The 44,881-nt window shown below is 71.2% G+C and carries 25 protein-coding genes and 1 pseudogene; 12 read left to right on the forward strand and 14 right to left on the reverse strand.

Annotated elements, in window-relative coordinates:
- The 5 genes from JGS39_RS41385 to JGS39_RS04600 all read left to right on the forward strand — a co-directional run.
- On the forward strand, positions 1–684 hold a 684-nt coding region (locus JGS39_RS41385), incomplete at its 5' end, for a S8 family serine peptidase (RefSeq protein WP_219567413.1).
- Positions 660–2,585, forward strand: a complete 1,926-nt coding sequence (locus JGS39_RS04585; protein ID WP_219567414.1) for a PA domain-containing protein — start codon at positions 660–662, stop codon at positions 2,583–2,585. The genes JGS39_RS41385 and JGS39_RS04585, both read left to right, overlap by 25 nt.
- A 235-nt stretch (positions 2,586–2,820) precedes the next feature.
- Positions 2,821–6,396: a S8 family serine peptidase gene (locus JGS39_RS04590; RefSeq protein ID WP_308120173.1), complete on the forward strand. Its 3,576-nt coding sequence runs from the start codon at positions 2,821–2,823 to the stop codon at positions 6,394–6,396.
- Between the two features lie 93 nt (positions 6,397–6,489).
- Positions 6,490–10,080 (forward strand): S8 family serine peptidase, encoded by a 3,591-nt coding sequence (locus JGS39_RS04595; RefSeq protein WP_308120174.1) that lies wholly within the window; start codon positions 6,490–6,492, stop codon positions 10,078–10,080.
- 20 nt (positions 10,081–10,100) lie between these two features.
- Positions 10,101–13,688 (forward strand): S8 family serine peptidase, encoded by a 3,588-nt coding sequence (locus JGS39_RS04600; RefSeq protein WP_219567415.1) that lies wholly within the window; start codon positions 10,101–10,103, stop codon positions 13,686–13,688.
- A 92-nt stretch (positions 13,689–13,780) separates the two neighbouring features.
- Here JGS39_RS04600 and JGS39_RS04605 read toward each other — a convergent pair whose 3' ends face one another.
- From JGS39_RS04605 to JGS39_RS04615, 3 genes are all read right to left on the reverse strand, one after another.
- The gene (locus tag JGS39_RS04605; RefSeq protein ID WP_219567416.1) at positions 13,781–15,259 is read right to left on the reverse strand and encodes a M20/M25/M40 family metallo-hydrolase; all 1,479 of its coding nucleotides are present in this window, start codon (positions 15,257–15,259) and stop codon (positions 13,781–13,783) included.
- Positions 15,252–16,316, reverse strand: a complete 1,065-nt coding sequence (locus tag JGS39_RS04610; protein WP_219567417.1) for an S-methyl thiohydantoin desulfurase domain-containing protein — start codon at positions 16,314–16,316, stop codon at positions 15,252–15,254. Before JGS39_RS04610 ends, JGS39_RS04605 begins: the two co-directional genes overlap by 8 nt.
- A 65-nt stretch (positions 16,317–16,381) precedes the next feature.
- The gene (locus JGS39_RS04615; protein WP_219567418.1) at positions 16,382–18,013 is read right to left on the reverse strand and encodes an OPT/YSL family transporter; all 1,632 of its coding nucleotides are present in this window, start codon (positions 18,011–18,013) and stop codon (positions 16,382–16,384) included.
- A gap of 252 nt (positions 18,014–18,265) precedes the next feature.
- Between JGS39_RS04615 and JGS39_RS04620 the strand changes: the two genes are divergently transcribed.
- The gene (locus tag JGS39_RS04620) at positions 18,266–19,048 is read left to right on the forward strand and encodes an IclR family transcriptional regulator (RefSeq protein WP_219567419.1); all 783 of its coding nucleotides are present in this window, start codon (positions 18,266–18,268) and stop codon (positions 19,046–19,048) included.
- A 7-nt stretch (positions 19,049–19,055) separates the two neighbouring features.
- Here the strand turns inward: JGS39_RS04620 and JGS39_RS04625 are convergent, their stop codons facing one another.
- The 7 genes from JGS39_RS04625 to JGS39_RS04655 all read right to left on the reverse strand — a co-directional run bounded on the left by JGS39_RS04625 (position 19,056) and on the right by JGS39_RS04655 (position 35,009).
- Positions 19,056–19,748, reverse strand: coding sequence for an AroM family protein (locus tag JGS39_RS04625; protein WP_236062696.1), 693 nt, complete (start codon positions 19,746–19,748; stop codon positions 19,056–19,058).
- Between the two features lie 175 nt (positions 19,749–19,923).
- Positions 19,924–22,833, reverse strand: a complete 2,910-nt coding sequence (locus JGS39_RS04630) for an FG-GAP-like repeat-containing protein (RefSeq protein WP_219567420.1) — start codon at positions 22,831–22,833, stop codon at positions 19,924–19,926.
- Positions 22,833–25,379, reverse strand: a complete 2,547-nt coding sequence (locus tag JGS39_RS04635; RefSeq protein ID WP_219567421.1) for a S8 family serine peptidase — start codon at positions 25,377–25,379, stop codon at positions 22,833–22,835. Before JGS39_RS04635 ends, JGS39_RS04630 begins: the two co-directional genes overlap by 1 nt.
- Before the next feature lie 145 nt (positions 25,380–25,524).
- A complete protein-coding gene (locus JGS39_RS04640) occupies positions 25,525–28,887 on the reverse strand; it encodes an ATP-binding protein (RefSeq protein ID WP_219567422.1) in 3,363 nt (1,120 codons plus the stop codon).
- A 96-nt stretch (positions 28,888–28,983) separates the two neighbouring features.
- On the reverse strand, positions 28,984–30,003 hold the full coding sequence (locus JGS39_RS04645; protein WP_219567423.1) for a DUF389 domain-containing protein: 1,020 nt from the start codon (positions 30,001–30,003) through the stop codon (positions 28,984–28,986).
- A gap of 85 nt (positions 30,004–30,088) precedes the next feature.
- The gene (locus JGS39_RS04650) at positions 30,089–31,984 is read right to left on the reverse strand and encodes an alkyl/aryl-sulfatase (protein WP_219567424.1); all 1,896 of its coding nucleotides are present in this window, start codon (positions 31,982–31,984) and stop codon (positions 30,089–30,091) included.
- A 220-nt stretch (positions 31,985–32,204) separates the two neighbouring features.
- Positions 32,205–35,009: a M4 family metallopeptidase gene (locus JGS39_RS04655; protein ID WP_219567425.1), complete on the reverse strand. Its 2,805-nt coding sequence runs from the start codon at positions 35,007–35,009 to the stop codon at positions 32,205–32,207.
- A 202-nt stretch (positions 35,010–35,211) separates the two neighbouring features.
- On the opposite strand from JGS39_RS04655, the gene JGS39_RS04660 reads away from it, so the two are divergent.
- The 4 genes from JGS39_RS04660 (at position 35,212) to JGS39_RS04675 (ending at position 40,848) form a co-directional block, all read left to right on the forward strand.
- Positions 35,212–36,225, forward strand: coding sequence for a helix-turn-helix transcriptional regulator (locus JGS39_RS04660; protein WP_219567426.1), 1,014 nt, complete (start codon positions 35,212–35,214; stop codon positions 36,223–36,225).
- A 127-nt stretch (positions 36,226–36,352) separates the two neighbouring features.
- Positions 36,353–36,907 carry a LemA family protein gene (locus JGS39_RS04665; RefSeq protein WP_219567427.1) on the forward strand — a complete coding sequence of 185 codons (555 nt, stop codon included), beginning with the start codon at positions 36,353–36,355 and terminating at the stop codon, positions 36,905–36,907.
- Positions 36,904–38,478 carry a DUF2207 family protein gene (locus tag JGS39_RS04670; protein ID WP_219567428.1) on the forward strand — a complete coding sequence of 525 codons (1,575 nt, stop codon included), beginning with the start codon at positions 36,904–36,906 and terminating at the stop codon, positions 38,476–38,478. The genes JGS39_RS04665 and JGS39_RS04670 overlap by 4 nt, the downstream gene beginning before the upstream one ends.
- Positions 38,479–38,637: 159 nt before the next feature.
- Positions 38,638–40,848 (forward strand): serine/threonine-protein kinase, encoded by a 2,211-nt coding sequence (locus tag JGS39_RS04675; RefSeq protein ID WP_219567429.1) that lies wholly within the window; start codon positions 38,638–38,640, stop codon positions 40,846–40,848.
- A 31-nt stretch (positions 40,849–40,879) separates the two neighbouring features.
- Here JGS39_RS04675 and JGS39_RS04680 read toward each other — a convergent pair whose 3' ends face one another.
- Positions 40,880–41,167: a hypothetical protein gene (locus JGS39_RS04680; protein WP_219567430.1), complete on the reverse strand. Its 288-nt coding sequence runs from the start codon at positions 41,165–41,167 to the stop codon at positions 40,880–40,882.
- A gap of 97 nt (positions 41,168–41,264) precedes the next feature.
- Positions 41,265–41,442, reverse strand: a pseudogene (locus JGS39_RS40580) (siderophore-interacting protein); the annotation flags it as partial.
- Between the two features lie 97 nt (positions 41,443–41,539).
- On the opposite strand from JGS39_RS40580, the gene JGS39_RS04685 reads away from it, so the two are divergent.
- Both JGS39_RS04685 and JGS39_RS04690 read left to right on the forward strand, forming a co-directional pair.
- A complete protein-coding gene (locus tag JGS39_RS04685) occupies positions 41,540–42,025 on the forward strand; it encodes a GNAT family N-acetyltransferase (protein WP_219567431.1) in 486 nt (161 codons plus the stop codon).
- Positions 42,026–42,029: 4 nt separating this feature from the next.
- Positions 42,030–42,383 (forward strand): VOC family protein, encoded by a 354-nt coding sequence (locus JGS39_RS04690; protein WP_219567432.1) that lies wholly within the window; start codon positions 42,030–42,032, stop codon positions 42,381–42,383.
- A gap of 14 nt (positions 42,384–42,397) precedes the next feature.
- Here the strand turns inward: JGS39_RS04690 and JGS39_RS04695 are convergent, their stop codons facing one another.
- Both JGS39_RS04695 and JGS39_RS04700 read right to left on the reverse strand, forming a co-directional pair.
- A complete protein-coding gene (locus tag JGS39_RS04695) occupies positions 42,398–43,960 on the reverse strand; it encodes a mucoidy inhibitor MuiA family protein (protein WP_219567433.1) in 1,563 nt (520 codons plus the stop codon).
- An 8-nt stretch (positions 43,961–43,968) separates the two neighbouring features.
- A partial coding sequence (locus JGS39_RS04700; protein ID WP_219567434.1) for a DUF4139 domain-containing protein occupies positions 43,969–44,881 on the reverse strand: 913 nt, incomplete at its 5' end.

Below are 44,881 nucleotides of genomic sequence, written 5' to 3' on the forward strand. Positions count from 1 at the left end.
CCCCGGCTGGAGAACGACGCGGCCGCGTCGTTCTCCAGCCGGGGCCCGCTCACCAACGGCTCGCTCAAGCCCGACATCGCCGCGCCCGGCGTCGGTATCGTCGCGGCCCGCGCCGCCGGTACCTCAAAGGGCCAGACCGTCGACGATCACTACACGGCGCTCAGCGGCACCTCCATGGCCACCCCGCACGTGTCGGGCGCGGCGGCGATCCTCGCCCAGGAGCACCCCGACTGGTCGCCGCAGCGCCTGAAGGACGCCCTGATGTCGACCTCCGAGTCCGTGGCGGGGGCCACGGGATACGAGCAGGGCGCGGGTCGGGTGGACATCGGCCGGACAACGGCCCGGACGCTCTTCGCGACCGGTTCCGTCGGTTTCGGCTTCTTCAAGTACGGCGCGGCGAACGAGCCGGTCGCCCGCACCGTGACCTACCGCAACGACGGCGACACCTCGCGGACGCTCGACCTGTCCGTGCGCGGTGACAACGGCCTCGGCACCCCGCTGCCCGCCGGGATGGTGACCCCGTCCGCCGGCGCACGGCACGGCTCACCGTGCCGGCGCACGGCACGGCCGAGGTCGGCCTCACCGCAGACCCCGCGGCCGGACCGAGCGGCCGCATCAGCGGAACGCTCACCGCCACCGCGCGAGACGGATCGGCCACCGTGCACACCGAGTTCGGCCTGGTGAAGGAGGATCGGGTGGTCGCCCTCACCGTGCACGCCGTCAACCACGCAGGGCAGCTCGCCTACCGCAACAGCGACGTCAGCCTCTACAACCTGGACACCGGCGCCCTGTCCACGCTTCCCCTCAACGCCAAGGGCGACGTGGTCTTCCGCGTGAAGCCGGGCACGTACAGCCTGATGGGCTTCCTCGCCGGGTTCGACGAGGCGGGAAAGCAGGTCATCGACTTCACGCTGGCCGGTGACCCGCAGATGGTCGTCGACAGCGACCGCACGGTCACCCTCGACGGCACCGCCGCGAAGGAGATCAAGGTCAAGACACCGACCCCGGCCGAGCACCGCGGCCTGATGGTGGGGTACGAACGCTCCAGCGGATCGCGCTCGGCGACGCAGATCGCGCAGCTCGACCAGTACGTGGACCACGTGTACGCGCTGCCGACCGAGAAGACCACGCGCGAGAACTTCACCCTGTTCACCCAGTGGGTGATGTACACCCCCGAGATCCGCATCGACGCGGTCGGACACGGAGCCGTGCGCAGCCCGGAGTACGTGGTCGGCTCACCGAAGCTGGACGGTGTCTCGCTGCGCCGGGTCGTCCCGGTCGGCACCGCCTCGCCGGCCGAGCTCACCGGAGTGAACCTGTCCGGCAGGATCGCGCTGGTCCGCGCCTCGGCGGACCTCTCGCTCACCGACCAGGTCACGGCGGCGGCGAAGGCCGGAGCCAAGGCGGTGATCCTCTTCACCACCGAGCCCGGCCGGTACCTCGCCTCGGCGGGTACGGCCACCCTGCCGGTGCCTGCTCTCACGCTCGACGCCGATCCTGGGCGGACACTGGCCCAGCAGGCCGCGTCCGGACACCAGGTCCTGCTGATCGCCGCGGAGGCCGAAAGCCGGTACGCGTACGACCTGCTGTTCCCGTGGGACGGGCAGATCCCCGACGACACCGCGCTCAAGGTCGACACGACCACCACCGCCCGGGTCGAGGCCGACTACCACTCCCAGACCGGGCACCCCGCCGCCCAGGACCTGCGCTGGGCCTACCGGCCGGGCCAGGTGATCGCCACCTCCTGGACCACGCCGCGACCCCTGCCCGCGCCGATCCACCGCACCGAATGGGTGTCGGCGAACGGAGTGACGTGGCGTCACCTCGTCTATCTGGACAAGGAATGGGGCAGCCACTACAGCGGCCCGATGACCGACTACAGCCCCGGCCAGGTCGTCAAGGAGGACTGGCTCAAGCAGGTGGCCCGGCCGGCCGTTCCCGAGAACGACCCCGAATACGTTCCGGTACGCGGTGCCACCCAGATGAACCTGGCCATCACTCCCTGGACCGACTCCCAGGCAGGGCACGACGGCGTGTACTCCTACGTCACCGACAAGTTCACCACCCAGCTCTCCGCGCACGGTGAGGTGCTGGCGAAACGCGTCACGGCCACCGGCTCGTTCCCCGCTCCGTACGCCGAGCCGACCGAGTACACCCTGGTCATGGACAGTGCCCGCACCGCCGAGTACTGGAAGTTGTCCACGAAGACACACTCGGAGTGGCGGTTCACCTCGGCCCGTCCTGCCTCCGGAACCGCGCCGCTTCCACTGCTGCAGCTCTACTACGACCTGCCGCTGGACCTGCTCAACCGTGCTCCCGCAGGCGAGAAGTTCAGCTTCGCCGTGCGTACCGAGGAGCCCGGCACCACAGGCCCCGTGCGGGCCAGGACGCTGACGGCGGACGTCTCGTACGACGACGGAACGACCTGGCACAGGGCGGGGGTGACCGGCGGTGCCGACGGCCGGTTCACCGTCTCCACCCACCACCCCAAGGGCTCCGGCTTCGTGTCGTTGCGCATCGGCGCCGAGGACGCCGACGGCAACTCGGTGCAGCAGACCATCACCCGGGCGTACGCCGTGAATTGACGGGAGCGGCCCGCCCCGCCGGGTGCCCCCGGACGCCATCGCGTCCGGGGGCACCCGGCGTCCCGGCGGCATTCCCGTGCCCGTCCGGACGGTCGGTTGGCGAGTGCGCGCCATGTCGCCAACTCGCCAGCCCTGCAAGCCCGGTGACGCGGTGTACCGCTTCCATACTGCTGTGTGGTCACCACCGCGCGATCATGCCGCGGCCCTCGTGCGGATTTCCTGTGAAGGAGAGTGCGTGTTGAGGCAAGTCCCCCTACGACGGCGCGCCGTCGTCGCAGCCCTGCTCTCGGGTGTCATGAGCCTGCCACTGATGGGGGTGCTGCCCGCGTCGGCCGCCGCCCCGTCCGAGCCGAGCCCGTACGCACAGAAGACCGACAGTTCGGTGCGCGTTCAGCTCGACGCCAAGGACCGGGTCACCTTCTGGGTCCAGCTCGGCGAGCAGGCCGACACCACCGCCGCACGCAAGGAGAAGAAGAAGGCCGACCGTGGCCGCGCCGTCGTCGCGGCCAAGAAGGCCGAAGCCGGCCGGAGCCAGACCGCACTCGTCTCCCTGCTCAAGAAGGCCGGCGCGCCCTACACGTCGTACTGGATCGCCAACACGCTCAAGGTGACCGGCGACAAGGACCTCGCCCGGAAGATCGCCGCACGCTCCGAAGTCACCGCGATCGAGGAGGACGAACCGCTCGTCCTCCCGCACGCCACCACCGGCGGCCGGGTGAACACCGTCGAGGGCGTGGAATGGAACGTCGACCGGATCGGCGCCCCCAAGGTCTGGAACGACCTCGGCAAGCACGGCGAGGGCATCGTCGTCGCCAACATCGACTCCGGAGTCGACTACCGTCACCCCGCCCTGGCCGGAAGCTACCGGGGCCACCGCGCCGACGGCACGTACGACCACGCCTACAACTGGTTCGACCCCTCGGACGGCTGCACCGGCGACAGCCCGTGCGACAACGACGGGCACGGCACCCACACCATGGGCACCATGGCCGGCGACGACGGCGCCGGCAACGCCGTCGGTGTCGCCCCCGGAGCGACCTGGATCGCCGCCAAGGCCTGTGAGAACAACGCCTGCCCGCGCGACGCGCTGCTCGCCGCCGGACAGTGGATCCTCGCCCCGACCGACATGACCGGCGCCAACCCCCGACCCGACCTGGCCCCGGACGTCGTCAACAACTCCTGGGGCACCACCGCACTCGACCTCTGGTACAAGGCCACCGTCCAGGCCTGGCGCGACGCGGGCATCTTCGCCTCGTTCTCCAACGGCAACGCCGGGCCGGACTGTCTGACGACCGGCTCGCCCGGCGGCTACGACAACGCCTACTCCTCCGGCGCCTTCGACAGCAACGGCGACATCGCCGACTTCTCCTCGCGCGGCGCCGGCGAGGGCAGCGGCATCAAGCCCAACCTGGCCGCACCGGGCGTGGACATCCGCTCCGCCTGGCCGGGCGGTGGTTACCAGTCCCTCAACGGCACGTCGATGGCGGCTCCGCACACCGCCGCGACCGTCGCCCTGATGTGGTCCGCCTCGCCCGACATCCGCGGCAACGTCGACGAGACGGAACGTCTGCTCGACAGCACGGCCGTCGACACGTTCGACCCGAGCTGCGGGGGGACCGCGGCCAACAACAACGTCTGGGGCGAGGGCAAGCTGGACGCCTACGCGGCCGTGATGTCCACCCCGCGCGGCCCGCTCGGCGCGCTGACCGGCACCGTCACCGCCGACGGCAAGCCCCTCGCCGGGGCGACCGTGCGCCTGGACGGTCCCATGCAGGCGAGCGTCCGCACCGCCGACGACGGCTCCTACGCCCTCGGCAAGACGATGGCCGGCGACTACACCGTGTCCGTCTCGCAGTACGGCTACCTCACCGACACAGCCGCCGTCACCGTCGTCGCCAACGGCACGGTGACCCGGAACGCCGACCTGAAGACCGCGCCCACCGGCACGGTGACCGGCACCGTACGCGTCAAGGGCGGTCCCGAGGCGGGCGCCGGACTCGCGGTGTCCGACACACCCGTCTCCCTGACGACGGGCGACGACGGCGCGTACACCCTCCACCTGCCCGTCGGCACGTACCAGGTGGCCGTCACACCCGGCGACAAGTGCGCCAAGGCCGTTGCCTTCCAGATCACCGTCGGGAACGGCACCAGCAGCAAGGACCTCGACCTGCCCGTACGCACGGACGGTTACGGCACCACCTGCCAGGTCGTCGCCGGTGCCCCCTACCCGACCGGTGAGACCAAGCTGCCGCTCAGCGGGGCGGCGGGCAGCGCCCCTGTCGATCTGCCGTTCCCCGTCGCCCTGTACGGCCACACGTACACCGCGGCCAACATCACCGTCGAGGGCGTCCTCGCCTTCGGACCCAGCAGCACGACCAGCATCAACGAGGAACTGCCGTTCACCGGCACCCCGAACGGCGCTCTCTACCCGTTCTGGGACAACTTCCTGATGGACTCCTCCTCCGGCGTCTACACCGCGTTCCGGGGCACCGCGCCGCATCGTGAACTCGTCGTCGAGTGGCGCAACATGATCCTGAGCGACAACAAGCCCCAGCGCGTGAGCTTCGCAGCCGTCATGAACGAGGACGGCGGCTACACCTTCCACTACAGGGACATCGAGGACGGCGCCGCCGAACGCGGCTCCAGCGCCACCGTCGGAGCCGAGAACCACGACGGCACCGACGCCTTCCAGTACTCCTGCAACGAAACTGCCCTGCGCGACGGCATGACCATCTCCTTCCGGCCCGGGAAGACCGCGTCCCTGGCCGGCACGGTCACCGACGCCAACGACGGCAAGGCCCTCGCCGGCGCCGGTGTGACTGTCAGCCGGGACGGGGCGACGGTGGGCACCGGCATCTCGGGCGCCGACGGCCAGTACCTCGTGCAGGTTCCGGTCAAGAACGCGGGCGCGTACGAGATCCGCGTCGACGCACCCCACTACGAGGCCGCCACCCGCACGGCGACGCTCGGCGGCGCCGAGGTCTCGCGCGCCGACAGCGCCCTGCGCACCGGCCGGGTGACCGCGTCACCCGACGACGGCTGGCAGCTCGTCGTCCCGGCGGGGGAGCAGCGCACCCGCACCTTCACCCTCGCCAACTCCGGACTCGCCGCCGACTACACCGTCGCGGAGAAGGACGGTGCCGGCTGGCTGACGGCCGACCCGGCCGCCGGCCGGCTCGCCACCGACGCCACGCAGAAGGTGACCGTCACCTTCGACGCTTCGGACGCCACACCCGGCTCCGTCCTGCGCGGCATCCTGCGGGTGGCGTCCGAGAGCGGCCGTGCGCCGGTCCTCGACATCCCCGTCACCGTCGCCGTGCCCGCCTACCGCACCGCGATCGACGCGGGGTCCGGCGCCGCGGGACCGGTGGCCGACTCGGCCGGTGACCTCTGGGCCCCGGACCGGGCCTATACCGAAGGCTCGTACGGATATCTCGGCCGCACCGGAACCGTCACCACCCGAAAGTCCATCGCCGGCACCGACGACCAGGCGCTCTACTCCAGCGCCGCGAAGGGCGCCTACGAGTACCGCTTCGACGGTCTCCCGAACGGCGCGTACCAGGTGGAGCTCGGATTCGCCGAGCTGAGCAACACCCAGCCCGGCAAGCGGGTGTTCGACGTCCTCGCCGAAGGCGTCCAGGAACTCCCGGACGTCGACATCGCCCTGGAGGCGGGCGGCACCTACCGCGCGCTGGCCCGGACGTTCACCGTCCACGTCGGCGACGGACAGCTCAACCTGCGGTTCGCGAGCCCCTCCGACCAGCCGCTCGTCAACACGATCCGCGTCACCCACCGGCCCGACCTGGGCTGACCCCGAACCCCGGCACGGGTGCGGACGGCCTCCGGGCCCGGCCCGCACCCGTGCCGGCCCTGCAAGAGAACCCTTCGGAAAGAGAGTGCGTACGTGAGACAGCAACTCGCGCGACGGCTAGGCCTGCTGGCCGCCGCGCTCACCCTGGCCATGGGGGTGCCGCTCCTCGCGGCGGTGCCCGCCTCCGCGGACCCGGCCCCGACGCCCGCGGCCCAGCTGCTGGGCAAGGCCGACACCGAGGTGGTCCGGCAGCTGGACAAGAAGGACACCACGACGTTCTGGGTGCAGCTCGGCTCCAAGGCCGACACCTCGGCCGCGAAGGGGGCGAAGACCCGGGTGGGCCGGGACAAGGCCCTCATCGCGGCCAAGAAGCGGCACGCCGCCACCACCCAGGCCGGCATCGAGGACCTGGTGAAGGAGGCGGGTGCACACTCCACCTCGTACTGGATCAGCAACACCCTCAAGGTCACGGGCGACAAGGCGCTCGCCGCGAAGATCGCCGCCCGCCCGGAGGTCGCCTCCATCGCGGCCGACAAGCTCCTCCAGCTGCCCGAGGAACTGCCCGCCGAGCAGGAACCGACGGTCAACGGCGTCGAGTGGAATCTCGACAGCATCAACGCGCCCAAGGTCTGGGACGAGTTGGGCATCAACGGAAGCGGCACGGTCGTCGCCAACATCGACACCGGCGTCGACTACCAGCACTCGACGCTGATGAACAAGTACCGCGGTCTGAAGGCCGACGGCACGTACCAGCACGAGTACAACTGGTTCGACGCCACCGCGAGCTGCCCGGGCGACGCCCCCTGCGACGACCACGGGCACGGCACCCACACCATGGGCACCATGGTCGGGGACGACCGCGACGGCAACAAGATCGGTGTCGCGCCGGGCGCCCAGTGGATCGCCGCCAAGGCGTGCACCCCGCTCGGCTGCGAGCAGGACGCACTGATGGCCGCCGGCCAGTGGATCCTCGCGCCCACCGGCCGCAACGGCGACAACCCGCGCCCGGACCTGGCCCCCGACGTCGTCAACAACTCCTGGGGTGCCGACATCATCGACACCTGGTACAAGGACATGGTCCAGGCGTGGACCGACGCGGGGATCTTCCCGGCGTTCTCCAACGGCAACGCCGGCCCCGACTGCGCCACCGCCGGTTCCCCGGGCGCCTACACCAACAGCTACGCCACCGGCGCCTTCGACAGCGCCGGCGACATCGCGTACTTCTCGTCCCGGGGCACGGGCGAGGACGGCGCCGTCAAGCCGGACATCGCGGCCCCCGGCGTCGATGTCCGTTCGGCCGCCCCCGGTGGCGGATTCGCCGTCATGTCCGGTACGTCGATGGCCTCACCGCACACCGCCGCCACCGTCGCCCTGATGTGGGCGGCATCCCCGGCGATCCGCGGCGACGTCGCGGCCACCGAACGCCTCCTCGACCGCACGGCTCACGATGTCGACGACATCACGTGCGGCGGCACAGCCGAGAACAACAACGTGTTCGGGGAGGGCCGGCTCGACGCTTACGAGGCCGTCGCATCCGTCCCCCGCGGCCCGCTCGGTGGTCTCCTCGGAACGGTCACCTCCGACGGCGCGCCCGTGGCCGGCGCCACCGTGGAACTCGACGGCCCGATGAACGCCCTCGCCGACACCCGCGCCGACGGAACGTACAGCCTGCCGAAACTGATGGTCGGCGACTACGGGGTCAAGGTCACCAAGTACGGCTACACGCCTGCCGCGTCCACCGTCACGGTCACCGAGGACGCCACCACCACGCGCGACCTGAGCCTCGCCACGGCCCCCACGGGCACCCTCTCGGGCACCGTGAGCACCCTGTCCGGCCCCGAGGCCGGTGCGAGGATCGAGGTGGCGGGCGCCCCCGCCGAAACCGGCACCACCACCGCGGCCGATGGCACGTACCGGCTCGAACTGCCTGCCGGAACATATCTGGTGACGATCACTCCTGTCTCCCGGTGTGCCACGAGCGGATCGTTCAGTGTCCAGGTTTCCGAAGGCGACGGCAGCAGGAACCTCACACTGCCCAACCGCGGCGACCGGTTCGGCACCGTGTGCCGGACCACCCACGACACCGCGTTCCCGTCCGGTGCGACCAAGCTCAGCACCAGCAGTGACTACGACGGCTCCGCAACGGTCAAGTTCCCGTTCCCGGTGGCGCTGTACGGCAAGACGTACACACAGGCCGCGGCGAACGTCGAGGGTTACCTCAGTTTCGAGCAGTCCGTCAATGTCAGCGCCAACCGGAACCTGCCCTTCACTGGATTCCCCAACGGCTCGCTCTACCCGTTCTGGGACAACCTCCAGCTGGCCACCGACTCCGGCGACATGTACTGGTCGTCTCGTGGTGCCGCCCCGCACCGCGAGATCGTCGTGGAGTGGCGCAACGCGGTGCCCAGCACCGCGCGCACCCAGAAGCTCGACTTCTCCGTGGTGATCGGCGAGGACGGCACGTACTCCTTCCACTACCGCAACCTCATCGGCGGCGACTACGCGCGCGGCCTTGGCGCCACGATCGGCGCCGAGAACGCGGACGGCACCGACGCCCTGCAGTACTCCCTCAACCAGGTGTCCGTGAGCGATGGCACGGCCGTGGAGTTCACGCCCACCCGCAGCGCCGCCCTGACCGGCACCGTCACCGACGGCAACGACAAGAAGGCGCTCGCCGGAGCCACTGTCACCGTCGCCCACGACGGCGAACCCGTGGCCACCGGAACCACCGGATCCGACGGCACCTACCTGGTGCAGACACCCGTGACCAGCGACAAGACCGACTACGACGTCACCGTCTCGGCCGGGCACTACACGTCCCACAGCGGCACCCTCGCCCTGGCGGCCGGCTCCACCGAGCAGCTCACCGCGGCGCTCGCCACCGGAAAGGTCAGCGCCACCCCGGCGGCCGCGACCACCGTCGTCGTCCCCGCCGAGCAGAGCAGACAGCGCACCCTCACCCTCGCCAACTCCGGTTCCGACACCGGCTACACGGTCACCGAGACGGGCGGCGCCACCTGGTTCGGCGCGGCTCCGGCCGAGGGCCGGATGGCGAAGGGCGGTGAGCAGAAGGTCGTCCTCACCTTCGACACGCGCGGCGTCGCGCCCGGCACCGTCCTCAAGGGCACCCTCGTCGTTGCCTCCGACAGCGGCCGCGCCGCCGAGATCAAGATCCCGGTGACCGTGTCCGTACCCGGCTACCGAACGGCGATCGACGCCGGCGGGGCCAAGGCGTACACCGACTCCGCCGCCGACAGCTGGACTCCGGACCGGAAGTACACCGCCGGCTCGTACGGCTTCGTCGGCCAGTCCTCGAAGACGAGCACCACCAACGCCATCGAGGACACCACCGACGACAAGCTGTTCCGCACCGCCCGGGAGGGTGCCCTCGAGTACCGCTTCGACCAGGTGCCGGACGGCACCTACCAGATCGAACTGGACTTCGCCGAGGTCGGCAAGGTCCCGGCAGGACAGCGCCTCACCGACGTCCTCGCCGAGGGCTCCGTCCGCCTGCCCGACCTGGACATCGTCGCCGAGACCGGCGGCAGCTACCGGGCGCTGGCCAAGTCCTTCACGGTCACCGTCACCGACGGCCAGCTGAACGTCCGGCTGGTCGCCACCGGCGCCGAGAAGACCCTCGTCAACGCCATCCGCGTCACCCAGCGTCCCGACCTGAGCAGCTGATCCCCATGAGGAAAGCAGACGTGAACCGACACAGAACACCCCGGTGGCGAGGACTGCTCACCACCGCGCTCGCCACGACCCTCGGCGCCCCCTTCCTGGGCGCCCTGCCGGCCGTCGCCGCCGAACCGGTCCAGCCGACCACCTTGCAGAGCAAGGCGGACAGCGCCCTGCTCAAGGACTTCACCCGGCACGACAAGGTCTCGTTCTGGGTGCAGCTCGCCTCCCAGGCCGACACTTCGGCTGCGAGGAAGGCCCCCACCAAGACCGGCCAAGGCCGTGCGGTGCTGAAGGCGAAGACCGCGTACGCCAAGAGCTCGCAGCAAGGACTCACGGCCCTGCTGAAGCAGGCCGACGCGTCCTACACGTCGTACTGGATCAGCAACACGGTCAAGGTCACCGGCAGCAAGGCCCTCGCCGCGAAGATCGCCGCCCGCCCCGACGTCGCGTCCATTGAGGCCGATGACACCGTTCCCCTGCCCCCGACGGCGAACGGCACCAACGAGGCCAAGGTCGGCGGGATCGAGTGGAACGTCGACCGCATCAACGCGCCCAAGGTGTGGAACGAGTACGGCGTACGTGGCGAGGGCGTCGTCATCGGCAGCATCGACACCGGAGTCGACTTCCAGCACCCGGCACTCGCGGCCGGCTACCGGGGCCTGAAGGCCGACGGCACGTACGACCACGCCTACAACTGGTTCGACGCGACCCGCACGTGCGGCACGACGCAGCCCTGTGACGACCAGGGGCACGGCACCCACACCATGGGCACCATGACCGGCGAGGACGGCACCACCAACACCATCGGGGTCGCGCCCGGTGCCCGCTGGATCGCCGCCAAGGCGTGCACCACCGAGAACTGTCCGCGCGAGGCGCTGCTTTCCGCCGGGCAGTGGATGCTCGCACCGACCGACGCAGACGGGCAGAACCCGCGGCCCGATCTCGCCCCCGACGTCATCAACAACTCCTGGGGCGCCGACAGCCTGGACACCTGGTACCAGGCAATGGTCCAGTCGTGGCGGGACGCCGGGATCTTCCCGGCCTTCTCCAACGGCAATGCGGGACCCTACTGCGACACGGCCGGGTCCCCGGGCGCCTATACGAACACGTACGCCTCGGGCGCCTTCGACAGCAACAACAAGATCGCTTCCTTCTCCTCGCGCGGTCCCGGCGTCGACGGCACGGTCAAGCCGAACATCGCGGCCCCCGGCGTGAACGTCCGCTCGGCCGTACCCGGCGGCGGCTACGCGGCCAAGTCCGGTACGTCGATGGCCTCACCGCACACCGCGGCCACCGTCGCCCTGCTCTGGTCGGCGGCACCGGGGCTGCGCGGTGACGTCCCCGCCACCGAAGCGGTGCTGAACAAGTCCGCGGCGGACGTCGACGACACCACCTGTGGCGGCACCACGGCCTTCAACAACGTGTACGGCGAAGGCCGGCTCGACGCGTACGCCGCGGTCAACGCCGCCCCGCGCGACCACATCGGCGCCCTCACCGGCACCGTCACCATCGGCGGCGAGCGGGCCGCCGACGTCGAGGTCTCCGTGGCCGGTCCCACGCACGCCACCCTGACCACGAAGAAGGACGGCACGTACGCCTTCCCCCGCCTGGTCTCCGGCGACTACACGGCGACCGTGACCAAGTTCGGCTACGTCACAGACACGGCCACGCTCACCGTCACCGACGGCGGCTCCGCCACCCACGACGCCGCGCTCGCCACCGCCCCGACCGGAACCGTCACCGGTACCGTGCGCAGCGACTCCGGCACCGAGGCGGACGTCGCGATCAAGGTGCAGGGCACCCCGGTCCGCGCGTCGAGCGCAGCCAACGGTACGTACGAGTTGACACTTCCCGTGGGCAGTTACCAGCTCAGCCTGACACCGCTCAACCACTGCGCGGCTACCATCGGCATCGCGCTCGATGTGGCCACGGGCACAGCCGCCAAGGATGTCGCCCTTGCCACCCGCAGCGATGCCTTCGGGACCACGTGCCAGCAGGTGTCCGCGGAGTTCCCGACCGGCGAGACCAAGCTCGACCTTCTGCAGCCGTCCGCGGCGTACTCCGCCGTGACGGCGCCGTTCCCCATCGCCCTGTACGGCCACACGTACGACAAGGGGTGGATCACCCGCGACGGACAGGTGATCTTCGGCTATCTCTGGCTGGCCGACAACACCCAGCTGCCGAACAAGTCGCCCGCCAACGGTGCGCTCTCCCCCTTCTGGGACCAGCTGGCCATGGACGACTCCTCCGGCATCTACACCGCGGTACGCGGCACCGCCCCACACCGTGAGTACGTCGTCGAATGGCGGGACATGCTCATCGCCCGCGACCCGAGCGAGCGCATCGGCTTCGCCGCCGTGATCGGCGAGGACGGCACGTACACCTTCCACTACAAGGGCATCGACCCGAGCGCCAAGGGCTTCGAGCAGGCTACCGGTGCCACCATCGGCGCCGAGAACCACGACGGCACCGACGCGCTGCAGTACTCGTTCAACCAGCTCTCCGTCCGCGACGGCATGGCGATCCGCTTCCGGCCCGAGGGCCACGCGGTCGTCTCCGGCACGGTGACCGACGCCAACGACGGCAAGCCGGTCGCCGGCGCCACCGTCACGGTCGCCCGCGGCGGCACGAGCGTCGGCACGGCGACCACCCGGGCCGACGGCGCGTACCTGACGCAGGTCCCGGTGACCGCGGCCGCCGACCACAAGGTCACGGTCACGGCGCCGCACTACGCCACGGCGACCCGCACGGCCGAACTGGGCAACCTGTCCGCGCTGCGCACCGAATCCGCCCTCACCACGGGCGCGGTGCGGGCCGACAACGGTTCCGGGTGGCAACTGGTCGTTCCGGCGGGCGAGCAGCGCCGGCGCACCCTGACCCTCACCAACGGCGGCTCGTCCGCCGCGTACACCGTCGCGGAGAAGTCCGGCGCCTCCTGGCTGAAGATCGCCCCGGCGTCCGGCACGCTCGGCGCGGGCGCTCAGCAGCAGGTCACGCTGACGTTCGACACGGCGGCGGCCAAGCCCGGCACCGTGTACTCCGGCACCCTCGTGGTGACGTCCGAGAGCGCCCGGACACCGACGTTCTCGTTGCCGGTCAAGCTGGTCGTCCCCGCCTACCAGAAGGGTGTGGACGTCGGTGCGGACACCGCGTCCGTGGACGCGCTCGGCGACACCTGGACCCAGGACCGGCCTTACGCGGAGGGCGCGTTCGGATACGTGGGCGACACCACCGCCCTCACCTACACCCGTAAGGACATCGCGGGTGCCGTCAGTTCCCAGGAGCAGCAACTGCTGCGCTCGGGCCGGGAAGGCGTCAGCGAGTACCGCTTTGGTGCCGTGCCGAACGGCGTCTACCAGGTGGAGCTGGGCTTCGCCGAACCGGCGGGCGTGAAGCCGGGACAGCGTGTCTTCGACGTCACGGCCGAAGGCGTGGAGAAGGTCGCGGACGTGGACGTCCGCCTGGAGTCGGGCGCCGCCCGGACCGCGCTGTCCAGGACGTTCACGGTCAAGGTCACCGACGGCCGGCTGGAGGTGGGCTTCAAGGCGGTCACCGGCACGACGTTGGTCAACTCGATCCGGGTGACACAGCGCCCTGACCTGACGAGCTGACCCAGCACGTCCGCAGGCACGAACGGGCCCGCTCCGGAAGCAATCCGGGGCGGGCCCTGCCGCATCGGCCGGGGGCCGGTGCCGCGCGTCGTTCAGTCCGCGCAGGCGCGTTCCTCGTGCCGGGCCCGGAGGGCGTAGTCGTTGAGGATCAGCGACAGGCTCGACGTGAGGCGCCGCGCGTAGGGGACGTGGAGGGACTCGTTCGGGCCGTGGGCGTTCGCGCCCGGGCCCAGCACTCCGCAGGCCAGGAACTGCGCCTCGGGGAACTGCCGGGTCAGCTTCCCCATCAGGGGTATCGTGCCGCCCTGACCGATCCGGGCGACGTCCGCCCCGTCGAAGCAGGCCCGGCTCGCCGCCGACAGTGCCGCCCGGAGCCACGGCTGCTCGGCGGGTGCGTGCCAGCCGTCGGCGACGACCCGGTCGGGCGTGAACCGGACCGACGTGCCGTACGGCGGGTCCGCCTCGAGGATCCGGCCGACCTCCGCGAGGGCCGCCGCGCTGTCCACCGTGGGCGGCAGCCGCAACGAGACCTTCACGCGCGTGTGCGGACGCAGTACGTTGCCCGCCGACGCCACCGGAGGAATGCCGTCGGCTCCGGTGACCTCCAGACTGGGGCGCCAGGCCCGGTTGAGGAGAAGCTCCTCGGGGTCGCGCGTCACCGGGGACGCGTTCCCGTACCAGTCGAAGCGGCCCCAGACCTGCTCGCCCAGCAGCGCCGCCGCCTCACGTGTCTGGGCGCGGCGCTCGTCCGGCACCTCGCAGTGCAGAACGTCCGGGCGCAGCGAACCCGTCGCCCCGTCCTCCAGCCGGTCCAGCAACCGCCGCAGCACCCGGAACGACGACGGCACCACGCCGCCCGCGTCCCCGGAGTGCGCGCCGTCGCCGAGGACCCGCACGTCGAGCGTCCCGCCGCAGGCCCCGCGCAACGACGTGACCAGCCACAGCCGTTCGTAGTCGCCCGCCCCGGAGTCCAGGCAGACCACCAGGCCCACCTCGCCGATGCGCGGCGCGAGCAGGGCGAACCAGTGGTCGAGGTCGGGGCTGCCCGACTCCTCACCGGCCTCGAACACGCCGACGCAGCGCGGCCGGGCCGCGCCCTGCTCGGCCAGCGCCCGCACCGCGGTCACCGACGCGGGCAGCGCGTACCCGTCGTCGGCGCCCCCTCGGCCGTACAGCCGGGGGTCGTCGTACACCGGTTCCCAGGCGGTGCGGCCCTCGGTCCAGCCGTCGCCCTCGGGCTGTTTGTCGAGATGGCCGTAGAACAGAACGGTCTCCTGCGCAGGCGTGCCCTCGCCCGGCACCTCGAAGAAGATCAGCGGTGTGCGTCCGGGCGCGCGCAGGACCTCCACCCGCAGGCCGGGCAGCGGCACGTTCCGCAGCCACGCGGCCGCGGCGTCGACGGCCCGGTCGAGGTGGCCGTGGGCCTCCCAGTCCGGGTCGTAGGCGGGGCTGACCGCCGGGACGCTGATGTGCTGCCGGACGAGGGGGAGCACCTCCGTCTCCCACTGGGCGTCACAGAAGTCCCGTACGGGGCCGGCGTCGGCGACACCGGCCGGAACCTGCTCAGGCATCGGCGAGGGCCTTCGCCGCCGGGGCGAACTCGATGCCGAGCAGCTCCTCCACCGGCGCGTACACCTCGGGCATGTACATCGTCCGGGAGAGCAGGAGGTTCTCGGCCGGGGCGACCAAGACGCTGACCTGCTTGCCGACCTCGACGTCGGCGGAGGCGAGCGGCTGCCCGGCCTCGTCGAACGTCGTGATCAGATCGGGGAACGACGCCCGGCGGACACCGGCGACATCGAGCGCCATGTACTCGTTGACGATGTACAGGGTGGTGCCCGCCGCGTCGTCGAGGACCGCGACGCCGACGTCCAGGCCTTCCCGCTGCTCGCACCGGTACTCGAGCACCGTGCCGGTCACGGCGATCTCACCGCCGAGGTGCTGGGCGGCGCCGAGCACGCCACCCGCCAGGAAACGGCGGCCCAGTTCGATGGCGAAACCGATCGCGCCCGGCGCGCCGTTGCGCACCGCGTAGCCGACCTCGACGGGGTTGCGGGCCACGCCCACCCAGCCGCCCGACTCGACGGAGGCGCGCCGGACCACGTTCGACGTGGCCTCCAGCCGGCCGGAGACCGAGCCCTCGACGTACGCGTACGGCTTGCCGCCCGCGTAGCCCTGGGTGGAGAGGTAGTTCTCCTCCTGGTGCAGGCCCATCGCGCCCATCACGCTGGACGGGTGGGCGCGGCCGTTGCAGGCCAGGTCGATGACGGGCAGGCCGGTCATGGCCGAGTGGAACCAGCCGTTGATGGTGGTCTCGGCGCCGTTCTCGTTCGTGTGGAGCGCGACGAGCGGGCGCGGCAGGTCACGGCGGAGCAGCTCCAGGGCACGCAGCAGATGCGTGGGCAGCACCTGCGGGTCGGGCGCCGCCGGGGCGCCGACCAGGGCTACCGTCGCGGTCAGGTCGTCGGCCGCGAACTCGTCGGCCGACCACAGCTCAGGTATGCCGATCTGGAGGGCCAGTTCGGCGGTGCGCAGACCCCGCTCGACGAATCCGCCGCCGCCTCCGCCGAGTACGGCACCGCCGTACACGGCCGCGCGGATGTCGTCATGGGTCAACTGTCGCTTCACGGGGTTCTCCCAGGGTGGTTCTGTACAGGGGTGCGAGAGGAGGTACGGGGGCGCGGCTGCTTGGCCTACTTGGCGGCCTTGAACACGCCGTTGCCGAACGAGTAGAGGGCGTCACCGGCGATCGCGCCGCCGGCGAAGACCTCCAGGTCGTCCTTGGCCTTCGGGCCGAGGACGCGCGGGGCGAGGACACGCACGGCGACGCCGGCGGCGACCATCCAGCCGGCCATCGGTGTGGTGATCAGCAGCCCGGTCGCCAGCAGGATGCCGAGCTGGCGCTTCGGGCCGCCGATCAGCTGCACGAGCGCGCCGGGGATCGCCCACAGGGCGAGGTCCCGGGCGGTCTCACCGGACGGACCCGCCTTGATCGCGGCGACGTACGCGGCGTCGATCGGGGCGGTCTGCCCGTTGTCGAAGAACATCCGGTACGACACGAGGACGACGACGATGGCGACGCCGAAGCCGATCATCGCGGCGATCAGCTGCTGACGGCGGCCCTCCAGCTCGAAGGCCGGGTCGGCGTTCTCGCCGCGCAGCAGATAGCCCGCCTTCAGGTCGTAGCCCATGTCGGCGAAGGCCGGACCGGTCGCGGCGGTGAAGCCGGACAGGACGACGAGCGCCTCGGGCGGGAAGCCGATGAGGATGCCGAGCAGCAGCGTGATCAGGGCGATCGCGAAGGCGGGGAACCAGCCGGAGTGCATCGACGCGATGCCGACGAGCAGTTCGTGCAGGAACGCGGCGACGGACGCGTACAGGAGGAAGCCGATCAGCATGCCCGGGCTCATGTGCGTGGCGGCACCGGTACCGAACGCCAGCAGGACCGAGATCACGAGGTAGGCACCGAAGCCCAGCCGCATGGAGCGCCCCAGACGTCGGGCGCCTTCCGGCGCGCCGGCCGGTCCGGTCGCGCGGGCGTCGCCCGCCGGGGTGCGCCGGGCCTGGAAGATGGTGCGGCCGACCTGGACGAGGGCGACGAGGCCCGCCCCCATCATCATGCCGTGGGGCAGGTACATGGACCCCAGGTCGAGGCCGAACAGCGGGTCGGCGTACTGGTTGAACAGCAGGCCCACGCCGAAGGCGGCCATGGCGCCGAGACCGCCGATCAGGGCCACGCCGAACGCCGACATCGGCAGTGTGAACGCGGCGCCGACCAGACCGGTCAGCAGACCGAGGCCGAGGACCTTGGCACGCCGGCCGCCCTCGTCGCCCGCCTTGATGGCCTGGGCGGCGGCGAGCCCGGGCGGCCAGGGGTTCTTCGCGGGGAAGGCCGGGGTGTCGTACATCCGGTAGAGCAGCCAGGCATCGACGAGCATCGCGGCGGCGACCCCGATCAGCATCGGGATGATCATGTCGTCCATCCCGAACAGGAACGGGATCCCGATCGGCAGGAACAGGCTGTTCGCGGCGCCGAACGTGGCCGAGGAGATGCTGGTCTGCGCGAGGTTCTGGGCATGCACCGAACGGAAGCCGCGGAACATGACGAGCGGTACGCGGGCCAGCGTCATCGCGGCCAGGGCGCCGATCAGCGAGGTGCTCGGGGTGACGCCGAGCGTGGCGAGCAGCTGTACGCCCACGATCGCCCCGAACACGCTGAGCACCACGGTGAGGATCAGATTGCCGGGGGCGAGGGCGCGGGGATGGCGCGGGTCCGCACTCGCGGGGTGCGAGGTCTCGGCCTGGGGAGAGGCGTCAGTGCTCATGGGTCTTCGGTACTCCCGTGCGGGTGGGCGCTTGTCAGTCGCCTGGGGAAGTTCTAAAATATGGAACAGCATCTGAGTATCTGGATCTCCCTGGATCATCCACATGGCTCATTCCGCCGTCAAGGGCTGAGCCCGGATTCTCGGAATGTGGGCGGTCCGGAGCCACGGACGAGGGGCGGTCAGGAGCACGCCCGGGCGCCCTTTACGATCGGACGACACGACTCGGGGGAGCTCGGGGGAGGCGGGAGAACGGTGAGCACACTCGCCAACGCGCGCGATGTCCTGCAGTTGATGGCGCGTCTGCAGCGCGATCTGACCGTGACGGATGTCGCGGGGGCGCTCGACCTGCCCAAGAGCTCCGTCTCACGGACGCTCAGCATGATGGCCGACTACGGCTTCCTCGACCGCGACCCGACGAGCCGCGCCTACCGCCCCGGCGTCCTCGTCATGGAGGCCTCGTACCACTTCCGTGCCTCCCGCAGCACGGCCTCCCTCCTGGAGGAGGAGGTGGCCAGGCTGGTCGCCGACATCGGGTACACCGGGTACGTGGACGTGCTCGACGGGCCCGAGTCGCTCGTGCTCCACATGCGGCTCGGCACGACCGGTGCCCTCCAGGCGTACACCCCGGCCGGCACCCGGGCACCGGCCTACGCCAGCTCCATGGGGCGGGCCCTGCTGGCCCGCCTGGACGACGCGCAGGTGCTGCGCCTCGTCGACGCGCGCCTGGAGCAGAGCACGGGCTCGGCGCCGCGCACCCCCGGTGAGCTGACCTCCTGCCTGGCCAGGGTGCGTGCCGACGGCTGGGAGTCCTCGCGCGGCGAGTACGTTCCGAACGTCGCCGGCGTCTCCGCGGCCGTACTCGACAGCGACACGGGACAGATCTTCGGCATCGGAGTCGCGCTGCCCGCGCCCGAGCTGCACGACGGGAACGCGGCCCGCTTCGGCCGGTCGGTACGGGACGCCGCCCTGCGCGTCGGCAAGCGCATCGGCGACCCGTACTGGCTGCGGTACGTCGAGACCGACGCCGGCCGCTGAGGCGCCCTCAGTCCAGCAGGGGCCCGAGGGCGGCTCCCACCAGCGCGCCCGGCGTCAGGATCGGCACGGTGAGGCCCGCCGCGCGCAGGGACCGGCGGTGCCGTTCCCCGTACCCCATGCAGTCGAGCATCAGGGCGTCCGCGCCGGCCTCGAGATGGGTGCAGGCCGCCGCGAGCAGGGCCGCCTCGTTGTCGGCGTACGGCGACGCCGTGGTGAACGCGGGGTCCGGAACGACGGTCCGCCACTTCTCGCGCGCCTCGGTGACCTGCTCGGGCAGCGGGACGACGAACCCGACCCGGCTGCCCCGCAGGACGGTGCCGACGTACCCCGTGACGAGGGCGTCCGGCTCGACGAGCCGCGCCCGCCGGGTCCGCAGGCCGGGGAACTCGCCGGTACACAGGAGCACCACGACGTCGGCGCCCGCCTCCTCCACCTGATCGATACGGGACTGAAGCGCGGCGCCGACGGTGTCCGCGTCCAAGGTCACGGGACTTCCGTCGGCCAGGCGGCTCAGAAGGGTCGCGCGTCCTTCCGTCGCCCCGAAGCGGAGCTCGGTCTCCCGGCGGGTGAGACCGTCGAGCACCCCGGCGTGCCGTATGCGTGCGGTCGCCGGCAGGTGCGCCTCGATTGCGTCGGACAGGTCCGGGCGGGGGGCCTGACCGATGGTCAGGAAGGTGACCGTGTGCACGGCGCGCCTCATCTCTGTTGGTTCCATATATTGAGCAAGAGTTGCGAATTACTGTAGTCGGCGGCGCCGTGTGGGGGTAGAGGATCTGTGGAGCGCAGGCAGTCGCCCGCCCTCGGCACGCAGAGAACCCCCTGGGCCCTGCCCAGGGGGTTCTCTGCGTGGCTTCCCGGCGATCAGCCGGGTGGGGTCAGGACAGCTTGAACGTTGTCATCTGGTGGATGTTGTTGTCCGGGCTGAGGACGCGCCCGCCCAGCTCCTCCGCCATCCGGTCGTAGCCGGTGGTGTTGAAGTTGAGGGAGATCATCTCCTGTGCTCCGTCACCGTCGAGGTCGGCCGCGAGGTAGTTGCGGCCGCCCGAGGCGTTGCCGGAGCCGACGGCGCTGCTGAAGGAGTCCCCGCTGGTGAGGATCGCGGGATCCCATGCCCCCACACCACCCTCGACGCCGCCGGCCAGCAGCTTCCGGCCGCCGGGACCGGTGATGAACTGGGTGGTGCGCAGTGGCGCGGACACTGAGCCCTTGCCGTCCTGGCCGTCGGCGCCGAAGACGCGGATGGTGCCGAAGCTGGTGGAGAGCAGGCCGTCGTCCGCGTCACCGGTGAAGAAGTTGCCGTGCGACCAGGGGCTGCCGGTGACCTTCTGGTGCAGCAGCTCACCGGTGCGCCCGTCACGGATTTCCGCGACGACGAACGCGGACGCGGCAGAGGTCGAGTCGAAGTCCGGCACGGCCTCCACGATCCACGTGTAGACGACTGCGTGGCCGTCGGCATAGGGGATGTCCGGGGAGGCGAAGACGGCGTGGTCGAGGAGCGCGCCGTGGATCTTTCCGTCGACGGCCTGGGCCGGGGCCTTGGGCGAGGCGGTCCAGCGGACGTTGCCGTTCTTGCCGTTGAGCGCGACGCCATCGGCCGAGGCGGTGTCGAGGTTGATCGCACCGACGCTGGTGTACTGGGTGTAGACGCGCCCGTCGGCGGTGGTGGTGTCGGAGAAGACGACATCTCCGGCGTCGGCGGGGGCCGCGTACTGCCACAGCTTCTTGCCGTTGCCGTTGTAGACGCGCAGGGCGTCGGTCGGGACGAGGATCTCGTCCTTGCCCGTGCCGTTCACGTCGGCGACGGTGACGGAGCGGACGAACGCGCCTCCGCCGTCGATGGTGGTCAGCGTCTTGCCGGTGCGGCTGTCGAGGACGGTGGTGGCGGTGTCCGCCGCGACGATGATCTCGGGCTTGCTGTCGCCGGTGACGTCGCCGGTCGCGATGGCGTGGACCTGGCCGGCGACGGTGGCCTGCCACAGCTTCTTGGGCTTGCCGGTCAGAAGCGAGGTACCGGAGTAGGCCCAGACGCCGTGCGAGGTGCCGCCGGCGACGACGTCCTGCTTCTTGTCGCCGTCGACGTCGAGGGCCTGGGCGAAGGACAGATCGCCCTGGAGCGGCGTCAGGTTCTGCTCGGCGCCCTTCGCGAGGTCGAAGGTGCGGACATTCTGTTCTTGGTCGATGACCCGGACGTGCTGCCCGCTCTTGTCGCTGAAGACCTGCTGGAACATCGGCGACGCGGTGTTGTCCCGGTGCTGCCAGCGCACGGCGCCCTTGCCGTTGAACACCGTCAGGTCGGCCCTGCCGCCGCCACCGGCGTTTTCGGCGGTGTCCATGCCGCTGTCGTTCTGCGAGGAGGCGGCCAGGCTGCCGTCCACGATGTCCAGGCGCCAGGTGCTGGCACCGTCCTCGGGGTTGTCGGCGTTCCGCTTGGTGGTGTGTGACCACAGGGCTGTGTCGGGGCTGGTGCCATCGAGGACGCGGACGGTGCTCGCGTTGACGTAGAGGTTGGAGTCGAAGGCGGATTCCGCGACCGCGTACTCGGTCTTCTTGGTGCCCTTGAGGTCGCCGATGGTCATGGCGGTCGGAACGGCGTTGGAACGGTTGTCGAGGGTGGCGCGGGCGCCGGTGCCCACGGCGTAGGAGACGATCTCGTAGCGGACGCCGTCGGTGGGGTCGGCCTGTTCCAGGGCGACCAGCCGGTTGCGGGTGGTGTCCAGGTGCAGCTGGCGGCTGTAGAGAGTGCTGTCGGTGTGCCAGCCGACGGACCCGTCCGTCACATCGAGTACGAGGGTGCGGCTGCTGCTCGGCGTGGTGGCGGTCTTCTGCAGGTCCCAGGAGACCGCGGCCTTGCCGGCGCCGGCGGACTCCAGCGCACCCCAGGTTGCCTCGGTGCTCTTGGTGTCGTACGTCCACGTGGTGGTGGGCGTCAGTGCGCCGTCGGCGTAGGAGAAGCGGGTGCCGGTGAGGGTGGCCGTCTCGCCTGCGGGGGCGTTGACGTTGTACGTCGGGGCGTTGCCGACGAGGAGGGTGCCCTCGACGAGCTTGACGCCGGTGGCGTACGAGTACAGCTTCGACCAGAGCATCTTGCCGGTCTTGCCGTCCAGGACGGTCACGAACGTACCCGTGGGCAGCGACGAACCGGGCGAGGTGATCGGCCGGTAGGGTGCGGAACCGACGCTCGCGGAGAAGACGAGGTCGGCCGTGCCGTCGCCGGTGAGGTCACCGGTGTCGAAGCCCTGGTCCGAGGCGGGCGTGAACGGGCTGACCGCGCTGTAGCCCATGACGATGTGTGCCGGGTAGGGCTCGACCTGCCACACGCGGAGCGGCTTGGCCTGCCAGTCGGTGTAGAGGGACTGGTTGCTGCGGGTCCACGCGGTGGTGCCGTCCGCCTTGTGGAGCTGGACGTTGCCGAGGCTGTGGACGGTGAAGTAGCTGCCGTCCGAGCCCGCGGGGACCGTCGCACCGATACCGCGCACACCCTCCAGGGCGGAGGTGTTGGTGAAGGTGACCGGGGCGGAGGCATCGGTCCCGGCCGCGTCGAGTCCGGAGACCGGGGCATCTTCGTCGCCGTCGCTGTCACCGGCGTTGATGGGCTTCAGGTTGTCGCCGTAGACGTCGACGCCCATGTGCGAGGCGAGCTTGTCGGCCTGCTGGCTCGTGAGCTTCATCGCGGAGCCGTCGTCGCCGGTCGCGGCGAGTGCGTGCGGGGCCGCGGTGAGGGCGAGGCCGGCGGCCACCAGGGTGGAGGCCAGGCGCAGGGCGCGCCTTGAGGTGTGGGTTCTCATTACTTGGCTCCCTGCGCGATGCGGATGGCGGAACCGTTGGTCAGTACCGTCTGGTTGAATGAGTACTGGAGGGCGTCGGTGCCGGTCTGGTTCTCGATGCCGACGGTGGCCTTGCCGCCGTTGCCCGGGACGGTCTTGTACTGGAACGTGATCGCACCGGTCGCCTCGTCGAAGACGGCCTCGAACGTGGCGCGGTTCGTGCCGCCGTCCGCGAACAGCATGTTGTTCCAGACCACCGCGAAGGTGCGCTTGCCGGTCTTGCCGGTGGTGGCGGTCTGCACGCTGGACTTCTTGTCGAGCATCAGGTCGTCCCAGAGCGGCGCGACGATACCGTCGGGCTTCGCGGCAGCGGGCAGGGCGGTGTTGACATAGTCACCGACGCGCGGGGCCAGGAAGTTGATCAGGCCGTTCGTGGTGACGGCGGCGCTGTTGTAGGAAACGCCGTAGAACTTCACGGGGAAGGGCAGCGTGACGTTCTTCGCGTCCTCGTCACCGGACAGGGCGACCTTCGTCGAACCGGCGATCCAGGCGTACGTGCCCGGGGTGCAGCTGTTGCCCGAGGCGTCCGAACGGGCCGGGAGGCGCACGTTCATCGTCTTGTCGGCGTCAATGGTCAGCTTGGTGTTGTCCACGCCGTTGCACAGCACCGGGACAGCCGGTGTGGTCGTGATCGTGAACGCGCCCTCCGAGACCTTCGGGAGGGTGAAGTGCCCGGCCGTGTCCGTCTTGACGGCCGGGACGGGGGTGCCCTCGACGGTGACGGTGGCCTTGGCAAGCGGCTTGCCCGTGACGTCCAGGACGGTGCCGGTCACGGCGTGCAGCGGCACGGCGTCCAGGGCGATGTCCTGGGTGAGGGACTGGCTCTCGGTGACGGTGACACTGTCGAGGGTGTCGGTGGAGTAGCCGTAGCCGCCGAACGAGAAGTCGTACGTTCCGGCGGCCAGGGTCAGCCGGTAGGTGCCGTTGTCGGCGGTGGTCACCGAGCGGGTGGTGCCACCGGTGGTGGCGCTGACGGTGACACCGGCCAGCGCGGTGCCGGTGGCCTTGTCCGTGGCGGTGCCGGTGATGGTGGCCGCGATGTGCGGGGCTTTGTCGATGGAGGAGAGGATGTCGAGCTTGCCCTCGCCCCACACGTTGTTCATGCCTGCGGTACCGCCGCAGTGCGTGTCATCGACGTCGGACGCACCCTGGTTCAGCAGTGCGCGGGTCTCGTCGATCTTCCCGATCAGGGAGGGTGCGGCCGACCACAACAGGGCCACGGCGCCCGCGACATGCGGGGTCGCCATCGACGTACCGGACTCGACCATGTACGTCGAACCGGGCCAGGTGGAACGGACGTCGACGCCCGGGGCCGAGATGTTCGGCTTCATCGAGTTGTCGACGAGCGAGGGGCCGAAGCCGGAGAAGTTGGCTATCGCGCCGTTCACGTCGTAGGCGCCGACACCGTAGGCGGGTGCCTGCGAGCCGGGGGCGTGGGCGGTGGAGCAGGTCGCTCCGTCACCGTCGTTGCCCGCGGCGAACGCCTCGAAGATCCCGGCGGAGTTCCAGGCCTCGACGATGTCCTGGTAGAAGGTGGTGTCCCCGCCGCCCCAGGAGTTGTTCACGATGTTCGGTGCCAGCTCCGGGCGGGGGTTCTGCCCGGTGTGGTCGGTCGGGGCGAGGATCCACTGACCGGCCTTGAGAAGGTTCTGGTCGGAGCACTCGTCGCTCTCGCAGCCCTTGGCGGCGATCCACTTGGCGTTCGGTGCGACACCGACGCCGCCCTTGCCGACCATGGTGCCCATGGTGTGGGTGCCGTGGCCGTTGTTGTCGCACGGGGTGCCGTCCGAGGGGCAGTTGCCCGACGGGTCGTAGAAGTTGTAGTCGTGGGAGAAGGACCCGTCGCCGTTGTTGCCCCGGTAGTTCGCCACGAGATCCGGGTGGTTGTACTGGACGCCGGAGTCGACGTTCGCGATGACGATGCCCTCACCGCGGTCCTGGTACTGCGACCACACCTGATCGGCCTTGATGTCCTTCACACCCCACTCCGGGGTGCCGTCGTCAGCAACCGAAGCGCCGCTGACCGACGTCGCGGGGGAGACGTTGCTCTCCGTCTCGTCGAGCTTGTAGGTCTGCTCCTTGACGATACGGGCGACATCCGAACGCTTCGCCAGCTGATCGACCAGTGCCTGGTCACCGGTGACCTGGACGGCGTTCGCGATCCAGTAGTCCTGGTGGCCGACCTTCTTCTTGTCGAGGAAGGTGTTCAGCGACTTCTGGCTGGTCTTCGCGTGGGCGCGCAGCTCGCTGTACGCGGACTTCGCCTTTGCGGCGTGGGAGTTCTTCTTCTTGGCGGCTGACAGGTCCGCCTGGTCCTTGAGGACGACGAAGAAGGACGCCTGGCCGCCGCCGTCAACGGCGTTCAGCAGCGCGGAGTCGACCTTGGGGGACGGCGCGGTATCGGCTGCGGCGGCCGCGGGAAGCGGCGCGGTCAGCAGAGCGGTCACCGTGAAGGCGGCCGCCGCCCAGACGGCGCGGCCACGCCGCGGCGGTGGGGACAGGTGCATCGGGGGAGCTCCTCCAGGAATGGAACGGGGGACTCCGGACACTAGACAGACGCCGTTACTCGGGCATTACAGTGCGCGGACGGCCATGGTCGGGCAACCACGGACAAGCAGGCCGCCCGTCAGCAGCGGATCCGGCGTGTGCCTTTCAGGCGTGGCCGGCATCGCGCAACAGCTCTCGCGCCCAGGCGGCCCGGCTCGTCCCGGCCGGGTAGGGAAGGCGCTCGGCCAACGACTCGGCCCGGGCCAGTTCCCCGGCCCCCTCGGCTTCCTCGGCGAGCACGGTCAAGGAGGCGCCGAGTGCGACCCGGGCCTCCACCTCGGCAAGATGCTCCCCGGTACGTTCCGCCCGCGACACCTCGGCCAGAGCGAGCTGCCGGGCGGATGCGGCACGGCCGGAGAGGAGTTCCCCCCAGGCCGCCAGTACGGGTGCCTCGTCGCCGAAACGGTCCAGGGTCCGCAGCACTGCCTCCGGACGCCCCATGTGCAGAGCGAGTTCCGCACGTGCGGTGCGCACCGCGTGGCTCGCCCGTCGGTCCCCGAGCGTGGTGGCGGCCGACTCGGCGCGATCCAGGAGGACCTCGGCGGCGGTCTCCTCGTTCATGGCCCACCGGGTGCGGGCCAGCGCCGCGAGCGCGTACGGAAGGCACCAGGCCTCGGCCGGTTCCGCTCCCGCGACCGCGGCCTCGGCGAGAGCGCGGGCCTGTTCGGGCTCTTCCAGGAGCAACCGGAGTTCCGCCAGGTTCGCCCGCTCGAAGGCGGCAGCTGCCGGGCCGCCGGACCGTTCGGCGAGGCCGAGGGCGCGCTCTCCCCGGTCGATCGCCTCGCGTAGTCGGCCGGCGCGACGGGCGTTCTCCCGCAGCATCGACAGGACCGATCCGAGCAGCGTCGGGTCTCCGTAGGCCTCGGCCGGTACCAACGCCCTGTCGCCCGCGGCGCGGGCCAGGTCGAAGTGGCCCGCGAGCCCCAGATTGCTCGCCTGAAGGACGAGGGCGCGGGCCTTCAGCCCGTGGCTGGAATGTCCCGGTACCTCGTCCGCCGCTGTCAGGGCGCGTTCGGCGGCGGCGCACCCGTCGTCGTAATGGCCCTGGGTACTGAGGATGACGGACAGCGTCAGGAAGTGACCCGCCGTCGGTTCGGGAGAGGTTTCCTCCGTCACGGGATGCTGCCGCAGAACGGCGAGGCCGGGTGCGGGGGAGCCGGTTCTGACCAGCATCTCCGCCAGCAGTGCCGCTGCGAGGACGCGGTTGTCGTGGTCGTCGAGCCGTTCGAACTCGGCCAGGGCCGGGCGCAGGGCGCCGACGGCCTGCTCGAAGTGGCCCATGCTGCGCAGTACCTGGGCGTGCGCGAGCCGGGCGCGTCCGGCGTCGACATCGAGCCGGGCTATCAGGTCCCGGTAGTAGCGGTCGGCCGTGTCGTTCGCGTACAGGGCCGCGGCCCGTTCCGCCGCCAGGCGCAGGTACTCGGCCGCGCGGACGTCGTCGGCGCGCGCGAAATGCGAGGCGAGTGTGTCGACGGCGTCGGGACGGCGCCGGCGCACGGCCTGCGCGAAGGCGCCGTGCAGGTGCCGGCGGCGGACGGCGGACAGCCGCTCGTAGCAGGTGAGGCGGACCAGCGGGTGCCGGAAGGCGATTCCTGTCTCGTGCCGTCCGGTCACGACGACGGTCCGTTCCTCGATGAGCGCGGCGCCGATGGCCTCGTCCAGAGCGGCGATCGCCGCGGCCCCGGAAAGCGGCGGGTGCAAGCCGTCGGCGGCCACATCGAGCAGCTCGGACAGGGCCGTCTCGGCACCGCCGACGGACAGCGCCTCCACCACGCGTCGCGTGTTCCCGTCGAGACGCGCGAGCTTCTCCGCCACCAATTGCCGCACCCCGTCCGGCGCCACGCCCTCGGGGCCGTCGCTGCCCAGGTTCCGGGCGAGTTCACCGGCGAACAGGGGGTTGCCCAGAGACAGTTCCCACACCCGGTCCCACCGCTCCGGGCCGTCCGTACCGGCCCCGGGAACCGAGGGTGCGACATCCCGCGCCACCGCCAGGCACGCTTCCCGGTCGAGGCGCTGGACGACCTCGTGCGCGACCTGCGGCTGTCGCAGCAGAGCCGTGAGATCCACGACCCGAGGACCGGACTCGGCCAGCTCCTCGGCCCGGTACGTCACCAGGACGCGCAACGGGAATCCCGGGCGCGAAGCGTGCCGTGCCAGATGGCTCAGCAGTTGGTACGAACCGGAGTCCGCGGCGTGCAGATCGTCCAGAACCAGCAGCACCGGCTGAACAGTGGCAAGTTCGGCGAGCAGGCCGGCCGTCGCGCCGAACAGCCGGTCGCGTTCCTCCTCGGGGCTGCGGTCACCGAAGGACCGTATCTGCCCCAGCGACGGAAGGAAGGCCGCCAGTTCCGGGAACTCCGAGCCCACACGGGCACGTTCGGCAACATCGCGCTCGGCCAGCCAGCCGTCGAGAGCCTCCGCGAAGGCACCGTAGGGCGTGTGCCCCTCCGCGTCGTGGCCGGCGCCCCAGAGCACGGCGGATCCGGAGGCGGCCGCGAGCCGCGCGGCCTCGGCCACCAGCCGGGTCTTTCCCACACCGGCCTCGCCGGTCAGTATCCGGACCGGCGGCCCCCCGGCGGTGAGCAGCTCGTGCAACAGCTCGTCCCTGCCCCGCAAGGGGGCCACGTCCGGGCTCTGCAGCGGTGCGGGCAGCGCCACCCGGGCCGGACCCGGCTTGCGTGTGGTGGCCAGGGCGACGCGGTGCAGGCGCTCCGTCTCCGGACCGGGCGGGACGCCCAGCTCGGCCGCGAGCGCCTCACGGCACAGGTGGTACTGGCCCACCGCCCGCCGTCGCAGACCCTGGCGTATGTAGGCGTCGATCAGGATCCGGTGCGCCGCCTCCTCGGCCGGGCTGGAACGCAGGACGTGTTCCGCCGTCGCCGTCGCCTCCTGCAGAGCGCCCCGCTCCAGGTGGGCCGAGGCCAGCCCCAGGTGCATCTCGTTCGTCAGGGCGGTGAGCCGTGCCCGCCGCGGTTCCGTCCACGACAGATACCGGTCCTCCGGCAGCAGCTCACCCGTGAACAGGGCCAGGGCCTCCTTCAGCGCGGCGGGGTCATGCGAGGCCAGCGCGGATTCGGCGGCCTCTTCGGCATGGTCGGTGTCGACCCATACGGTGGCCGGGTCGAGAGCGAGCATCGCCCCGTCCGACACGAGGTACGACGACGCGGCGCGCGGGGCGAGCTCGGGCTCCAGCGCGCGCCTCGCCGCATGCAGCGCGACGCGGAGATTGCCGGCGGCGGCGTGCGGATCGGTGTCCGGCCAGCAGAGGTCCATGATCTGCTCACGGTGCAGCCGGTGGCCGGGAGTGAGAGCGAGCAGCTTGACCAGTGCCTGGGCCGTCAGCCGCGGCCATCTGCCGGTCGGTTCGGGACAACCGTCACGCGATACGCGGAAACGGCCGAAAAGGTGCAGACGCAGCAAAGGGGCGACACGGTGACCGTTGGTGGGGGGTGTTTGCTGCGTGTTCATGGGGGCGCCACTGTAGCCGAGCACCCTGAGCCCGTAGGGCCCGGGGCGCCGTGCCGGACAGCGCCTCCGTAGGCTCGTGGGCCGCGTGAGCCCAGGTCAGCCGATGGCCGAGTCCCGCACGGTGCAGGTGTCGGTGTCCGCCGGGCACCAGTGGGTGCGGCCGCCCACCAGATGAAGTTCGAGATCCGCGTCCCGCATGCCGTTGCGGTCGAGGGCGGCTCGCAGCGCCGTGGGTGCCGGCTGGGGCGGCAGCCCGAGCACGCCGATGACCACGACGCCGTTGCGGCCCTCGACGGAGGCGATCTGCCATTTCCCGGTGGCGGCCCATCTCTCGGCGACCGGGCGGGCGTCGGCGGCCAGGGAGCGGTCCCTGGCCACGGTGATCGTCCCGGTGGTCAGCGGCACGGCGATCAGGAGCATGAGCCCCACCACGGCCGCCAGCGAACCACCGTGGAACCGGCCCACGGCGAAGCCCGACTCCTGCGCCACGCCCCTTACGCCGAAGACGAGGAAGACGATCGTGCCGGTCGCCACGATGGCCGCCACGTTCGTCGCGAACAGCAGCGTGGACTCTCCGGCGTCGTGATAGCGGCCCACCGTGAGCAGGAGCCCGGTCACGGCCAGCGGGGGCACCAGGGAGATGGCGATCGCCACACCCGGCAGCGTGTCCGAGATGTCCGCACGCACCAGCGCGAAGGCGCCCACGGTGCCGGTGGCCAGCGCGGCGAGCAGGTCGATCAGACGCGGGCTGATCCTGGACGTGACCTGGCTGTTGGAAGCGAACGAGTCCGGCGGGGCGGCGATCCAGCCCAGCAGCATGCCCACCGCCACCACGGCCAGCGCACCGCCCAGCACCAGCAGTACGCACCGCACCACCTGCGACCTGTCGGCCAGGACCAGCGCCAGGGCGCTGCCCAGGATCGGCGTCATCAGCGGAGCCACGATCATCGCCCCGATGACGGTTGCCGTCGAGTCGCCGACCACGCCCGCGCTCGCGATGACCGACGCCAGGACGAGCAGTCCCCAGAACCGGGTCGAGCCGGGGCTGCGCAGCCCCTTCTCGATGAAGAGCGCGTCGCTCATCCGGCGGAGAGTGGCGGCGTCGACGGATGCCATGGGCGTTCTCCTTGCCGAAAACAGCTCGGGGACCGGGCAGGCGCGGACCGGCCCATGCCGGTCCGCGCCGCCGTGGCCGGTCGGATCAGGGAGTGACGATGGTGAAGTCCGGGTCCGGGGGGCTGAGATGGCCGAGGAGTTCGGTGACCTTCGCCGCGTCCCCGGTGATCGTGGCGCGTCCCGGGAGTTCCGACGGGGGGAGGCTGCCCAGCAGGACGGCACGCAGCGCGGCCTCGTCCAGAGCAACCTCGACGTCGGGGGAGGAGACGGCCGGTCCGGTCCCGGCGATGTGGGTGAGCACGCCGTTGCGCAGCCGCAGGGTGACGGGCTCCCCGCCCGTCACGTTCCAGCGCACGCTGATGTCCGCGTCCCAGCTGCGAGGACCGTCGACCCGGATGGCCAGGGCGTCGAAGAGCTGGTCCAGCGACAGCGCGCGGAGGAAGTCCGCAGACGCCGTCGTGGTCGGCGACCCGACCGGGCCCCGGCGGAGTTCCAGAGCGCCCGTCAGGTAGAAGTTGCGCCAGGTGCCGTTCTCGCTGCCGTACCCCAGCTGCTCCAGCGCGTCCGCTTGGAGAGCGAGGGCCTCCGCGTGGGTCGGGTCGGCGAAGACGACGTGGTTCACGACCTGCGCGACCCAGCGGAAGTCGCCTTCGGCGAACGCGTCACGCGCCCGGCGCACCACCTCGTCGGCGCCCCCCATGAAGTCCACGTACCGCTTCGCCGCCTCGACGGGCGGGTGCTCCCACAGATGGGCCGGGTTCCCGTCGAACCAGCCCATGTAGCGCTGGTAGACGGCCTTGGTGTTGTGACTGACGGAGCCGTAGTAGCCGTGGGTGTGCCAGGCACGCTCCAGCTCCGGAGGCATCTCCATCGCCTCGGCGATCTCCAGGGGCGTCATGCCCTGGTTGATCATCCGCAGTGTCTGGTCGTGCAGGTAGGCGTACAGGTCGCGCTGTTCGGAGAGGAAGGCCTGCGCCTTGTCCCGCCCCCACACGGGCCAGTGGTGGGAGGCGAAGGCGACGTCGGTGGAGTCGCCGAACAGGGTGACCGCCTCGGTCAGATACATGGCCCAGACCCGCGGGTCGCGGACCTCCGCACCCCGGAGGGTCAGCAGGTTGTGCAGGTTGTGGGTCGCGTTCTCTGCGAGGCACAGTGCCGCATGGTCGGGGAAGTGGATGTTCAGCTCGGAGGGGGCCTCGGTGCCGGGGGTGAGCTGGAAGACCATGCGGATGCCGTCGACGGTCTCCGTCTGCCCGGTGCGGGTGATGTCGAGCGTCGGCGGGATCAGGCCGACCGATCCCGTCGAGGTCGTCTGCCCCAGCCCTGCACCGATCTGTCCCTGCGGGCCCTTGGGCAGGGCGGCCCCGTACATGTAGGCGGCGCGTCGGGCCATCGCCGTGCCCGCGTACACGTTCTCGCTGACCGCGTGCTCCAGGAAGCCCTCCGGCGCGATCACGGGCACGCCCCCGGCGACTTCCTCCTCGGTGAGCACGCCCTTCACCCCACCGAAGTGGTCGACATGGCTGTGCGTGTACAGCACGGCGGTGACCGGGCGGTCGCCGCGATGGCTTCGGTAGAGCGCGAGGGCCGCGGCGGCGGTCTCGGAGGAGATCAGCGGGTCGATCACCAGGACGCCGCGCTCGCCCTCGACGACCGTCATGTTCGACAGGTCGAATCCGCGGATCTGGTAGATGCCCTCCACGACCTCGAACAGTCCGTGGTCGGCGACCAGCCGGCTCTGCCGCCACAGGCTCGGATTGGCGGTGGGCGGGCAGTCCTGCGCCAGGAATCCATAGGCATCGAGATTCCAGACGGACGTGCCGTCGGCCGTACTGATCTCGCTGCTCTCCGCCGTTCCCATGAACCCGCGCCGGGCATCGTCCATGTCCTGGGTGTCATCGAACGGGAATCGGTTCAGAATCTCCTCGTTGGCCCGGCTGATGGAGGACTCAGCAGGCTTGGGATGCGTATTCCCGGTCATGGTGTGCTCCCTCGCGGCAGGGTGGGGCAGCCTGTCGGCAGCCCTGTCCGCCAGCCTTGCCGCAGCGTCACTCCCCTGCCAGCAGTGCTACGCCGAACGGATCAGGCGGCGACGCGGCCGGCGGCCGGCCGGGGGCGGCACACTCCGGGCGGAGCACATGAGGAGAGGCGGCCGGGCTCCCCAAAGCCGGCCGCCTCCCGTTCATGTGTTCCGGATCAGATCAGCAGCGGCCCGCCGGGCGGTCGCGCTTCACGAGGTTCGTGTAACCGGTGGTGCCGTCGAGCCACAGGACCCGCTGACCCTCGTCGGCCGTGCCGAACGCCTGCTCGCCACGGTTGCAGGACATGCGCTGCGGGCCGCCCTTGCCGTCGGGTGAGACCTGGTACAGCTTCGCCATCGTGTCGTTGGCCCACCACGTGGCCGGCGGGGTGGCCGTGATGCTGACCGCGTCGTCCGAGGCCGTCAGCGTGTAGGCGTAGAGGGAGCCTTCGCCCGCCTCCGGGGTGACGGTGACCGGGTTCGAGCCGTCGAGGTTCGCGCGGCGCACCGCGGCCTTGCCGGTGTCGGTGGCGTCGTCGTCCTCGATCCAGAAGACACCGTCGTCGGTGATCGCGGTCTGGCCGATGCCCATGACGCTGTCAGCGACGGGCATCTGCGTCTTGGCGCCGGTGGCTCCGTCGAAGACCTCGACGCCGACGTTGAAGTTGCCGTTCGCGTCAGGGGCCACCTTGGCGTAGGCGATCTTGCCGTCCTTGATGGAGGGCAGGCCCGAGATGTTGTAGGGACGGCCGCCGTCGACCAGGCCGACCTCGCCGGTCTTCATGTTGACATACCGGACGTTCGTGACCCCGAACTGCGGGTTGAAGGCGGTGTAGGCGACCCAGTCGCCGTCCACGACGAGGCTGGAGACGTCGCTGCCGATGCCGTCGACCATTTTGGCGAGGCCGCCCTTGACCGGGCGCGCCATGATCCTGATGCCCGTGCTGCTGTAGTCGGCCCACACCACCGTCTTGCCGTCGGTGTTCGCGTAGACGTTGTAGTCGCCGTTGTTGGCGCTCACCAGCTGCGGCTGGCCCTTGCCGGACGTGTTGCCCAGCCACACCGAGTACGGCTCGCTGCCGTCCTCGTTGGAGTTGGAGACGGCGTACTTGCCGCCGCCCGCGCCCACGCCGGTACCGGCGATGTTGACCTTGTTCAGGATCGTGTCGGTGTCGACGCCGAGGGCCTTCTCCCAGCCCGGGACGATGCCGTGCGCGTCGAACGACTTCTTCACGGTGTTCAGCTGGGCCTTGGTGACGCCCAGCTCCTTCGCGGCGGCGATGACCGCGGCGCGGCCCTCGGTGAAGCCGTCGAGGGGGGTCATGTACGCGGACAGGGCGCGGTAGACGATCTGGTCGGCGAGCTCGCCGCCGAGGTCCTGACGCATGTCCCACAGGGCGCCGGAGAAGATCGTGGAGTTGAGGTGCACCCCGCCGTTGTCACCGCCGTAGGTGGCGCCGATGAAGTTCTTCGACGTCGTGGCACCGTCGTTGAGGTCACGCAGGGCGCAGTCGCGCGGGCTGAGCGTGGTGCAGAGGTCCTCGCCGAGCAGACCGGCGTCCGGGTCGTCCATCGAGACGTGATTGGCCTCGAGGTCGATGGCGTTGCCGAAGTAGTCGGCGAGCGCCTCGTTCATGGCGCCGGACTGGCCCGCGTAGACCAGGTTCGCGGTGTGCTCGACGACGCCGTGCGTCATCTCGTGGCCGACGACGTCGGTGTCCGCGGAGAAGGTGCGGAAGTCACCGCCGCCCTGGCCGTACACCATCTTCTGGCCGTCCCAGAAGGCGTTGTTGTACGGCTGGCCGTTCTGCACCACTCCGACCAGGGAGTAGATGAACCCGTCGTTGCCGTCGAGGCCCTTCCGGTCGAAGTGACTCTTGTAGTAGTCGTAGACCTTGCCGGCCGCCCAGTGGGCGTCCACGGCGCCGGAGTTGGTGTACTCCTCGCCGAGTTCGGGCGTGGCGGGGCTGAACGGCTGGACGCCGGTGGGCCAGTTGCCGGACGCGCTGGAGACCTCGCGGCCGCGGGCGTCGTAGGTCACCAGCATGGGGCCCTCGTACGGGGAGTCCGCGGCGCGGCGACCGTAGTCCCTCATCTGGAGCGCGCCCTTGGTGTCCTTGTACAGGTTGAGCTCGACCTTCTCGCCGTTGTAGCGAGTGCCGGTGCCCTTGACCACGAGCTGGTCGGCGGCGGCGGTGGATGCCTCCGGGGCCTTGCCCGTCTCACCCGTCGCGGATGCGGTGGCGGAGGTCGCGCCGAACGTCTTGATGTCGCTGTACTGCATGACCGGGAAGCCGGAGTGCGCGTCGATGTATACCTGCTGCTTCACCGGCTGCCCGTCGACCGGGCTGATGCCGGTGACGGTGATCTGCCGGGTCAGTACACCGGTGCCCTGCGGGAGGATCGTGACGCCCTCGGCGGTGCCGGTGAGCGTCTGGGCCCCCGGCTTCTCGCCCTTGGCGGGGGCCTTGAGCAGGCCGCCCTTGCTCAGCTGCGAGCCGACCGCGCTGACGGCCCGCTCGATCGCCGTCTTCTCGGAGACCTTCGGGGCGACCGTGTCCAGCTTCAGCTGGGTGAAGAACTTGCCCGAGGTGCCGGTGACGGCTCGCTTGCCGGACTTCTTTTCCATCCGGACGACGTACTCGCCGCCCATGACCGTGACACCCTTGTACTTCTGCTGGAGGCGCACGGTCTCGCGCCCGCCCTCGGCCTGGGTGTCGACGACCTTCAGGTCCCCCGCCGGGTCGGCGATGTGGTAGCGGCTCTTCTTCGCCTTCAGGTGGCTGCGGGCGGCGTCGGCGGCGCTGCCGGTGGCGGCCACCGGCTCGTTCAGGTCGGTGACGAGCGAGGGAGTCTCGGTCTCCGCACCCGGCGTCACGTCGGACGAAGCGGACGCGGGGGCGGTGTCCGCGTGGGCGGCCGGTATCGCCGTCACCAACAGGCCCGCGGCGGCCAGCACCGCGGCGATGCCCTGGCCGACGATCATGCTGCCGGATCCCTGTCCTGCTCTGGCTGATCTCTTGCGCGATGAACTCCGCACGGTGCCCCTCCGGTGCCACTACTGCATGAACGGTTATCGGATACCGACATGCAAGTGCCGGAACAGGGGTGTGAACAATGCGTTCCGGGTGTGCACTTGTGGACGTCCACACTTGTGTGGCCTGCATTGACAGGTAAGAATTCGGCCAGTGGGGCTGACTGGGTGGGACACGCAATGGCAGGCGCTCGGGCTCGGAGCGGACGAACTCCGGGTGTACGAAGCGCTGCTCGACGCACGCGAAAACACCTCCCGTACCGCGCTCGCACAGTCCCTCGGACTGACCGTGCGCCGGGTCACGAGCGCGCTCGACCACCTGGCCGAGCACCACTTCACCCACCCGGCCCGAGGAACGGCAGGGCTGCCCGCCGCTGTGGCTCCCGCCACCGCGCTGCGTAACCTGATTCACCTTCGGCAGGCCGAACTCTTGCACAAGTCAGCTGAGTTGGAGGAGCTGACCGGATCCGTCGACCGGATCGCCGCCCAGCTGCTGAGCTCCGTGAACACCCCCCGGGCCTCCGGTATCGAGTCGGTCCGGGGCGGCGCGGCGATCGCCGCGCGGGTGGCCTCGCTCCTGGTGTCGGCGAGCGAAGAGGTGGCACTTCTGGACCGGCCGCCGTACGCGGCCAGTCAGCCGGACGGAATGCCCGCGCCCCTCGACGTGGCCGAACCCGTCCGGCGCGGGGTCCGGGTGCGCGTCGCGGTGGACCGGGAGGGGCTGAGCTTCCAGGGGCGCGCACGCGGCCTGGGCGATCTGGCCCTGCAGGGCGTCCAGATACGGGTGGGAACGGATCTGCCGACGAAACTGATCACCGTGGACCGGCGGGTGACGCTGCTGCCGCCGACCGACGCGGCGGACCCGACGGCCTCCGCGCTGGTGGTGACCGACTCACTCCTGAGCAACGCGCTGGTGCCCCTGTTCGAGGCGGTCTGGGAGCGGGCCGTTCCCATCGGCTCCGTCACGCACGACCGCATCACGGACGAGGACCGGGAACTGCTGACCATGCTCGCTTCCGGCCTGAAGGACGAGTCGATGGCCCGGCGCCTCGACATCCACGTGCACACGGTCCGCCGCCGCATCACCCGCCTGATGCAGGCCCTGAACGCGGAGACCCGGTTCCAGGCCGGGGTACAGGCCGCGCTACGGGGCTGGCTGACCGTGTGAAACAGGCCGGTCCAGGGGTTGTGAGCCCCCGGCCGCCCGGGCCTTGACGGCCGGAATATGATCACGTCGATCGGCCAGGGGGGCCAGATCCTTGAGGGCCTCTGGGGGCGACGCCGTGGGTGTCATCGTGGGTGCAATTGTTGCGGTATTGGTGGTCGTGGGCGTGTGGTGGGTCGTCAGGACCTACAACCGGCTCGTCCGGCTGCGGAATCAGACGCAGGCCTCGTGGGCGCAGATCGACGTGCAGCTGAAGCGGCGCCACGATCTGATACCGAATCTTGTCGAGGGGGCGCGCGGCTACGCCGCCCATGAGCGCGGAACCTTCGAAGCGGTCACCGCCGCGCGCGGGGCGGCCGTCAGCGGCGAGCTCGGGGTGACGGAGCGGGCGGCCGCCGAGGACGCGCTCACCGCGACGCTGGGGAAGCTGTTCGCGCTCGGTGAGAGTTATCCGGACCTCAAGGCCGACCAGCACTTCAGCACGGTGCAGGCCGAGCTGAGGTCGGCGGAGGACAAGATCGCGTACGCGCGGCAGTTCTACAACAGCGCCGTGCAGAGCTACCACACCGCCCTGGAGAGCTTCCCGGGGAACATCGTGGCCGGGCTGGGCGGAGCGCACGGAAAGCGGGAGTACTTCGAGGCCGCCGGTGCGCCGCAGGACCCGGTCCAGGTGAGATTCGCGTGACACACATCGAACAGCTCTACTGGGGCGGCGCCGCCCTGATCGTGCTCTGGCTCGTCGTCTTCGGCTTCTCACTGGCCGTCACCCGCAACGGCGTGGTCACACCGGGGCCCGCGACACAGGAACTCGGCGACGAACCCGAGTCGCCGGCCGTGGTCAGCCTGCTCGGCAACGGCTGGCGGGGCGTGGAGCACGCAGCCGCGGCCACCCTGCTGGACCTCGCGGCCCGCGGGCTCGTCGAGCTGCGGCAGCCGGGCGACGATCCGGCCCGCAGCAGCGTTCACGTCACCGAGGCCGGCCGGGCGGCGCCGATGCTGCTGTCCTACGAGCGGCGCGTACTGGACCGCGTCAGCGCCCGCGCGGTGAACGGCGCCGCGCCCATCGGGGCCATCGCCTTCCGCGACGTCAAGCGCGCCGCCGCGTGGAACGCCGAGCTGCGCAAGGAGATCATCGGCGAGGCCCGGCTGCGCGGCCTGTCCCGCTTCCGGTTCGCACCATGGCTCGTCAGCGCCCTGCTGTTCGGCGCGTTCGTGCCCGGTGCGCTGTTCACGGTGGCGGCGGTGATGGGGGGTCACAACGTGCGCGCCGCGCTCGCCGTCGGTGTGGCGCCGGCGCTCCCCCTGATGTTCCTGCTCGGCAAATCACTGGGGGAGCGGGCGACACCCAGGGGACTGGAACGCGCCGGGCACTGGGCCGGACTGCGGTCCTGGCTGACCGCGCACGAGGACTTCGCCCGGCTGCCGCCCGCGGCCGTCGCCGTCTGGGACCGCTACCTCGCGTACGGGACCGCGCTCGGCGTCACCACCCTCACCAGCCGGCTCCTCGGCTTCGACTCGGGAGACCGGCGACGTGTCTGGTCCTCGTACGGAGGGACCTGGCGACCGGTCCGGATCCGCTACCCGCGGCTGCGCCCCGGATTCGGCGGCTCGGCGGTCCACCTCCTGTACCTGGCGTCCGGGGCGGGCGTGGCCGCGGCGGGCCTCTGCGCCTTCGCGGTGCTGCGGCAGCCCGACTGGTCGGTCGGCATCGAGGCGCACAGCGAGGGCGCGTGGCGCCAGCCGGGACTCGTGCTGAGTGCCGGCTGGGTGGGCAGCGTGCTGCTCGGGCTCGTGGTGGCCGGCAAGTTCAGCCGTTGGACGCTGTTGGTGGGGTTCCTGGCGATGATGCCCGGCAACTTCGAGCGGGACGGCCACGGATGGTTCACCGATGCGGCGGCCCACGAGGGGCCTCTGCCCGGCGAGTTGGCGGCGATCGTGGTCGTCGGGGCGCTGGCCGTGTACTTCCTGGTACTCGCCTGTCTGGAGCGCCGGGAGCCCGACACGATCACCGGTGAGGTGCTGCGGATGGAGTCGCGCAAGGGGAAGGGGGCGGCCCGCTTCCTGGTCCTGGACGAGGGGGACACGGATCTGACGACCGCCTGGGCGCTGCCCGCGGCCTCCCAGGGCATCGCGACCGGCGCCCGGGTACGGCTCGGGGTCTCGCGGGGGACCCGCACCATCCGTTCCGCCGAACTGCTGAGGGCCGCGATGCCGGAGGGCGACCGGCTGAAGCCCGCAAAGCAGGACGCCTCCTGAGGAGGAGGCCGGGGCGCCCGGGGCATGCGAGCGCAGCTCCGGGCTCCCGGTTCCTCACCCGCTTTGCTCCGCCGTACCGCCCTGCGACTAGTTTGTGTGCAGGACGGATACGCATGCCCGTGGAGCCAGAGGTCCACGGGGGACGGGAGGACGGGAAGAGTGTCGCTGCGCGCAGGTGACCCGGCCGAGATCGGCGGCTATCCGCTCGAGGCGCGGCTCGGTTCGGGCGGCATGGGCACGGTCTTTCTGGCCCGTACGAGTTCGGGGCGGCCGGTCGCGATCAAGCTGATCCACCAGCAGTACGCGGGCGACGACGAGTTCCGCATCCGTTTCCGTCAGGAGGTGGCGGCGGCGAGGCGGGTGAGCGGCGCGTTCACCGCCGCCGTGGTCGACGCCGCCCCCGACGCCGAGCAGCCGTGGATGGCCACGACCTATATCGAGGGACACACGCTCGCCCAGTACATCGCGGAGCACGGCCCGCTGGACGGAGGGGAGCTGAGGAGGCTCGCCATCGGGCTGGCGGAGGCGCTCCGCGACATCCACCGGGCCGGGGTCGTCCACCGTGACCTGAAACCCTCGAACGTCGTGCTCTCGCCCGAGGGCCCGCGCGTCATCGACTTCGGCATCTCGCGCGCCGTGGACCAGCAGACGCTGACGATGACGGGGCGGGTCATCGGTACACCGCCCTTCATGTCGCCGGAGCAGTTGCAGGCGCCGCGTGGTGTAGGACCGCGGTCCGACGTCTTCTCGTTGGGGACCCTGCTGGTGTACGCGGCGACCGGTCACGGGCCCTTCGACTCGGACAGCCCGTACATGACGGCCTATCAGGTGGTCCACGAGGAACCCTCGCTGGACGCCGTGCCGGTGGCGTTGCGCGCGGTCGTCGAGCCGTGCCTGGACAAGGAACCCGAGGGGCGTCCCTCGGCGGACGAACTCCTCGTGCTGCTGCGGGACCTGCCGGGCGACCTCGGCGGGACCGGCGCGCACCGGGCGGGCGCAGGCCGCACCCGGGACATGAAGACCCAGCATCATCTCGCGACGCGGCCCACCCCGGACCCGACCGCCCCGGCCGGTTCCGGCAACGGCGGCACCGCCATCGGGCGCCGGCTGCGCAGCCGGTGGCGGCCCGTGCTCGCGGCGGCGGTCGCGGTGGCGGCGATCGGCGGGGGAGCCGCCGCGCTGAGGACGGGCGACTCCGGGGGGAACGGCAACAGCGTCGCGGCGCCGGGTGCCGCACTGCCGGACGGTTTCAAGCCGTGGCGCAGGACCGTGAGCGGCGGGGACGAGGACATTCCCGACGAACTGCGATGCGTCGCGCGCGGGGACGCGCTGTTCTGCGGGGGCGGCGGTGTCGTCGCGACCCGCATCAGTGCCGTGGACGGCTCGTCGCAGTGGACGGCGAAGAGCCCGGGGGTCCCCGTCCAGGGCATGCATCTGGTGGGCGTCACCGACGGTACGGTGCTCGGTTACCGCTTCGCCGCTCAGGACGCTCCGCAGGATCCTTCCACCGAGGTGGTGGCCCTCGACGCCGACAGCGGGCGGGAGCTGTGGTCCGTGCCGTCCGGCGCCCAGTCGACCGCGGTCACGGGCCGGACCCAGGACGCCGCCGTGATCGGCTCCGCCGTGGTGACAGTCGACGCCTCCAACTCCCGCTTCGAGGCCCGGGACGCGCACAGCGGTGAGGTCACCTGGACGACCTCGTTCCCCGGGGGTACGCAGTGTGCCCCCGTCCCGGTGGGCCCACGGCTGTTCGCGATGTGCGCGACGGGTACCGAGATCAACGCCTCGGAGGTGCGCCACCCCACCCTGTACGCGGTCGACCGCGCCTCGGGGACACTGGGCAGTCCCCTCGCGGTCGACGGCCCCGCCGTGCCGGTGGGCGTCGCCGGCGGCAGGCTCGTACTTCTCCAGGAGCACAGGGAGGGAACGGGAACGACCGGCTACGACGGGGTGGCGCGGGTCGACCCGGTCTCGCTGAAGGTGACGTACTCCCGGCTGGCCAGGACCTACGCGGGAACGCCAGGAATGGCGGACGGCACCGTGTACGTGAGCGGGCAGACCGGACTCGTCACGGCGCTCGACCCCGCGACAGGCCGGAAGAAGTGGTCCCGGCAGACGGGCGTGGAGGGTGCCGCGGGTCCTGCGGCGGGAGCCGGAGCACTGTACTTCAGCTCGGCATCCGGCCGGGTGGTCGCCCTGGCGCCGAAGGGCGGAAAGGTCCTGTGGACGACGAACCCGCGGGCCGACGGCCTGGCGGGTGAGCAGGGTGCGAGCCCGCGCGTCACCGTCGCGGGGCGTGCGGTGGTCGTGGCCGCGGCGAAGAACACGCTCTTCGCCTTCGACGCGCGGAATCCGCCCGAGGCGGGCTGACCTCAGGCGGGCGGGACGCGTCGGACGGGGCTCACCCGAGCCCGCGGTGGGCGGCCCACAACACCCCGGCTCGGCCGGCGGCGTCGGCGATCAGGGCCGCCAGTTCGGGGTCGTCGGGGACGGGGAAGGACACGTACGCGCCCCGGCCGCCGCCGGCCGGCCGGCCGTACGCCTTCGCGGCCAGGCGGCCGTCCGGGAGAAGCCGGACGTTGAGGGTGGTCAGCGTGAACGCCTCACCGCGCCGCGTGTCCGTCCAGCGGAGCGCCTGCGGGACCGTGACATTGATCGCCAGGGCGGTTACTTCCAGGTCGCTGCTCATGGGGGGCATGTTCTCACGCGAGCTTCCGCAGGCAGCCGACGGCGGCTTTCGCCGGCCCGCGGGGCCGCTCCGGGAAGCCCCGGAGCGGCCGACGCCGTACCACGAAGTCGAGGTGCAGCTCTCCCTGCTGAAGGGCCACCCGCCGGGTGTGCAGTCGCGGGTCAGCCGGTGTTCGGCCGGTGGCCACTCGATGCCGTGCGGCAACTGGGCAGCGCCGCGTGGACGTCTCCGTCGGCGGCCGGGATCAGCTTGATGTGGTCGTCGAACGGTCCTGCTCGTGAGCGAGTCCCGACAGAGTTCCTGGCCAGGGCCTGCCGGTCGGCATCATGGCTGGGGTGGGTCCGGAACACTGGTCGACGGGATGGGGAGTTGATGCATCACAGTGCTGCTGTCAACGGGGACCTGACGCGGCTCGTTCCGACGTCCGAGGACGACCTTCATCTGCTGGCCGGCTGGTTCGCCGACCCCGGCTTCGTGGAGCACTGGGGTGGGGTGCCGGTGTCGCGCGAGGAAGTGGCTGCCAAATACCTGGGGCGTCGCCGCCCGGAGGTCGAGTCGTTTCTCGTGCTCGCGCAGGGAGAGCCCGTGGGCTATGCGCAGTACTGGTACGCGGGCGCTGCCGAAGGCGGTCTCGACCTGGTGCTGGTCGCCGGCGCACGCGGCCGCGGCCTGGGACCGGACGCGGCCCGTGCGCTCACGAACCATGTGTGTGGAATCCTGGAGTGGCAGCGGGTGACGGTTGATCCGGAAGTGACGAACGTCCGTGCCGTGCGCGCCTGGGAGAAGGCGGGCTTCCGGCGCGTGGCGAGCGAGGGGGAAGCCCTCCTGCTGGAGTACCGCCCGGTGGAAGGAGGCTGACGGCATGGCGAACCGATGGGCCGGAGTGACGGTCGACTGCGTCGACGTGGCACGGGTGGCGGGATTCTGGAGCGCGCTGCTGGACCGCCCGCAGGGGCCGTCCGAGCCGGGCTGGATCTACCTCGGCCACCGCGACGACCCGCAGCCCCGCCTCGTCTTCCAGCCGGTGGCCGAGCCGAAACGGGGCAAGGTACGCCTCCACCTGGACATCGCGGTCGACGACATCGAGGAGGGCATGGCTCAGGTCGTCGCCCTCGGCGGCAGGTTCACCGGCGAGCGGCACGAGTACGACGAGGGCGTGGTCGTCGTCATGACCGATCCCGAGGACCACGAATTCTGCATGGCCCAGTACTACTGACCCGTCGCCCGGCGTCAGAGACCGCTGACCTTGCCGCTCGCCGACAACTCGTACACCAGCGTGACCGTGCGACGGCCGCCCGGCGGGAGTGCGACGTCCCAGCGGGCGATGCCCTCGGCGTCGACCGTGTCCGGCGCCGGGGAGCACGCGTTCTTGTGCAGGCGTACCTCCACCGCCGAGACCTCGGAGACGGGGATGCGTTCCCGGACGGCCACCACCCGGTCGCCGTGCTCGCCTGGGGCGGAGAACCGGGACAGGTGGAGCCGGACCGTACGGGTGACCACCGTCCGCTGGGTGAGCCCCGCGACGTCGCGGGACTCCTCGGTGTCCCGGACCACCCGGTAGTCGTCGCAGCTGCCGAAGGCCAGCTCGACGGGCGAGCCCGGGGCGGTGAAGTCCAGCGTGCCGCGGCCGCTGAAACCGCTGCCGCGGACGAGGTCCACGGGCCCGGCGAGCAGCGCGTGGCCGGACCGGTTGTCGAACCGCACCACTTGGGTGACCAGGGGGGACAACTCCGGTGAGCATGCGTACTCGCTCGGTGCGGCCGCGGTGAAGGAGGACAGTCGCACCCGGTGGGCGGCGCCGTCACCGGGGATCGACACCGGTGACGGGGCTCTGAGTACCCGCGCCTCGCCGCCGTCGTCCACGCCGGGCAGGCCGAGCACCGCCGCCGGTCCGAGCGTCCCGATCTCCTCCTCGCGCAGTTCGACCTCGACCGTGCGGCGCTCCGCGGCGGAGCGGTCCTTGAGCGTCAGCCGGTCCTCGTCCAGCCGGGGCGGATCGGTGGCCAGGGCCGAACGCGCCGTCGACAGGGTCAGCCGTACACCGGACCAGTCCTCACCGGTGCGCTGCCAGACCATCGCGTCGGTCTCCAGCGTCAGGCCGTCCCCGTCGAGCACCGCCCGGTAGGCGGGCCGCCACAGGGCGCACGGGGTGAGATGGCTCAGACGCAGCCCGACGGGACCGGCTGCGGCCGTCCTCACGGTCAGCTCGATGTGGCCGACCAGCTCGGCCGGTTCGTCCTCCGACAGATGCAGCGCCCGCTGGACGTCCGAGAGTTCGGCGGCGAGGGCGGTCAGCCGGGCCTGTGCGGAACGGAGTTGCTCGGCGTGTCCGTCGCGCTCGGCGTCCACCCGGTCCAGCTCGCGGGTCCATCGGGCCCGCTCCGTCTCCCCGAATCCCGCGCCTTCGCCGATCTCCCGCAGCAGGTCGGCAGCGAGGCGCCCGAGCAGGTCGAGGCGGGTGTTCAGCCGGTCGCGTCGCTGTCCCAGCTCCCGCTGCTCCTCTTCGAGGGTGTGCACGCGGTGGCGCAGCGCGGAGTCGTCGTCCGTGGGCGGCGACGGCTCGCGCGGCGTCCAGTCGCGGACGATCCGCACGTCGAGCACGGTCGCGGGGTGACCGGAGGTCAGCTCGGCATGGAGCGTCCGGTCGACGGCCAGCGCGCTGACCGGCCCGAGACGCAGCCGCTGGACCCCGGCCTCCAGGTCGAGCACGGTGGAGCGCTCGATGTGGGCACGGTCCTCCAGGCACGTGACGGCGGTGACAGGGAGAGCGATCGGCTTCGGGGCCGTGGACATGAGGTGTGTCAGCTCCTGCGGTTTCCGCCGGCCAGGGCCTTGCCGGTCGGGATACGGATTTCGTAGCCGCCGTCGAGAGCGGCGGTGGCGCCGGCGGGCAGGTCCATTCGCCAGACCCGGGTGCCCGGCGCGTGGCTGTCGGGGCCTTCGCCCTCCTCGGGCACCGTCCAGTCGGCCCGCTCCTCGATCCTGACGTCCGGTTCGGAGGAGACCGGAACGCGCTCGAGCACTTCCACGGTGACGTGCCGCGACAGCCGGTTGCTCAGCTCCACGTGGACGCGGTGGTCGAGCACCGTGGTGTTGTTGCGCAGGCCCGCGGTCGACTCGTGCACGTTCGTACGCCGCGTCACCCGGATTCCCTCGGCCGGCCCGAGCCCGACTCGGCGCTCACCGCCCGGTGCCAGCGTGGGCAGCGCGGCGGTCAGCAGGAACTCGTCGTCGACGACGACCTCCACGGGTCCGGCCAGCAGGGCCTGGTCGGTGGCGTTGGAGAGGGCCAGCGTGGCGTACACGACCGGCTCCACGGAGGGCACGCAGAGGTACTCGGTGCGCAGGCCGACCGGGATCTCGCCGACCGTGACGGTGTGCCAGGTGCCGTCCGACGGGACATCGGCGCGTGCGGCGGCATCGAAACGGTGGTCGAAGGAACCCGCCGACTCGCGGGGACGCACGGCCTGCCCGGGCAGCGGCAGCATGGCCGCCGCCTCGGCGCGGCGGCGGTACTCGACCGCCACCGGATCGGAGGGGGAGCCGGGGAACAGCCGGCCGCGGCGACCGCCCTGCTCGTCGGGGCCGGCCAGCGTCAGGGCGGCGTAGTCGAGTTCGACGCTGCTCGGCTCCGGCGGACCGGCCACCGGCATCGGAGGGGGCGGCGGCGCGGCCATGCCGGGCGCCGGGGGCGCCATGGCGGCGCCGCCGCCC

This window comes from Streptomyces poriferorum, assembly GCF_019399235.1.
Classification (GTDB): Bacteria; Actinomycetota; Actinomycetes; order Streptomycetales; family Streptomycetaceae; genus Streptomyces; species Streptomyces poriferorum.

Coding starts and splice junctions, on each gene's coding strand:
- JGS39_RS04605 (WP_219567416.1), bottom strand. CDS start 15,259: ATGCCTGAGCAGGTTCCGGCCGGTGTCGCCGACGCCGGCCCCGTACGG.
- JGS39_RS04615 (WP_219567418.1), bottom strand. CDS start 18,013: ATGAGCACTGACGCCTCTCCCCAGGCCGAGACCTCGCACCCCGCGAGT.
- JGS39_RS04625 (WP_236062696.1), bottom strand. CDS start 19,748: ATGAGGCGCGCCGTGCACACGGTCACCTTCCTGACCATCGGTCAGGCC.
- JGS39_RS04630 (WP_219567420.1), bottom strand. CDS start 22,833: ATGAGAACCCACACCTCAAGGCGCGCCCTGCGCCTGGCCTCCACCCTG.
- JGS39_RS04635 (WP_219567421.1), bottom strand. CDS start 25,379: ATGCACCTGTCCCCACCGCCGCGGCGTGGCCGCGCCGTCTGGGCGGCG.
- JGS39_RS04640 (WP_219567422.1), bottom strand. CDS start 28,887: ATGAACACGCAGCAAACACCCCCCACCAACGGTCACCGTGTCGCCCCT.
- JGS39_RS04645 (WP_219567423.1), bottom strand. CDS start 30,003: ATGGCATCCGTCGACGCCGCCACTCTCCGCCGGATGAGCGACGCGCTC.
- JGS39_RS04650 (WP_219567424.1), bottom strand. CDS start 31,984: ATGACCGGGAATACGCATCCCAAGCCTGCTGAGTCCTCCATCAGCCGG.
- JGS39_RS04655 (WP_219567425.1), bottom strand. CDS start 35,009: ATGATCGTCGGCCAGGGCATCGCCGCGGTGCTGGCCGCCGCGGGCCTG.
- JGS39_RS04680 (WP_219567430.1), bottom strand. CDS start 41,167: ATGAGCAGCGACCTGGAAGTAACCGCCCTGGCGATCAATGTCACGGTC.
- JGS39_RS04685 (WP_219567431.1), top strand. CDS start 41,540: ATGCATCACAGTGCTGCTGTCAACGGGGACCTGACGCGGCTCGTTCCG.
- JGS39_RS04690 (WP_219567432.1), top strand. CDS start 42,030: ATGGCGAACCGATGGGCCGGAGTGACGGTCGACTGCGTCGACGTGGCA.
- JGS39_RS04695 (WP_219567433.1), bottom strand. CDS start 43,960: ATGTCCACGGCCCCGAAGCCGATCGCTCTCCCTGTCACCGCCGTCACG.